Consider the following 57,623-nt stretch of genomic DNA (forward strand, 5'->3'; position numbering starts at 1 on the left):
TACTGGCTACGGAAAATGATCTCAAAGACTTTGATAATGAGCCCATGGCGTTACCCGTATTCGGTCGAGGGCGGGTCTTATATGCATTGATTGGCAAAGGGATCAATCCGGGAACAATCGAGCAGGCATGTCGTGATCTCACCGGTCCCTGTACCTGTCAGGTGAAAGACCAGAATCCAGGGACCGATTTATTGATGGCTGTGAACTGGGAAAACCTGGTGACACCTTCAACAGAGGATAAAAAAGAATTACCGCCGCTAACAGGTCTGATCGGTTTTTCCAAAGATTCAAAGGAGACATCAGAAACGCTCAAGATGCCTGCTGTTCTGAAAAATGGTTTGGCCGAGAAGAAAGCGGATTCAGAGCAGACAGAAACGGTTGACGGAACGAAGGCGAACCAGTCGCAGGAAATTACTGTGACGAAAACCAATGGTGCCACGACAGCATCGACATCAGGTGCGACAGAACAGCCCGGTGGAAGCGGGGCGGAATCACAGAAGAGTGCTCAGGGCAGTACCCTCTTTCGGAATCTGAGCATCATGGCTTCATTTGTGATCATTCTGCTTCTGGGGGCCAGCTATATGTTGATGGTTCGCAAATAAATGAGACAGTAGATACAGTCAGAGTTTAATTTCTGTTTTGGTTTTAGAAAAGTATGGGCCATGTCATTATTTCGGTTAATTATACAGGAAATGCAGCATCGCAAGATTAATTTTTTGCTGGGGCTGTCTTCTGTTGTGATTGCGGTCGCTTGCTTGATCGCAGCTTTAACACTGTTGCAGGCAGATGAAATTCAGACGACTTTCATTCTGGAACAGAAAGCGGATGAAGTGAAGCAGGCGGGCGATGATCTGGTAGACGCCATGCGGAAAATAACAAAGGGACTCGGGTTTAATATTCTGATCCTGCCAGGAAATCAGGATTTGAACGAGTTTCATCTGACCGGGATTGTGTCCGGAACAATGCCGGAAGAAAACGTTAAAACTCTGGCAGACTCGAAAATCGTGACCGTCAATCACCTGCTGCCGATGGTGGCGAAAAAAATTACCTGGCCAGAAAAAAAATGTGATGTCATTTTAACGGGCACGCGTGGTGAAGTGCCGATTTTACATCGCGCTCTTAAGAAGCCGCTGCAGCAGCAGGTTCCCAAAGGGAGCATGGTACTGGGGTATCAGATACAGCAGAAACTGGGATTGAGTAAGGGGGATGAAGTTCAGCTACTGGGGAAAAACTTCAAAGTCACTCAAGCGTATCCGGAACGTGGCACAGCCGATGACAGCACAATTTGGATCAACCTGGAAGAAGCGCAGAAATTACTGGGAATGCAAAACCTGGTGAATGCGATTCTGGCTCTGGAATGTAATTGTGCTGCTGAAGACCGCGTGGCTCAGATTCGAGATGAAATTGGAAAAATACTTCCCGGGACTCAGATTATCGAACGCGGCCCCCCTGCTCTGGCACGGGCAGAGGCACGCAATCAGGCACATGAGTCAGCTGTCGCTTCGCTGGAACAGGAAAAAAACAGTCGACTGCAGATGATTGAACGTCATGCCGATTTTGCAGCGGTACTGGTTCCGCTGGTTGTGCTCGGCTGTGGTGCCTGGATCGGGTTTCTGTCGTTGGAAAACGTCCGGCGTCGTGCGACTGAAATTGGTGTATTACGAGCAATAGGATTACGGTCTTCACAGGTCTTTGGGATCTTTATCATCAAGGCGATTGTGATCGGCGTGATCGGCGCGTTGATTGGATATTTTCTGGGCTACGGGATCGGGATCATCTGGGGGAATCTGCCGGCTTCCGTCAATCCGGAAGTCGCCCTGTTTTCTGGGCGATGGTTACTGTTAAGTCTGGTATTTGCACCGGTACTGGCAAGTCTATCCAGTTGGATCCCCGCCTTGCTGGCGGCAAGACAGGATCCTGCCACGATTCTTCAGGAAGGATAATCGGAATAAATATGTTATTGGAATTAGTGGAACTATCAAAGTCATTCAAGTCCGGCTCCAGACGGGTTCAAGCCGTGGATGGGATCAGTCTGACTGTGGACGCGGGGGAGTTTCTCGCGATCAAAGGGCCGAGTGGCTGCGGGAAGTCTACCCTGTTGTTAATGGTCGGCGGTTTATTAAGCCCCGATTCAGGGAAAGTGCTCATTGAAGGCACTGATCCTTATGCACTTTCTAATGACCAGAGAGCCCGGTTTCGGTCGACCCATCTAGGTTTTGTTTTTCAACAGTTTCACCTTGTGCCCTATTTAAGTGTGCTGGATAACGTATTGACGCCGGCGCTGGCGACAAGCTTAACGGACGCCAAAGAACGAGCGAATGAACTGATCTCGCAATTTGGTTTAGAGCATCGTTTGCACCATACGCCTGCAGAATTGAGTACAGGAGAAAAGCAGCGAGTGGCTCTGGCCAGAGCGCTGTTTCATCAACCCAAAGTTCTACTGGCGGATGAACCGACCGGGAACCTGGATTCCGAAAATTCTGAAATTGTGTTGAATGCACTCAATTCATTTGCCAAGAACGGAGGCTGCGTGCTGATGGTCACTCATGATGATCAGGCGGTTCAGTCGGCGCAGAAGGTATTGGGCATCAAGAATGGCCGTTTACAGCCACAGAGTGAAACTGAAGCGTTAATTAATTCTTAAGAATGAATCAATTGAACTAACTGGATGATATAATGAGACACCACCACAGTGACCACTGGAAGCAGGTAACTCAGCTTTTATCCCGAAGAGGCAAAATTAGTAGTGGAATGGCGTTTGTTGGAGGCTCTCTGGCTTTCTTCGTCATTATGCTAGGGGTTCTGATCTACGCGCCCCCGAAAGATGCATCAGAAGCACCAGTAAAAACGGCTCAGGATTCTGACGGCCAACCGGCTGCGAAGAATGAACGAGGCGACTCAGAGAGTCAGAATACCGAGTCCCTGTTAATGTACTGTGCTGCGGGCATTAAGCCACCGGTTGCAGAAGCAGCAGCGCAATTTGCGGCAGAAGAGTTTGGCGTGCCCGTTCAATTGCAGTATGGGGGCTCTGGAACCTTGCTCAGTAATTTGCAAGTGGCGAAAAAAGGAGATTTGTATCTGGCTGCAGATACCAGCTATATCGAAATCGCCCGTGAGAAGAACCTGGTCAAAGAAGCGGTTCCGGTGGCGCAAATGCATCCGGTGATCATGGTCAAAAAAGGGAATCCGAAACAGATTCAATCAATTGATGATCTGTTAAAAGAAGATGTGACCGTTTCCCTGGCGAACCCCGATGCCGCCTCGATCGGGAAACTGACTAAAAAAGAGCTGGAAAAAGCTAAGAAGTGGGATGCTCTGGCGAAATCAGCTCGGGTCTTTAAACCGACGGTTTCAGAAGTCGCCAATGATGTGCTGCTGGGGGCGGTGGACGCCGGCATTGTCTGGGATGCGACCGTCAATCAGCATAGAGACAAAGCGGAAATGATCGAGGTGCCTGAGTTCTCTCAGGCGATTAAAAATGTGACCGTTGGGATTTTGAATTCTTCGGAGCATCCTCAGGAAGCATTAATGTTTGCCCGTTACCTGCAGGCTCCGGAGAAAGGGCAGAAACTGTTTGCCAAAATGGGGTATCAGTCGGTCAACGGCGACACGTGGGAGCCACATCCCCAAATTCTGCTCTTTAGTGGTGGTGTGAACCGACTGGCGATCCAGGATACGCTGAAGGGATTTGAAAAGCGTGAAGGCGTTTCGATTAACGTAGTGTATAACGGTTGTGGCATTCTGGTGGGGCAAATCAATAGCGGACAAAGTCCAGATGCTTACTTTGCCTGTGATACCTCTTACATGGTTCAGGTTCAGCCTAAATTTACTCTCCCTTTAACCGTTGCCGAAACGGATATGATTATCATTGTCGAGAAAGGCAATCCTAAAAACATCAAATCCGTTTACGATCTGGCTGGTGAAGACATCAAGATTGGGATTGCCCATCAAGAACAAAGTGCGCTGGGCGCCTTGACCAAAAGATTACTGGGGCCGCTGGTCCAGAACGATAAAAGTCTGTACGACGCAATTCAGCCGAATGTTAAAACCAACACTCCGACCGCTGATCTGCTGGTGAATCAATTGCGAACTGGTTCTCTGGATGCGGCGATTGTCTATCGGGCTAATATTTCTAAAGTAAAAGATAAATTGGATGTCGTGGAAATTAAAGAGGGACGTCCTCTGGCAGAGCAACCGATTGCGATCTTGAAGTCAACGAAATATCCCAACCTGATGCAACGTCTGGTCGATCAGTTAACATCAGATTCTTCGCGTGTGATTTTTGAATCCCGAGGATTTCGCTGGCGTATCACTCCGGAGTCGATATGACTGAGCAGAAGACTGACGAACTTTCCAGCGGGCTCAAATCTCGTTCTGATCTCCCCTTTTATACGATTTTTATTGCCATCAGCGCCATTTACGTGCTGATGATCGTGGCGATGTTGTCGGCAGAGACGACTTATACGACCCCCGATCATATCTGGGGTGCGTTTGAAAAACCGGAAATCCGCTACGCGATCTGGCTGAGCCTTGTCTCCTGTGCGATTACCACAGTGTTGTCACTGTGGGTCTCGGTGCCGATCGGATATTTAATGTCCCGACATAATTTCTGGGGCAAAACGCTGGTGGATGCGGTCCTGGATATTCCGATTGTGTTACCTCCGCTGGTGATCGGTTTGTGCCTATTAATCCTGTTTCAGGTAGAAGTGCCTCAGATTGAATGGGTGAACAATATAATGAAGTCCATTTCAGGGGCCTTGTTTGGCAAAGAAATCTTTGTCGCCGAAGGAGATTCGCTGGATGACATGATTCGCAAAACCACCGGTCTGATTTTTGGAAGACCGATCGGCGTGACTTATGAAATTCCGAGTGTGATTCTGGCCCAGTTTATGGTGGCGTGTGCGTTTGCGGTTCGGACGATGCGGGTGACCTTCGATCAGATTGGCCCGCGGTATGAGCAGGTGGCGTTGACGCTGGGGTGTAATCGCGGGCAGGCCTTCTGGCGTGTGGTGTTTCCCCAGGCCTATCGCGGGTTATTAGCGGCGGGGACACTGGCCTGGGCACGTTCGTTAGGCGAATTCGGGCCGATTCTGATATTTTCGGGTGCCACCCGCATGAAGACAGAGGTTCTGCCAACTACCGTGTTTTTGGAGCTGACAGTTGGTAACATAGAAGGTGCCGTTGCCGCTTCGTTAATTATGGTTGTTTCTGCATTGATCGTATTGGTGATTGCCCGGCTGTTCGGACTGACGCGCGGTGCGGCAATTTAAATTGATGTTTTAAAAGTGTCTCTGGATGCCAGGGAACTCTGCTGCCTGATTTGATAAGATATGATTTCAGTAAATAATCTTTGCGTAAAAGTGGGCGAGTTCAGCCTGAAGGATATCAGCTTTGAAGTGCCTCAGGGGCATTACGCGGTATTAATGGGCAAGACCGGCAGCGGGAAAACGACGATTCTGGAAACCATTTGTGGCTTGAAGAAAGTCCTCTCCGGAACAATCCATCTGAATGGGAAACTGATGACTCATGCCAAACCGTCTGAGCGTGAGATTGGTTACGTTCCCCAGGAAGGTGTGCTGTTTCATACGATGACCGTTAGAGACAATTTATCGTTTGCTTTAGAGCTGCGAAAATGGAGCAAACAGAAAATCAATGATCGTGTGGAAGAGCTGGCCAGTCTGCTGGGGATCACGGGACTACTCAATCGAACTCCCTTTGGTTTGAGCGGTGGAGAAACGCAACGCATTGCGCTGGGGCGGGCTCTGGCAGCGAAGCCTGCCTTTTTGTGTTTGGATGAGCCATTAAGTGCTCTGGACGAACAAACACGCGAAGAAATGTGTGTGCTGCTGAGCGATGTGCAGCGTTTGACCCGCGTTACAACTTTGCATATCACGCATAATCTTTCAGAGTCCGATCGATTAGGCGATATCAAGTTATGTATCGAGGGGGGCGCCGTTCACCAGCGCTCAACGGGCAGCACGGAAAAAATATCGGGACAGCCGAGTCAGGTGAGTCAGAAAACAAAATTGACCCCATAAAACCGGCGAAAATGAAAGCGGAATCAGATGAAGATTGTAGTGGAGTATACGGCACAGGTTAAAAAAGCCGCCGGTGTAGGCAAAGAAGAATTTGAGGTGAACGAAGGAAGCACTCTGCAGGAACTCGTCAAGAAGGTGGCAGAGAAGCATGAGACGTCTCTGAAATCAATCCTGTTCCCGAATTCAGACGAGTTACACCCTTCGATCCTGCTGTTTGTCTCCAATCAGCAGGTTCTATGGGATGAGCCTTTGACTTTAGAACCGCATCACGTTGTGACGATTCTCTCGCCCATCTCCGGCGGATGATTTTCTGTTTTTAATATATCGGCAATGCTTATTTACTGAGAGACAGGAGTCATGATGTCTGGTTTCGCTCCCCTGACAGATGAAGAACGAGCAGTTTATGAATGGCAGATCTGGGTACCGGAGTTTGGTGAAGCCGGTCAGGAAAAATTAAAAAATGCGTCTGTGTTGGTCTCACGTTGCGGGGGCCTGGGCAGCGTGGTTGCATATGAGCTGGCAGCGGCCGGCATTGGTAAGCTAGTGATTGCCCATGCAGGAAATGTCAAACCGAGTGATTTAAACCGCCAGTTATTGATGACGCATGACTGGTTAGGCAAACCGCGTGTGGAATCTGCGGAACGCCGTTTGAAAGAGCTGAATCCTCGCCTGGAAATCGTTGCTATTCCAGAAAATATGAGCGAAGAAAATGCAGAACAGATTGTGAACCAGGTCGACTTAATTGTCGATTGTGCCCCGCTCTTCCCCGAACGCTATGCGATGAATCGGCAATCGGTGTTACAGAAGAAGCCATTAGTTGAGTGTGCCATGTATGATCTGGAAGCGCAGATCACGACGTTCATTCCCGGTCAAACCGGCTGCTTGTCGTGTCTGTTTCCCCACGATCCGCCTGCCTGGAAGCGGGAGTTTCCTGTCTTTGGCGCTGTTTCGGGAACAGTCGGCTGCATGGCAGCGATGGAGGCGATCAAGGTGCTTTCCGGATTAGGAGAGCCGTTGACCAATCAGTTAATGATGTTTGATTTGCGAGATATGACATTTCACCGGAATACAATTCAACGCCGGACAGATTGCCTCGTCTGTGGAAAATAGCAGCTGATGGGTTTGATATGATCAAGAAGGAAGATCTCATGAAGGTTCAGGACCCGTCAGGCAGTGAAAGAGTGATTCGGCGCTCCTTCGATTAGGGCTAGCATGTACAGCAATCCGGATTTGTCGTGCAGTTTCTCTAAATTGGTGTTTTTTTGTATTTTAAGCTCTCTTTACTAAACCACGTAAGTAGAATAAGTTAAGATGAAATAAAGATATTAAGATCTGTATCAGATCTAGCCATTTTTCACTTGGAGTAGACAGTGATGCGCCATCACCTTTTCAAAAGTATAATATTCTCACTCGTTACTGTGTTATCAACGGTCATGTTTACCGCTGTTGTACAAGCCCAGACGGATCAGGAAGTGACAGAGTCCCGATTAAAGGGGATCGAATTTCTGAAATCCCAACAGCAGGAAGATGGGAGTTGGGAATACGAAGGGCATCCAGTGGGAATTACGGCGCTGTGTACAATGGCGTTGCTTGAAAACGGCATTCCGGTGAATGATCCTCTGATTCAGAAAGGCCGTGAGTTCGTCCTGAAAGAGTCAGAGAAGTTGAAGTCCACTTACGATCTGGCATTGGCGATCTTATTGCTATCACGGGTGGGAGACCGGGAAGATAAAGTTCAGATTCGCAGGTTTGCCGCACGCCTGATTGCCGGGCAGACTACGACCGGTGGTTGGACTTATAGTTGCCCGCTGGCCTCTGCCAGTTCCTTGAATAATCCGAGAGCCCGTCCCAAGTTAGGGACTTCGCCGGGAGATAACAGTTGTACGCAGTTTGCTGTGCTCGGCTTATGGACTGCCTCCCGATCGAATATTGATATCGAAAATTCGATGATTGGTGTGGCCCGACGATTTGTTGAGACCCAAAATGAAGATGGTGGCTGGTCTTATAAGCTACCCACGGAAGAGATGAAAGAACCGTCAAAGAATTCCATGACATTGGCGGGGCTGTTTTGTCTGACGGTTGCCCGTGCGGCCAAAATCCGGTCGTTGCAGGAAGAACAAGAGAAGGACGGTGAATCCAGAGCGACAGAGCAAAAAGAGGGTGATACTTTAGTGTCTGATCCGATTTTTGCCAAAGGGCTTGAAATGGCGGGGAAATATGCGGCGGGAATCAGTACTTCCTCAGCACGTTATTTTCTCTGGTCTACGGAACGCGTGGGGGTTTTGCTGGGGCTGGAAAGACTGGGAGACACCGACTGGTTTTCGAAAGGTGCCAGTGCTCTGATCAAGACTCAAAAAGAAGATGGAAGCTGGGAAAATTCGAGAGGAAAACTGGCTGAGACTTCGTTTGCGATTCTCTTTTTGCGGAAAGCCAATCTGGGAAGTGATATTTCGCGGATGCTGAACGGGGAGCCAGAAAAGAAATTTCAGATTTCTACTCAAGCAAAGAAACCATTGTTTGAGAAACTGGAAGATGCAGTGGCTGCAGCGAAAGCTGGTGATTTGATTCGTGTCAATGGCGATGGGCCTTTCCAAATTCCGCATATTGAAATTGATAAAAATTTAAGTATCGAAGCGGGCTTTGGTTATTCGCCCGTTTTTGTGTATGCCCGAGGACGCAATAAACTGGGATTGCGGGCACGCCCTGAACGAGATCCCAATGTACGACACATTATACGGGTCTCAAAGGGAATGCTGGCATTGGAAGGAATCGCGTTTGAGTTCGATCCCCCAGAAGTCGGGAAAGATATTCCCTGGGCGGCGATCGTCGTAAATGGTGGTGACCTGAAAATGCTGAACTGTTCCATTTCAGAACAGAACGAAAAAGGCATGGCCGCCATTCAGTTTTTAAAGCCGACTGATTCTTCCATTACGAACTGCTTTTTAGTGGGGGGACGGGCTGCGATTGAAATCGAAGGAACCGGCAAACAGACATTGCTGGTCGATGATTCCATCTTGTTTTCGCGAAAAATATTCTCGGTATTAAAAAGTTCCGGAACCACAGCAGGTGGCAGCATTAACCTGAACCTTTCACATTGTACAATTCAAGGTGAGGATGTGTTTGATTTCGAACGCTTTGTCAAAGACATCCACGTCAAGAGTGACTTCACCGCTTATAAAGTCGATAACCTGGGACTGTCCATGTTGTCGTTGAAGTCGTCAAAAGAAAATCGTTCCTTTACTGGTGACGGAAATGTTTATGACGTCGATAAATGGCTCGGGCTGAGTGGCAGAGCTGATTCCAGCGTGACCGATGTCAAAAGTTGGAATCGCTTCTGGGGCAATTCGGATGACAACTCTTTGCAGGAAACCATTTCGTTTGTGCAGCGTCGTACCAATAATTCCTTTAACCATCGGTATAAACCTGAAGATTGGGCATTGTCAGAAGACTCCAAGGTCGCTGCGCGGCAGTATGACCTGGGGGCCAAGCCATTTAATGTGGGAGCGGGTCTGGGATTCAGTCGTTTTCGCAGCAGTATTCTGTATAACGAATGGAAACAGAAACAGTTGGCTGAGGCCAAGTGATCGGGTTTCGAACAGCTCAGAATTGATTTTTCGTTTGATTCCGCTAGAATTCCAATGAGTCTGACTTTCAGGGGTGTCCCTGAAACGTCTCTCAATCCTATCTTCGATTCGACGGTGAGAAAGTTCACCGCTATTTGAATGAACGCCAGTAAACTGCGCCGCCAGATTATTTTCGAAGCGGCACGACTGATGTACTCCCGGCAAGAGACCGAATATTATCGCGCCAAAATGAAGGCAGCCCGCAAGGTCTGTCAGGGGTGGGTGAAGCCGTCTGACTTGCCCAGTAATCGCGAAATTCGGGATGAAATCCAACGCTTCGCCTGCACATTCGAAGGGGACACGCGTACCGAGAATCTGCTTTCGATGCGTCTGCAGGCATTGCGTTTTTTACGGTTGTTTGCCCCCTTTCACCCCAAATTGATTGGCAGTACGCTGACCGGACATATTCGCAAGGGGTCGGATATTGACATTCACGTCTTCTCGCATAGCTGTGAAGCAGTGACAGCACGACTGGATGATGATGGAATTCCCTATCGGGTCGAACATAAAACTGTCAAAAAAAATGGTGAAGAGCGAATCTTTACACACATTCATGTGCAGGATGAGTATCCTGTCGAATTAACCCTCTATTCCACGGTAAAATCGAGTTATGGCTTTAAATGTTCGATCACCGGAAAACAAATTGAACGGGCGACGCTGCCGGAATTCGAACAGCTTCTGCAAAAGGAATATCCGGGTATCGATCTGGATGAGCGGCTGGCAGAAGTAGAGCAAAGTATGGATCGATTTCAACTTTATCGGATGTTGCTGCTGCCACTGGCGGGGGTCAAGCAATCACGAAAGTATCACCCTGAAGGAGATGCTTTATATCACAGTCTCCAGGTGTATGACCTGGCCTATGATGAACTGCCTTACGATGAAGAATTTCAACTGGCGGCTCTGTTACATGATGTCGGAAAAGCCATCGATCCCAAGAATCATGTCGAAGCAGGCTTGCAGGCACTGGAAGGTTTGATTACAGAGAGAACATTCTGGTTGATTCAACATCATATGGAAGCCCATGCCATCAAAGATGGAACCATTGGGGCACGTGCCAGACGGCGGATCATGGCAAATGAGAATTTTGAAGATCTGTTGCTGCTGGAAGAATGTGATCAGGCTGGTCGGGAACCGGGGGTCGAAGTGCCTGACCTTGATGATGCTCTGGAAGCGGTTCGTGAGCTGGCCCGACTTTGTGAATGAGCCCGATTCTGTGAATCAGATAAAGCACGATTCGAAGCTTATATATCAATACTATTATCTCTAAAAGGATCTACTTAAATGGCGAAGCGTGTACTGAGTGTTGGACAATGTATGCCAGATGCAAATGGGATTGCTCGTTTTTTGACGAGTCATTTCGATGTTGTAATTGAAGAGTCCGACGTTGAAGTTGATACCATGGAAAAACTGAAACAGCAGTCTTATGACCTGGTGATGATCAATCGGAAGCTGGATGCCGACTATAGTGACGGAATTGAACTGATTCAGAAGATCAAGAAATCCTCTGATGTGAAACCGTGCCGGTTGATGCTGGTTTCCAATTTTCCAGAGTATCAGGAAGAAGCGGTTCAGGCTGGTGCGGAATACGGGATCGGGAAAAAAGAATACCGGAATCCGGAGACCGTTGCGCGTTTACAACCTTATCTGGGTTGATAGCGGATGTAGCGACCGGGTAGTTTTTCCGAGTTGATTTCAAGTGGCTGATTGTTGTGAACGATCGGCACGCCGTTCGTTAGGACGTATTCGATTCCGCTCGAAAACTGCTGTGGGTTGTCGTAGGTCGCGTTGTCTTGAACCGTCAAAGGATCAAACACAACAATATCGGCAAAGTATCCTTCCTTCAATAGGCTCCGTTTGCCAAGTCCAAAACGTTTGGCAGCCGCGCCAGACAGCTTATATACGGCATCTTCGAGCGAGAAGAGCTTATGGTCTCTGACACAGGGGCCGAGCAGGCGTGGCGCCGAGCCGAACTGTCGGGGATGAATCATGCCCCCGTCCATATAGATGCCGTCGGTGCCCATCATATACAGATCATGCTGCAGAACGGGGTCGACCAGACGGTCATCTCCCATATTGAACACCAGCAGCACGGCCATCTGTTCTTCTATCAGCAGGTTGATCAGCGCTTCTTCTTTGGGGAGCCCGGTCTCTGCGACATATTGGCTCAGCGATTTACCCTGATGATGCTTATTTTTCTCTGTGAGAACCCAGGCAATCTGAATTGCCGAGATATCCAGCAGATAGTTTTCCAGGCCATATTTGAAACGCTGCTGCATTGCCGGCTGTTTTAATTTTTCGACTGCTTTGCGGGGGCCTTCTTCAAAAACTTCGTAAGGCAGCAGGAAGTGCAACATGGTCGAGCCGGGCTGGTAGGGATAGACGTCGAACGAGATATCAACTTCGTGGCGGGCGACCTGATCGATATATTCGAGTGCTTCCTCCGCCTGACCCGGGTGCTGGCCTTTCATGTGTGAAATATGCACTTTGACCCCTGCCCGTTTGCCGATTTCTACTAGTTCCTTGATCGCAGGCATTAAGGTTTTTTTATAGCGGATATGAGAAACATACAGGCCATCGTATTCTGCCATCGCCTGGCAGGCTTCCACGAGTTCATCCGTTGTGGAAAAACATTGCGCGACGTAATCTAGTCCGGTGGAAATTCCCACTGCCCCTGCTTCCATCCCCTTGTGGACTTCGCTGCAGATCTGTTTCATCTGAAAATCATCGACGCGCTGGCGGCTGAAGCCGCAGTTCATCGCACGCAGATTGGCATACGGAATGTGGGTCATCACATTTTGTACATTTTTACCGTCAATGAGCTTCATATAGTCTTCCAGAGATTCCCAGCCCGTATATTCTTCGGGAAGAAGTCCGTCCAGTGACAGCAGGTATTGGATCCAGTCCTGCGCGGTGCAGCGATCGACGGGCGCGTAGGAGATCCCATCAGCCATGATGACTTCGGTGGTGAATCCCTGGGATGTTTTCGAGAGAAAGTTGGGAGTGTTCAAAAGCCAACTGTCAGAGTGATTGTGTACATCCACAAAACCAGGGCAGACAATTTTGTCTTGAGCATCAATCGTGTGAGCTCCTGTCGCATTCTGCAGGTCTCCCAAGGCTGTGACTTGATCCCCTTTAATGCCGACGTCCGCGCGATATCGGGGAGAACCAGTGCCGTCGATCACGGTGCCGCCTTGAATCAGAACATCAAAATCAGGGCTTTGGGGGGAGGGATCATAGGTGTTCATGAATCACGTCAATTTCAGCTTGAGGAGTGACAGTGGTGGGAGAACGCTGGCTTTCTAGTTTACTTTGACATTATCTGGGCTGATAGAAAAGTCTCTTTAGAAAATATTTTAAAATAATTAAGACCTGATCAGGGGAAATGGCTCCCGTCTCGATTTGGTGATCATTCCCATTTCCGGCCTAATTCTGTTTTCTTTCGTTCAGGCAGTAACTACAATAAATAGAACTTTCCTGATGCAAGTTTCGTAAAAGTTAAGAAACGTTTTAACCGACTAAAGTAACATGACGTAAGAAGTTTACTTTAGAACATTCAAACAGGAGCACTTCATGAGTCAACGTTCAACTCGCCGCGAGTTCATTAAGCAATCATCGGCATTAGGCGCAGCCTTCTGGGTGGGTGGTCAGAGTCTGCTGGCAGCAGAGAAATCTCCGATGGAAAAATTGAACTTCGCATCGATTGGTGTGGGGGGAAAAGGTTCCAGCGATTCGGCAGATGCCGCCAAGCACGGTAATCTGGTCGCGATTTGTGATATCGACGATAAGCGTCTGGCGAAAGCGGCTGCCCGTTATCCCAAAGCCAAAAAGTTTAATGATTATCGTGAAATGCTCACGGAAATGGACGGGGACATTGATGCGGTCACTGTAAGTACGCCTGACCACTCACATGCCCCAGCCAGTGTGATGGCGATGAAAAAAGGAAAGCACTGTTTTACACAGAAACCGTTGACCTGGTCAGTTAAAGAAGCACGCGTGATGCGTGAAACTGCCAACGAGCACGGCGTGGCGACACAGATGGGAAATCAGGGAACTGCCAAGAACGGTTTCCGTGATGCAGTCGAAGTGATCCGTTCTGGTGTTCTGGGTAATGTTCGCGAAGCACATGTCTGGACCAACCGCCCTGTCTGGGGTAAAGGTGTAGAGCGTCCGCCTGAAGGTGAACCCGCACCGAAGCACATTCACTGGGACTTGTTCCTGGGGCCTGCTCCCTATCGCGAATTCAGTACGCTGTATCATCCCTTTGAATGGCGTGGCTGGCTTGATTTTGGAACTGGTGCCCTTGGCGATATGGCCTGCCACACAATGAATATGCATGTGATGGCCCTTGATCTCTATGATCCAAAGTCGATCGTCGCAGAACAGGAAGGGATGATCGAGAATGAAACGTATCCCAAATCGACCAAGATTACGTATCAATTCGGCGAACGTGGTGAAGGTGGCAAGATTTGCCCACTGAAATTGACCTGGTACGATGGTGGTAATAAGCCCCCAGAAGAAATTCTGATGGGCGAAAAGATGAAGTCCAGCGGCGTTGTTCTGGTTGGTGATGAAGGAAATCTTTACACCCCCGATGATTACGGTGCAGAATACGTTCTACTGCCTCGGGACAAGTTCAAAGACTTCAAAAAGCCTGAGCAAAGCCTACCGCGCTCACCCGGCCACTTTGAAGAATTTGTCGTGGCCTGCAAAGGTGGCGATCCTGCGATGTCCAACTTCAATTACGCCAGCCGTCTGACGGAAACAACATTACTCGGTAATGTTGCCATTCGTGCCGGCAAGAAGCTGGATTGGGATGCCAAGAAAATGGAATTCACGAACGCTCCTGAAGCAAACAAGTTTCTGAGCCGTGATTACCGTGATGGCTGGTCTCTCTAAGCCGAGATCTCTGTTTAAAAAATGACGTTTCGAATCCCCGCAGGGTAAATGCTCTGCGGGGATTTTTGTTTTGTGAGTGCTGTTTTACCAGTTTGTTGTGAGCTAGCGAATAATATCTTCCAGCGCCGAGAGCGAGACAACTTCCATTCTGGAAATCAGAATTCGTTTTCGGTTCACGGCAACGCCGTGCATACCCATTTCGTGGACGTATAATTCGCGGGTCGTTGTTGTATCTCGCAGGTCATGAGCATCCGCATCTTCCAGAACTAGATAATGCTGGTCCTGCCCGATCAAAGTGCCTGCGATCACATACAGGCTGGAAAGATCGACCACGATCGTCTTCCCGATGAGTTCGTCTAAATAGTGGCTTTCGTCACTCATAAAAGGTGTCCGCAATGAAAAGTGTTTAGAATACAGGGCAGTCGCACCCCGGAAATTCAAAGCCTATTCTGACCGGTTTTCAATGGAAAGCAACCGCAGGCAATCCGAGGTTACCAAACGCCTGGCGGAAACCCGGCTTGACCCAAAATGCAAAATCGAATATGAGACGTGTCTCAAACGATCCTCCCAGTGCCTCTCCCATATTCTGTTTCTGTCAAAAATCATAAGTCCTAATGACTCATTACCTTAGGTAAGTCTCAAGCGGTACGGCTGAGTCTGCCGTCTGCGTGTTTCTCACAGAAGTCAGTGATTTAAAATGAAGAATCATTCCTTTCAAATTCCATTTTCGCTTTCGATGAAATTGCTCTCACTTTGTCTGGTATTAATCGGCTTGGGGACTCCCTCTTCGCTTCTGGCTCAGGAGTCGACTCAAGCGAGCAAAACTTCTGTGCTGTTAATGAGTACCGGCAGAATCCTTTCAGGAAAAATTAGCGAAAGTGCGGGCGGCTATTTTGTGAACAACCCGGCCGGCAATATACTGGTTCCGTATGAAAGTGTGCTGTTCGAAGCGAACGACCTGCATGAGCTTTATGTCAAACAGCGAAATTCGATGAAATTTCCAACGGCGAATTCACACCTGGATCTCGCACGCTGGTGTATTACAAATAAGTTATACGCTGAAGCAAAAGCGGAATTAAGAGATGCGATCCGACTGGAACCCAAACGCTCGGAACCACAGTTGATGTTACGCAGGTTAACACAACCTTCCGCCAACAATCAGCCAACGGTCGAAGAAAAAATCAAAGAGACGATTCTGAAGAAACAGCTGTCCCAGTCTGAAGAGGCGACATCCTTATCGGGAATCTCACGCGAACAGTCGGCTATTTTTGTGCGAAAAATTCAGCCGATTCTGTTGAATAAATGCGGTAATGCGAGTTGCCATGGAAGTGCTGCTAAATCAGAATTTCGTTTGACACAGGTCAGCCGCCGTTACGGGAACCATCGGATTTATGCAGAGAAAAATCTGGCCGAGGTGATGAAATGGGTTGACCTGGATGAAGCCGCTCGCAGCCAGTTGCTGGTCCAACCAGAGCAAGCGCATCTCCAGCAGGGAATTAAAGTTTATTCCGGATACGCCGGGCGAAAGCAGAAGCAGCTCATTCAAAAGTGGGTGGGGGACGTCGTGGCGGATCGCTTGCAGCAGGATCAAATGCGGGTAGATCGTTTGACGCGTCGTGCGCAACGCCGCAAGGGGCAGGCGAAAGAGAATCTGTTGGAGCAGGCAGCCGCAATACAATCAAAGAACCCAGTACAGCAAGCAGTGCAGCAAGTGGCGATGGAAGCTGAACCAGTTCCTCTGAAAGGCGACATTTCGCTGATCAGCGGTTTTGAACCGAAAAAACTGTCAGATCAACAGATCAACGAACTGGTGAAGGAGAAGCCCACTGATCCCTTTGATCCGGCACTGTTTAATAATGGCACAACACCCAAAGTGCCTTGAGGCAATTGGTGTGTCTTAGCAGCACCAGTTTTCAATGAGTGCGGCAAACTTTTGGGTCCCCTGCTCCAGTTGTTCGAGTTCGATGAATTCGTCGTGAGTATGTGCCTGTCCGATGTCACCGGGACCGAACACCACGATATTTTTCATCTCTGTGAACTGGCTGCCATCGGTTCCGTAAGAAACAGTCCTGGCCTGTTCCTTACCGGCAATCTGCAGCACTTCGTTTACGAAGGGAGAGTCCGGTTCGGTGTAGACGGGTTGTCCGCCACACTTGAACTCGAATTCGATACCACATTGTTCTGCCGCTGCGCGAGCACGGGTCACCAGCTCTTCGGGATCCTGTCCCGGCATGGGGCGGAAGTAGACCGTGCAGATACTTTGAGGTGGCGTAATATTGACGGCATTGGTCCGGTCGTTGATGCCAATATTCCAGCCGTTAGTAGGAGGATCAAACTCTGCATTCTGCCAGCGGGGGTCCGTCATGCATTCCTCGTACAGTTTTTTCATTTCAACGAGGAACGGGATCATCGCCAGATTGGCATTGATGCCGGTACTCAAACTGGAATGGGCGGCCCGGCCGTGTGAGATGGCCTGGAAACCATAGGTCCCCTTGTGAGCGTATACGACTTCGAGACGTGTGGGCTCGCCAATGATGCCGTGTGCTTCACCGGCAACCATTTCGCGGTAGATGCTCGATTTTTCAGCGACGTGACGGGCACCGTGATAGCCGACTTCTTCATCTGCAGTGCAGGTAATATAGAGTGGATGTTTCAGATCGCGGTCCACATATTGTTTGGCGGCGGCCAGCATGCAGGCGATCGAACCTTTCATATCACAACTGCCACGACCAAAGAGTTTGTCGTCTTTCAGGGTCGGGGTGAAAGGTCCAAATTCGTCCGTGAACCAGGGATCAGCGGGTACGACATCGGTGTGTGCGAAATACGCCATGCCTCCCTGCCCTTGTCCGCGTCGACCGATGATATTCGCTTTGCGAACTCCTTTGGCATCGTCATATTCCAGACGTTCGATTTCGAATCCCAGACTTTTCAAAGCCGCTTGGACATAATCGCTGACTGCCAGATTGGAAAGGTTACTGGTTGACTCAAATGCCACAAGTTCCTTCGTATAACTGAGTGCATCCATGGGAGAGAATTCCGAATTCGAATCTATGATTGTTGAGACAGCAAATGGCGTTTGAAGTGGGATAAGGTCTTGTCCCACATTATGGGAGAGAGCACGTGCCCTGCACCCTCTTCAATATAATAAGTGAAATTCGTTTCTGCATGCTTGGCAGCGTAGTTGTTTGCAATTATTTTGACACCATTTCGGACTTCATCGATCGGACTGCCCCCGTCTCGTTCGCCAAAATTCAGATGGAAGGGACGCGGCGCGATCAACGCGGCGATGTCGGGCGTGTCGCCATACTCGTAAATTCCGGGGATAAAGTTAGGGAAACAGTGCAGCATATGCTCGCGATGAATGCCTTTATAAGTCGGCAGACAGCAGTTTCCGACCAGGCACTTGATCCGTGGCTCCCAGGGGCCAACCAGCCAGGTATGCGTCGAGCCCATCGAGTGACCGTAACAGCCGATCTTTTCATCGACGACTTCCGGGCGGCTCTGAAGATAATCGATGGCCCGTTTCATATCCAAGATATTTTTCCAGGCCATACACTTCCCGGCGACGATATACCGCAGAAATTCAAAGCGTTCAAATTTGCCAGCTTTCAATTTGCCGGTGGAATCCTGGCGTTCTTCAAAACAGAGGGCATCAGGACAAAGGACAACGAATCCTTCTTTCGCGAGGGCGGCCCCGGTGTGATGCATCGGGTTCCCCGCCAGCCCCGCCGGTTCGCTTTTGCCCAGATGATACTGACCGGCATGCTGATGCCAGACCGCGACGGCCGGAGCAGGATGCGCGGGCGAAACCATATCGGGAATCAGCAGCATCGCGGGAATCGCATCGCCGGGCTCGGCTTCGTAGGTCAAAGATTCAATTCGGTAACCGTCTTTCTGGATCGTCTCAAGGTGTTTGACATTCAGCGCCGGCGGCTCAGGCCACTCACCACCTAAACCTTGTAATAGCTTCTTTTGAAAATCAGTGGGGGGCATGTTGGTCACTCCAGGAGCTAAACAGGAAGCGATTTGCAAAACATATATATTTCTGTTTATACCTTGGTGAGTGTGCGGAAGAAAGCGAACATTTGAAAAGATCGACTGCTTTCCCAGGATGATCTTTTACTCGACGCCACTGGTGTCGATGCCGTTTGGTTTCAGGTAGGCAAGTAGTTCGGGAATTGTGTTCTCCAGTTATTTCTTGAGGTAGTTGAGTCTTTGGTTCACCTCAGTATGCTGCGGAGCAAGCGTTTCAAGTGATTCTCTGGAATTGTCGTGAATAGAATTCACTCTGTTTCCAGGATGTCTTCCCATTCGAACATGAGTCCGTGTTCGCAATCCCAATCGACGGCCAGATAGCCATCAATGACAATCTCATCGTCATCTGGCCATCCGGGAACGGTCAGATTGATTCTCGGGATGCCGATATAGGATTTGAGAGAGTTGAAGTCGGGTACTTCCTGGTCATCATAATCGATGTCAAACTCGGACTTCTCGAATTCGTCCATCTCGACCCAATAATCAGAAAAGCTGTCTACGATTTGCTGTTTCAGGTCCGTCGCTAGAGGCAGGAGGTGGGATTGCAGACGCTCCATGGCGTCCAGGAGCAGGCTGATTTGCTGATCTTCTCCCGGCTGAAACTCAATATCGACGTTGAAGTCGGTCCAGTCGTTCTGGAATCCGTCTGGCTTCGACCAGGAGACGCGAATCGTGCTACATTCAAAATCTTCATCGATGCTATAGGGGCCGTAGTCGTCCATCCGTTTCTGGAGCGTAAGGTCCTGTGTGATTTGCGGGTGAAAAATATCACTGTATTTTTTCTGGAATTCCTCACATTCAGCCAGACAGCTTTGCAATTTCGGGAGCAGATCCGTCTGGTCACCTGAGTATTGTTCGTAGAGGTCGGTCAGTTCCCGGCGGTGGGAAACCAGTTTAGCTGAATTGCCCTCCACTTTTTGATAGAGTTGTTCGAACTTCTTCATCTGGCGTTTCAGCGATTGAATCGCATCCAGCTGGGCTGCCCTCTGCGCTTCCCGCAGACGCTGCGTTTCCAGTTCCTGCAGATGGGCTTCGGGATCAAAGGCGGGGGCCTGTCGCGGGTCGCCATGTTTATCCAGATCGGACTGCAGGTCCTCTTGATGGCTGGTGACGTATGCATCCAGCAGGACTCTGATTTCCGACAGGGTTTCAATTTCCGGATCGTCCGGAGTGGGGGGCGAATTATCGGGCGTGTATCCCGCCTGGTCAGCCAGCTCCGGAAACTCATTTGCTAAATTCTTCCGTAATTCATTCAGGGCTGCTGCGGGATCGATCTGTTGCATCTGCTCTTGAAGATTACCCCTGGCCTTCATTAGCTGGCTGATGGGGGACCGATTTTCGGCAGTTGGAATTTTCTCTGCAATCCGTGTCGCACCAATTTCTCTAAATGCAAATGCGGTTTTTTCAATTCGATATTTCAGATACTTTCCGGTTTCATACACCGAGTAAGACCGCCAGTTGGTCAGGTCAATTGCGTCCCCCGCACCCTCAATGAAATCATGCACAATCCGGGTGATGAGCCCTGTCTCGGAAATTTTCTGCTCGTAAGTCCGGTATCGCTCAGCGTGCGAGTGATTATTCAGGTAGAGTCCTGCATAACGGCACCAGTCTGTATAATCCTGTGAGTCAATCATTGGTTGGCCTTGGTGTATCTCAGAAGCGATTAATGAAGAGATAGTATTGCTTATACCGCACAAAAGTGTATTGTGAAACCGTTTGACAGAGTGCTCGAGAAAAATTTACCTGATCTTTGTAGTCTGAAGAAAATGAAGACATTGACAGCTACAACACGTACAACACGCTCACGTATTTTCGGCACTGCTGATTCTGGGAGATTAGTCGCACAGGCAACAGAGGACGAACCATTTCAGGAGTGTGAAGTAAGATTGGGGATTCAACGAGATTCCGACTCCGGTTATTTACTAATCTTAAGCCCCGCAGGATATTTTACTGTGGATGCGTGGCATGACTCTCTGGAAGCGGTGCAGAATCGGGCACGGGATCTGTTGGGAGTTAACTTCGAAGAGTGGTCTTTATAATCTCAATTGCACCTGAAAATCGATCCAGGCATAACACTTTCACTTCTCCAGCATCGCCAAGCTTCTTCACGCCCTCTTGAACTGACAGCTCTCGAAAACTATGCACGTCGACCGCCTGTTGCATATGGCTCGTTTTAAATTTGTATTGTCGAAATATTAATTATTGGCGAAGGTGGTTTCTCGTTATCAATCAATTATGAGTAAAGTCATTTCAGGTTCTTGTGATGGCTCTGTGGTGACTTTGTATGAACTCCCGTTTTTACGATTGAAAACGATCGCACTCAGAACTGCCATTCGTTACCTTCTATACAAATGAATTATTTACGAATCGATTTGAGCCATTGGTATTAAATGAGCGTTGTCGCAGGAACAACCCCATCTTTTACAGAGTGGCAACTTTTTGTGAGCGAGCAGGATGACGATCAAAGTAAGCTGTGGGATGTGCGGGAAGAACTACAAAGCCCCTGATAAGGCGGCAGGTAAGCGACTGCGCTGCAAAGAGTGTGGGGAGTCGATCAAAATTCCTGAGCCGGAGGTTGAGTATGGGGATGACGACGACGGCTTCTCCAACCTGCTCGCCGATGCGGTTGAACTGGAATCCAAATCAAAAACGATTCGACGTCCTGTTCGCAAGCCGATGGTCGAAGCAGAAAAATATAAAGGGGATGAAGATGGCCCCGCGACCCGTAAACAGGAAAATAACTACACGCAAGACTTGATCGCGACGTTCCTGTTTCCCCTGGATCCAGCAAACATGTTTACGTTTGTGATGATCTGGGTACTACTTTGCCTGCGGGATCTGATTCTGCCGTTTGGAGGCCGCATCGGGCTGATGGGCTATATCATTATTCTGGGATGGTATAGTAATTATCGTTTCAGCGTCATCTATGAAGCGGCGGCCGGCGGTAAGGAGTTGCCTGAGTTAGCGCCAGAAGAAGGCTACTTCATTCCGATGTTGCAATGGGCGGGCACCTGGCTGCTCGTACATTTGCCCGCTTTTCTCTATCTGGGGATCGCGCTCTTTCTGTTTTTCAGCAATTTAGGCGAAGACGCAGGGCCCTTTCTGACACCGGAGGAAGTGGTTGATTTGCTGCCGGTATTTCACCTGGGAGTCTTTGTGATTCTGTATTGTCTCGGCCTGTTTTTCTGGCCGATTCTCGCGTTGTGTGTAGCCATCGGGGGGATCGAGACCATCTTCCGCATCGACCTGATGCTGCTGACAATCTGGCGTTCGAAAGCCTCGTATTTCTTTACTGCTGGCGGGATGTTTTTGACATCCGTTGTCTATACCTTTACCGCCATCGCAGCGATCCAGTTAGGTTTCGTCGGAATCATTGTGATGATGGCGATCGTCCTCTATATGGAAATTGTCTCGCTACGGATGATTGGCTTGTACTACCACCACTTCAAAAAACGGTTTGCCTGGAATTGGGGTTAACGCAGGTGCTGGCTTACTTTTCGTGAATGGTCTTTATGGTCTGATCAAAGACGGGCTGCATTTTTTCAAACAAGGCCTCATCACACAGACAGATCAGGTTGAATTGGACACGTCCGGTCAGCAGTGTGACGCGTAATCCTTTTTTCTTGCCGCCGAGCAAGCTTTTGGTGGTAAAAACAGAACTGCAAGTGTCGCCCATTTTCGTTTTGAACAACTGGAAATTGCCGATCTCCTGATAGTTCGAGTAATCTTCGGCAAATTTCTTTTTCATTAAATGATGGATGCCTACGACAGGAGGTTCGATCTCGTCGTCAGCGCCCTGGTTCATTGACAGACCTGCTCCTCCCAAAGCGGATCCTGTCATGTTTCCGCGAATGGAAATCGAGGTGCTTTCATCGGGAGCAGTAAATTTGGCCCAGCTTTGAACGCCACCCTGCCCGCCCCCACTTTTGACCGCCCAGTTTTCCGGGTATTCACAGCCGAAATTACCAACTTCGGGCTCAAATTTGGCAAACTTTGCTGGTGCTACAACATTATTGTTGGCAGTGCCCCCCGGATTCAGAGTACTTCCCCTTGAATAGACAAAGTAGCCCAGACCGGCCATGATACACATTCCCAAAACGCTGCCACCAATGAGAAGGGGTAGAGGCAATTTCGTATCGCCTTCCTTTGAGGACTTCGTTTTCTTCGGAGTCTCTTGAGGGCCGCTTTTTGAACTGGAGCTGCTTTTCTTTTTTCGTAAACGACGTGACCGAATCTGTGACGAATCGTAAAAATCATCACCGTCTGATTCTGAATTGACTGCTTGCTTTTTGCGCGACGTTTTTGATTTATTCTCACCGTCTGCTTTCAGTACAAAAGGCGATTCACAATTTCGACAGTTGACTTTTTTGCCCAGCATTTTTTCACTTTTGAGCTTCACTCGTTTCTGACAGTGTGGGCACGTTGCGATGACTTCTGGCACGATTTCAAACTCTCCTTAAGCAGTTTTTTCAGGCATTTCAATTCGCCCCGGCAGTAAGCGCTGCCGCTTTGACCATTCCAAGTTTAATATGAATAAAAAACTTCAGGTATATACTGATATACAGAAAAGAAAGGGAATGCAAGATCTGTATAAATAACAAAATGTGAATTTCAGATTTGAATCAATTTGTATTTTTGAAAATAAAAAATCAGACAAATCAAAGACTCGAAAAGGTCAATTGCGTGACAAAGCTCATTGGTCTGTGACTGTTACTGGCGCGACAACGCAGCATCAATGGGCTTTGTTCTTTCTCAATCTGACTGAAATATCGGGAAGCCATTCACGAACAAGATGCAAACTGGTTCACATCGACAACGATTTATGCCATACTTGAAGACAAGATACCTTCAAAGTCATCTTGTCAAGAAATGTGTCTGACTTCCAGGAGACTCCGATGCGGCCATTGATGTTAAAACACGTTCTTTGTTGTGTGCTTGTTTTCGTTTTGGGAATCGGGCTTGTCTCCCAGAACCGGTTACCGGCAGCAGAGGCTGCCTATTCGTTTGGGTTTGCGAAAACAGAGATTACACCGGAAGTGCCCTTGCGCCTGTCGGGTTATGGAAATCGGGCCAAAGTGTATGAGGGCATCGATGAACCACTTTATATTCGTGCGATTGCCATTCAGACGCCGGATCAAAAAGTCTGCTCGTTGGTCTCACTCGATTCAATTGGCTTCGCCGCCTCGTTTATTGATCGCATCGCGCAGCAGGTCAAACAGAAGTATGGCGTGAACCGCGATCAACTGATGGTTTGCAGTACGCACTCGCATACGTCTCCCCAGCCGGTGGAAGGGTTATCGAATATATTTTCGACCCCGCTGACCGAATCAGAACAGCAGGCAGCGCAGAAATACTGGGACTCTGTCGAAGCACGCATCGTCAAGACAGTCGGTGCAGCGATTCAAAATCTGCGACCCGGGAAAATGTCAATCGTCACGGGTAAGGTCGGTTTTGCACAGAATCGCCGTGTGTTAAAGGACGGGAAATGGACCGGATTCGGCGTGAACCCGGACGGCCCCGTTGATCATAGTCTGCCGATCATCAAAGTAACCGACGAAGCTGGAAAATTACGTGGTCTGATATTTAACTATGCCTGTCACTGCACGACGTTTGGGAGTGACTACAATCGCTTGAATGGTGACTGGGCCGGCTACGCTGCAAAATATATTGAAGAACAGCACGGCGATATCGTCGCCATTTGTACGATTGGCTGTGGTGCGGATCAAAACCCGGTGCGGGGCAAAAAAGATGTCGCGAAAGATCTGGCGATTGGACATGGACGCGCGATTGCGCTGGAAGTCAATCGGCTCCTGAAGCAACCCGGCCAGGAATTGACGGCGGAACTGCAGACCGCATTCGGTTTTGCCAATCTACCCATTGATGCGCCGTTGGAAAGTGTATTGAAGCAGGCTTTAGAGCATCCACGCCCTCAGGTGAAACAGCACGCAAAGAACATGCTGGACGTGATTAAAACGGCAGGACAGCTTCCCAAAACGTACCCGGCTCCGGTTCAGGTCTGGAAGTTCGGGAATCAGCTCACCATGGTTTTTCTGGGTGGCGAAGTCGTCGTTGATTATGCGTTGCGTCTCAAGCAAGAAATCAAAAGCGAAAACGTCTGGGTCAACGCCTACGCCAACGATGTATTTGGTTATGTGGCATCAGAACGCATGCGGGATGAAGGCGGCTATGAATATGATTTTTCCATGATCTATTACAATCAGCCGGGCCCCTGGGCCAAAGGGACCGAAGAACTTCTAATCCGCCGGATACACGAACTGGTGAAACAGGCCCGGTAATGTTCCGCATGACTTGATTGACGTTAGCTTGGCCGCGATCACGTTTCATCAAAATCAAGTCCCTCAAGCCGCCCCAGCCTGACATTTCGCACGATTTCACAAAGATTGGCAGCAGGAAGTTCATTTTTTTTGAAATCCAGTCCTGCATTGTGTGTTGTAAGTATTGAGAATAAAAGCACTTTCAAGTTAAAATCGCGAACCAAGTTATGAGGATTCTTCAGCGCGAACTGAATTCGCCTGAACAGAGTCATAAAGAAACACAAGCGCCCGTAGCTCAGCTGGATAGAGCAACGGACTTCTAATCCGTAGGTCGGAGGTTCGAATCCTCCCGGGCGTATTTATAACTCTTTATGTTGTAGTGGTTTATTGAGATTTCTCTTTTGTGTTTCAACGCTCTTTAATTCACTGGTACCTGTTTTGGTACCTAAGTCTGCAGCTGAATTCCAGATTGATTCTGCCACTTTTTCTGCGTTCCTGCCCACGTAAAATTTGAGCGTTGTTTCCATGCTCTCGTGACGCATGAGCTGCATTAGTGCTTGAGGCATCACTCTTAAAGACCATCGCTCACCGAAAGATCTTCTCAGATCATGGGCAGAAGCAAAGCGACGTTTTCTCTGTCCTGTTTTTTTGTCTTTGTTCCCGATGTCTCCAACAACGATATTTGCTCTTTCTCCGATGTCGGCAATTTTCTTTGAAACAGTAGATGCAAGTAATCTTTTCCCGCGTTTCTTTTGGGCTTGGGGATTGAACACGGGGCCAATTCTTTTCTCTAGTGGAACAGCTTCTAGGAACTCAGCAAATTCAGGTACGATGGGTAGCAATCGGTCTTTATTCCCCTTTTCTGCCTCTGCCCTGATTCGTAGCATCGGGTACTTACCAGTCAGGTCAATTGAAAGCCTGTCTTCCCGGTCCCAATATAATTCTAGTGACTCTGCTAAACGCAAACCGGAGCACCATAATCCCCAGAGATAGAAACGCCATGAATCCGCCTGTTTCTCCCCACATATTTCAGAAACAGCTGCCAGCATGCGCTCGAACTCTTCCAGACAGAGAGGGCGTCCTCGCATGGCTTTCTCTGTTCTGGCTCTCTTGAGCTTTGGAAAGTCCGGAACGACAGTAATCAACTTGATTGATTTTGCCCAATTCAAAGCAGACTTCAGATGAGCCAGATTGCTACGAATTGTGATTTCTTGTAACCCATCTTTGCGATGGTGTTTAACAATCTTACTGATTGCGTTCGCGTCTACCTGTAAAAGCAAGCGAGGGCGAACAATTCTTTCAACGGCATTCAATGTGGCAGATATTTTTTCGCTGGTTCGCTTCGCCATACCCGGGACAACTTCTGTTTCATATCGCTCGCGAAATTGCTTCCAGGTAATCGTTGATCGGTCGTAATAGACACCCTCATTTAATTCTTTCTCTAAACGCAGGGCAAACCGTTCCGCTTCCCGTCTGATTTTTGTTTTGGTGCTTTTACGACGTTCCCGCAATGTGACAGGATCAACCCATTTCACATAAAAATTCTTGCTGTTATCTCTCTTGAAGAGGATCAATTTAATAGCTGCCATCGCTCGTATTTCCCTTTCTCGTTCACAATCTCGTGTTATAGGACGGTATCCTTCGCCGGAGAATCAATCGCGTTTCACTCCCTTCAGCGCGATTGTGGTTGAAATTGGGACAAGTCTCAATTTTAGAAAACTCACCCAATGTTCAGGTGACCGCGGCTTGATTATGCGTAAGTGATTCGTAATGGTCAATCAGAACCTCGGGGATACATTATAAAGTTCTTACTTTATCGGTCCGACCGCAAGGGCCTTCTGTCGTTCCACGGAGTACAACAGGTCCCCACTATTTCTGGGGAAGTCCAGACAGCCAAAAAAGAAGGAAAGACACACACAAAACGCGATAGCTTCTATATTACTCAGAGATTTTTCCATTTCGATATAGTACCTACGCTCCCCTTCGACGACTTTAAAAGTCAGGAACATCCTGGAATGCCGGTTCATTCAGCCCTTTGATGAAACTTAATAATCATAGACGAACTGGGTAGCTCACTTCTCAATTCAACGTTAGCATCTGGCCGGAAATGATATAATGCTAACTGGGTCACTGGCATCATGTCGAAAGACGGTCCAACCATTTTGCTCCTGCATTGGGTAACATGCCATACTCCTAATGTCGCTCTGCTCAAATTATGCTTTCTCCTTATGCTGACTTGTGGTTATCGTCATCAATTTTTGTCCTGAATATTTGGAAAAGTTGTCGAATAATTACTGTTCGAAATACAAAGATTCGATCCCCAGAAAACACTGAATGTATAGAGAGAACATGAACTAAATATTGTAAAGAATGAATATTTGTAATAATTGTATCCCTGTTATAGATATCTCTTTTCCTCTCTTATAAGCCCCTCAAAGGTGGGTACAAAAATTACAATTATTACAGAATTTCAATGACTCATATCGAGAGGTACACGTTCTTCTTGTTTGTTATGGTCTTTATCTCTTCACATCGGATATCACCACTCAAAGTAAGTGATTCAATAATTTCGTTGCGGTCTCTCACTCTGATACCTCTTGTCTTGCTGGTAAGCCCCGACTTTGTGATTCCTTTCCTACCTGCCGCTTTGATGACTCTCAGAACTTTTTTGGTCATCGCATCGAATGGATTTTCAGAAACCCAGTCGGAAGCCGTGAAGATCATTTTCCGTGTCAGGTACTGACTGAGACTGCAAGCCCACTCTGCCGCCGCTAAGTTTACTCGTGGTGATTGTGTGTTCTCTGAACAGGCAAAAATCAAGGCCAGTTTACGTGCTTTCTCAACAGTCCGCGTCCACATTGAGGAAATCGTATCATTATCAGTTTTGCGCTCGTTGTAAGCAATTTCCTCCAGTTGCTGGAAAATATCTTCTGCATCCGAATCATATCCCACTACTTCAGGGCCTGGGTTTTCGCGTCCCAGATTCCCACCAGGGGCGAACTGAAACCAAGTTGCTGCAACCGCTTTGATACTGTTGGGGACACCATAGATCGAAACCTGCTGTGGCCTTGGGTCGTGATTCGCTGTCTCAAAGATCATCATTCGTGACAGAAAGCCGTCTGTCAGGTTTTCCGATGTTAAGCCCTCGTACAAACTCTGCGGCACTGTGGTGCCGTATAAGCACACGTGAGGCTGATTAATCGCTTTGTTTTTACTAGAGTCCGCATAGGCGTCGCCAATGTAAACCGAGTTCGCACTCGTAAACATTTTCATAAGAACGGTGGCGATGTGGTAAAGATGTGGAGAACTACTCGCATTGGCAAGTGTTTTAATCATCCTGCCGATTTCGTCCAACTGCAAAAGCTGGCAGTTCTGTTTTTCAACCGCCGTCACGAGTCCTGCATGACTGGCCAAACCTTCCGGACCAATCAGTTCTCCTGCTCCAGACTGGAATAAGATTTCTTTGTTGACCTGCCGGGCTCGCTCTTTTCCGCCTCCCGACTTGCACACACTTAAACAATACACGTTGGTACGTGTCCCGAATCGGTCTGAAATTTTTCTTCCCGTCAAGGTGCCGACTAGAGCGATAGCAGCAGCAAGGGCAAGCACGGGTTGAGGCTTAAACGCACCATCCAGATTGTATTTCATCACGTCACCGATGAAACCGGTGACGTTTAATAGCTCATCTGGAAACGGCCCTGGATCTTCTGCTGTCTTTGACTTTGGTTCAACGAATTCTTCGCCATCACCGTGAACGTATCCCTTACCAATTTGATCCGGGGTGTAGCGGGCAATACTAGCTGCCACACGCTGAACCTCTGGTTCTGGAAGTGGTGGAGTGCATCGATTCTGATTAACTACATGCAGAGCCCCAGCAATCTCTGACTCCCCGAGACCTATCCGGCGCATACTCCCGCCAATACGAGATAGCGTGGCATTTCGCTTTCCATCTGGGATCGGGGTGTCTTCCCATCCCAGATCTAATCCTTCCTGGGCCACCTCTTTCAGCTTCTCAACAATCCACGCAGGGGCCTCAGCAAGGCTCTCAAGCGGTTCATCCAATTCATAAGACGGAAGCCATTCATACGCTTTGTCTTTGATCCGAGACGGCGGAGCAACGATATAACCACCGTCTGCCCTTGTATCGACCTTAGGGGCCAGCTTGCCAGTCGTATTCCTGAATTCGCCGTTTGGTGGCTGCCTGAAAATAAAGTGCCGACCACCACTAGGCGTTTGTGACATAGCACCGTGAGACAGGTCGTCCATAATCTGGCGGTTGGTCAACCATTCGTTACCAGAACCGTCGATATCAACGACTAAGAGCCCATTGGTAGAAACGCCGATATTGGCAAAAACATTTTGTTCCCACCATTCGATGATTTGATCTTCATCAGTGGTGGCATCAATGCAGCCGTTTGGAGTGAGAGGCTTTTTATCGCCACAACCACAGGGGAAGACTGAGTAACCCAGTCCTGCATATTCGAGAGCCGTTTGTAAGAATATATTGTTTTGGGTAATCATTCCGCTTTCCATTTCATTCCTAACATGAAAGAAAAAAGAAGAGCCCCCTGTACTTAAGGGGGCTCCCTTCTGATGCTAATTTACTAAGTTTGTTTTACCCATCATTGATTTACGAACGACTTTTTTAAATGCAATGATCTTATTGGCGTCTACCTCTTCCTGCGCCAATTCACGATTAAATAAATCCGTATCAATCACCCTGTCGATTGCTTCTTTTAGGATTTCTTCTAACTGTTCAGGCTTCAGTGCCTCGACTTCAAATACATTCTTGCCATACCCACTCATGAAGTTTTGAAACTGCGATTCAACAAAAGTCTGAGGGCCATCATAGGTTCTCCAACAAGAAACGGGCCGTGTGGGGTCTGCAATCGCATTCATTGAAATTGAACCCTCTAGCCTAGCTCTCGCTACCAGATCAGTCAGACTCTTATAGCTCTGCTTATCATTCTTATAAATGGAACCTGGCTTTCTGGCATGCTTTAGCGGTGGATCGTTGAGAAGTGCATAATGGATCTGGCGAACACTCAGAGGCAAATAGTTTCGACGTTCACGGATAGCCTCAATCACCGCCTTTAGAAAAGGTACTTTTGCACCTGAAATACTGGAACGTACCTTTTGCCCTTCAATGATAAAGGCTTCAGTAGTGCAACCAGTTTTTTGACGTTCTTCGATCAACGATTGGTACGCTGCTTGGGGGTTCTGACGCGCTAACTCTTCCCGTACCTCTTCATCAAATGTTTTTTTGCGTTGCCTGTTGTGTTCTGCCAAGCGTGCCGTAAATGCATCTATATCGTCCCCTCGCCTGATATCAGACAAGATAGCCGGAATCACTTCCAGACCAGCGAGAAGAGCTGCGCAGTGCCGCCTATGTCCCGAGACTATGTAGCCGTCCGAAGTGTAGATAATGGGGTCAAGAACACCCTCATTCCAAATGGAGTCCGATAGCTTAATGATTTCAGGGTCTTCTGGATCAACGGGCTTGTATATCGTGTCGTTTTCAGGACTCGGGGTCACGGAATCGATATCGATGTATTGGATTTGATCTGACTTTGGGACTAGTCCCATTTTTGTTATTTCCGAAACTGGGACTAGTCCCAATTCTGAGTTTTCGGTGTCTGGAGTCGCTGTTTCAATTGGTTCTGTTACCAAGAGGTTCATCCTTGTTTAATGGATTCAGAAAGCAATCTTAGATTAGATGTCACGTGCAGTCAGAATTAGATTCCACCAGGCGTACCACTCCCCCGGTTTAATTAAGGCTACACAGTTCATCCAATCACAATTGCAGAATTACAAGTCGAGTCAGTCCGTACGCTCTCTACGAACGGACTACACACAATCGAATTTGATAGCACAATCAAAACGATCAATTACGCAAGATAGAAACGCGGATTTAAAAATCTGTCGATACCACCTACAGCGGGTATCACGCGGCCACCTCCAGGCGGACAGGGAAATAATCACCGAGAGGCGCAGATTAACTCTGAGCAGCTTGGGGTAACTTGAGATAGTCAAGAAAATCTTGACCCAGGACAAAACAGCGGCGTCCTGCTTTGCGGACAACAAGGCCATTTCTGCGGACCGTGTCCAATGCGAATCGACGAATTCCGGTGATCTCCATAAAGCGGGCCAGCGTGTAAGCCTTACCACTTTCAATTGCTCCACCAGTTCCTTCCATGTAGCAAATTCCTTCTGCTAAAGAGATAGAAGCCCTAGAACATCCCTAAGGGTTGACTCCATACTAATCGATATCTGGTAGTAGTCAATTGTATTTTACACTAAATGCTGTGGTTTTTCCAATTAATATCGTGACCCCAAAATAGTCTGGTTGATTGTCTGTTCATATATTGCATTCATAGTGGTTTCCGTGGTCTTCCGCGGGGGCGGGTGGTGCTTTCCAGTGAGAGTCTCACAGCCGTGTTGCTGGTCCATTTTTCATTGCCGAAGGGGGTGCCTCTCACGATACATTTTCTTATGGCGGACAGCTCTGCGTCGGACTGGGGTTTATTCAACAGCGCCCGCCATTGTCGCGGCAGCCGTGGATTCTTCACCGTCGCCAGCCATTCTGGCGTGGCCTGTTTCTGCTGCCGCGCCCAGGCGGAGCCGTACACCCACTCCTCTGCCTTCTTAACCAGATTCGCCCGCAACGGGTTGCGTTCAACGTAACACATCACGGTCAGTAAATGGTCGTCTGATTGAATCGGGAACGACTTGAACCGTCCCTGGTAGAGGTGACCGGTGCCGCCGGTTGCATAGTGAGCGTGCCAGCGCATGGTGTGGGTCACAGTCAGCCGCTGGAAAAATTCTGTCAACTGAGTATCCGTCGTGGGACGCACAACAAAGTGCCAGTGGTTGGGCATCACCGACATCGCAAAGATCGGCAGAGGATTCTTCTGCCACGTCTCCTCGACCACCCGCATGAACGCAGCATAATCATCCGGCTTCTCAAACAGAGTCAGCCGCGCAACAGACCGGTTCAGCACATGAAACACTTCACCGGCAGGACAAATTCGTTTGGGTCTAGGCATGGCCCAAGTCTAGCAGAAACCAGTGAGAATGACAAGAGAAAAGAGTCCTGACCCCTTTTCCTATCCACGCAACACCTGTCCCAGAAACGACCAGACCATGATCGCAGTAGAATAAACGCCGTGTGTTCCAAATAATCCGTTATGCCGGGCGAAGATCCGCGCGATGCGTTTGGCAGAGAGCAGCTTTGAGAACGGTAAGCCTGCAGACGACAGAAAAGAATCGAGAACCAGTTGAAAACTGCTGCTGCCTTGAGACGACGATTCAGATAAATTAACAGCCATGAAAAACCCTCCCTGGTGATTTCGTGACAGAAGATCCAGGGAGGGTTCAAAATATTATCGCCGGGAGCGGTTAAAAAGCGAGACCAACTCCAGACAGAAATGATTTTACAAAATATTCGTCTCTGTCATAGACCAACGTACGCACAAAGTGAAAGATGACAGTGCCATTCGTCACTGACACCTTTTTTTGCTTTGTTCTTGACAAACTTCAAGACAGTCGCTGACCACTTTTTCTGCCCCATTCGTCGCTGCCCCCTTTTGCTTTCCACACTAGTATACACTTTCAGGCCATTCTATTTCACTATCCTCTATCCATTGAATACGTGAAGAAGGTTGTTCTGGATTATTTAGAAAATCTTCAACAGCTAACCAGGTATTCTCTGAAGAAAGAAAACATCCAACTGGGTACTTCAGGTCATCTAATTCTGCAAAGTCATTTATCTTACTTATGTCACTAAGTGAAAATAAACAATATTCAGGATTTTTAGTCTCTAAATTATCACAGGTTAGTTGCAGCAAGAATCCTAAATTTGACCAGTGTGATATCACAAGTGAATACTCCTTATTATCATCAGATCGAAATTGTAGAACCCCGTCACCTTCAGAATCCCAGACTTCTGGTTCATAATCCAAAAAGTATTCCTTCCACTTATTAGGATCACAGCTACCATTAGCAAAAGTCATAAAAGTATTATTAAAACTAGGCATAATTCTATTTCCAACCTTTCCATTTTCCATCAATAATCTCTCCAACGTGTCCATTTTTAGTTATAATAGTTAATTGGTCAATCCCCATAGATTCAGCCAATTTGGGTAACGATGCTTGACATGGACCACAAGTTAATCGATCAACATATAGAGTTATTTTAGAAGGCAATTTACCACCTGTTTTTTCATATGCACGCATTAATGCATGAGCTTCTGCATGAAATAAAGCCTGGGCCCGACCAGCACTAAATTTGAGCTTTTCACGCCACATTCGACCAAGATTTTTGTCAGCATCGTTTAATAATGCAGTCGAGTTAACACCAAATATTTTATTCCCCTCAATTTCCACATAAGCCACTGTTCCAAGACCATCTCCCTTAACAGGAATCACATCCCCCAGTTCTTGCATGCCTCTTTTGCCTGTGCGAAATTTATCAATTGTCTCACTTAGTTCTGCTCGTAGTTCTTTAAGATTTTTGAGTCCTTCTGTGGACAGAAAAAGGTGTCAGGAACCTTTTTTAATCACCCCAGCCGATAAAACGCTTCCGCATTGTCGTGAAACAGTTTTCGCTGAAATGCTTCGGGTCGATCTTGCACAATCCATTTGAGTGCGTTGAGCCAGGATTCGTACGAGGACGTTAAGGTGCAGACGGGCCAGTCGCCGCCGAAGAAAATGTGGTCTTCCCCGAATGTGTCCAGACAGAAATCGATGTTCTGCTTCAGATCTTCGGGTTGCCAGTTCCCTTTCGTTGCCGTCGCGATAATGCCGTCAACAAAAAGGTTCCTGACACCTTTTTCTGTCCCCAGTAGTGGTAAGTTGGTTCGCTCAATCCCTCACGCTCACAGAAGGCACGGATCGAAAGTCCGGACTGCATGCGGTCTGAAATCGTTGTTCGCCAGAACGATTCACGGTCCGGGTTCCGCCGCTGGTCGGCACGTTGTGTTGGCTGGGATGCGGGCATTGCACTCGCTCCTGAATATGTTGGTGGTTGAAACACATTCAGAATACGACACTCGTCAAGGTGTATTTCGTGGGCCGGTTACGACCTTCCTTGGTCAAACGTCTTCACACACCAACCCAAGGAAGGTTTTGCCAAACACAATTTTCAGCGAACTGGCAAAAAATCGGAAATTAAACACGTGACTGCGTCACGCTGGAGGCGCTGCGCAATCACAAATCAAAATAAAAACAGCGGCAGTGCCATTCGTCGCTGCCCCCTTTATCTGTTCTCTCCCTACTGTTGTACAACGAATGCAAATTTATATTTTTCTATATCATCCTCACGAACAAAAACATGAAGCCATCCGGGATCCCAAGGAAATCCGTCAATATATGGTTGTCGGCTAGGGTTAGGGGTATCAAATTGAAATAATTGCTTATAGCCATCAGAGTACAATTTCTCAAATGCTCTGCCAACAAGCGCTATATTATCAACATAAGGTGTACCACCAATCTTCGAAAATGGTATTACCATATTTGTTTCACCACTCAACAAATCAGATTGCAGTTCCCCTATTTTTATTTTATGACAAGTGACATCAGAGGGTATACTTAGACCAGTGGATGACTTTTCGTTTTTGTGAACAACCGCATGAATCAAATTGCATTGATAAAGTGGCTGATTATTATATGAAATTATATCGCGTTTTTCATCAACACCATTGATATCAAAGGAATAAAAGATTGATACAGACCATAATTCATCTAGCACTATGGTACAAAAGTATTTTTGTTCGTTCACATCATAGATTGGTTTAGCGTTAAGAGGTGCGATTCCCCCAATCTTTGATCCACTATCGACAGGCTCTTTTTCATACTCAAGTGGTATGCACAATTGAGTACCAAGTATTTTCGTTAAATTCATCTTCCCCTTCCTATTTTACGAGCATGAATTAAAACGGCCCTTCTTATTTGTTGCACAATTTTTTCACTCACCCCTGCCTCCCTCAAGACAATCAAATTTTTATTTATGATTTGAGTCCGAGATAATTTAGCTAAATCCTTAGCAAACCAGACTCCATGTTTTCTTTGTAATTTTTGGATTGTAGACGCATGAAGTTCACGAGGCAATGCGATAGCAGGGTTCTGAGTAGAAGCAGGTCCTACACCTCGCCCTTTTGCAAGTCCACGTAATTCTAAAAAACGATTATTAAGTACTTCGTGTCCAGGAAGATTTGTACTGAAACGCCCCACTTTATATGGAAGAATATCAAATGGTAAAACAGCCCCCCCTTTGACATGGCGAATAACTGCATCGAAGGGGTAACCCCTATTTAACAATTCATCTACTTGAGCATTCTGGGCCGTAGTCAACTGACTTCTGATCTTTCGAACCTTAATAATGTCAATTGGGAGAGGAAGACCACCTAGAGGAGTAGAACTTGCGTCAAGTACTATCTCATATTCTCTGATCAGATTTCCAAGTTTAGAATCAGGCCCATAAAGTGATTTTAATTTTGCAAGTCTTGTTGCAAGTATTCTCGCCCCAGAAACTGTTCGAGATAATATTGCTGTGATAACAGGTGCTGCTAGACCATCTGTCCCAACTTCCAAAAGAATTATTACTAAAATCTCAACTTTTTGAAGTCTTTGTAGTTCATCTTCAGACAAAGGTAAATCAAATTCTTCAGGCGGATTTAAATCACCATATTGGTATCGGTATCTTTCGGATACCGTTAAAGTATCGATCCACGCTCTAAGCAATTCTTCCCTAAGTGTTTTATAATTCGTAGCCTCTGAATCAAGAATTTTATTGAGTTCTCGTTCCAGTTTGAGATATTCCTGCACTTCAGGGTGTTCTCGATTAAGCCTTTTTGACTCATAACCGCTTCCTTGGAGGACAGAGTATGCTCTCGTGACTATAAAAGCCTCTTCAGGAAGACCTTCAAAGATCTTCCGCATTTCTTCCCTTATATTAGCTTTATCACGCGCATGTGACTTGAGAGTTAGTAAAACTTCTATTGCTTTATCTCTAAGTGCTAAATGCTTTTCAATATCACTGGCAATGCCACCTTCGCCGGGTTTATTGATTTTAAGAAGAATTAAACTTCCCCCCAATCGAACATACTCTTCAACCAGTTCGTTAAGTCGATCCTTATAATGCAAATGGACGTCGTCTCTTAATGTTCCTGTTATCAAAAGTTCCTTGATCAGCTTAATTCGTTTTCTGAGACTATTCAGTTTTTCTTGTTGACTGGGTGAATTCGCTCTGTCATTGAGAGCATCCATCAGTCCTCTTGGATCTGTAAAGATCATGTCAGTGAACTTGTGCCGTTCGCGTGTTTGTTCATCTAGAAAGGCTTTATATTCCCCAAGGATATCTGGTAGAGAAATTATATGGCGGCCCCATTCTTCTCGGATGAGTTTACCGCCTTCTGTATCGTATTCGCGGTAGATCCAGATGGTGCCGTTGTCAAAGCGTTCCCAGTAAGTGCCGTCGGGGTCGGTGCCTGAGGAAATTGGCGGCAAATCGGTGCGCGGGGCGCGGCCGGAACTGCTGCCGTAGCCGGTGCCGAACAGGGAAGTGCCGAAGGGGAATATACCTTGACCGAAGAAGTTGCCGGGCATGAGGCCTGCTGCAGCCGGGTTGGGGATATTGAACGGTGTTGCCTGGGGGCCATCCCAACCGCCAGTTGCGTTCGGAACGTCCGTCGGCGGGAAATCATGGTCGTCAAGGGTGACTTCGACAGTACCATCGGCGTGTGTAGTGGTATTCAGACCGTTGCTGGATCCCTCAGTGGTATTGTCGCCGGTTCGCTCTGTGTGGGAATCGGAAGTGTGCGTTTCCGTGTCACCGGTCCGGCTGTCGAACGCTGTGACCAAGCCGTTATTTTCAGAATTGTAAGAGTGCAGTTTCAGACCAGCGTTGCCTATAATCACGTTCCCGTTTTCGTCGAAATACCGAGTGTAGTCGAACTCGTTGAAATAGGTGCTTCGGGCACGGGAAGTCACATGGTAGACATAGTTCGGGTTAACATCGACTGTGATCGAGAATGAATTGTTGGTGTGTCCCCGCTTGATACCGTTCACCCGTTCATTTTCCAGCGTGCCGGTTTTGTGCTGGGTAAATTGATTGCCTGCACTTTGCGAAAAGCTGAATTCAAACCCATCCCCGCCGGCGGACATCGACATAAATACATTGTTGGCGATAAGCTGGTATTCGGTGTAGTCGCGGCGGGTCAGTGTGCCGTTTACGGTGATAAAATGCTGTGTGGTCACGGTTTCGTCGACACTGGCGACCGTCATTTCGAAGGTGCCGTCCATGCCATAACCGCCGCCCCCCATAGAACCTTCAACGGAGACAGTGGAATCCTGACGATCACGGGCTGATCGCATTGTTTCGCGACGACCGGTTTCAGAGACCACGCCGTCAAAATCGGTGGTCTTGACAGCATTGACTTCGGAATCGACTGTGGAGTTGCCCCGAATCAGGATCTCGGCATTCACCCGGAAATCACTGCTGGCGTTATTGGCGCCGCCGATTCTGACTTCGTTTTTCATCTCTTCTTCAGTATGGCTGACAAAGTCTTCTGTCAGCACAGTCTTAGTGTGTAGTTTGCCGGGAGAATCGGGATCGGTTTTCGAAGTGATTGCTTCACTGGTATAGCCGTTATAGGTGGATGCACCGGAAGACTCGTTTTTCGAATTGAAGCCGTTATTGCCGCCACCTTGTTCCGCGCGGACGACCATATCCCAGGTCTTATCGGAATTTTCGGCATTCTCTTCAACTGAATGGAGATAAAGATCACCGTTCGCTTTTTCGACGACATACGTCGTAATAGAGACCGAGGTGGCGCTCTTTCCCTGGTCTTCATAATAAGTGGAGGATGCAGAGAGGGAGGGACCGGGTGAGACCGTTTGCGATTGACTGTCGTCGAGTCCTTCATCAATGACGGGAACACTTTGGGAAGCATCAAGCGTTTCGAACCATGAATCGCCTTCCTGGACATCCTTCCCATGTGATGCCGCTTTGTGCGAGATGACGTCAAAACCTGCATCACCGTAGAAGACAACGGTATCTGTTGAAGTCGAGGCTAAGAACTCTTCGCCTTTTTCCTCGGACTCGGAATGAAACTTACTCAGTCGGAAATTACCGCCATTATGGTTAAAGGTTCTCCCGGAAGCTGCATCGCCGGTCGCGGCGCTGCCGACGGTGAAGGAATCGAGGTAGAGGCCCAGATCGCCGAAGATGGGAAGCGGCGCCAGGCCACCAGCAGTGGTCAGTGCCCCTGCATTCGCTTCCAGATCACCTTTCACGGCTGCCAGGAGATCGTCTATCTGGAACGTGTTGATGTAAGGAATAAAGTGAGTGACGCTGATTTTTTCAGACGTATCTTTGATGTCGAAATAAGACTCGTCCGTATAGTTGGCAGTGGTCTGAATGGTGCCATAGGTACCGATCCTTGGTGTTGCAAAGAGTGCATAGGCATTCTGAACATCGATGGTCACAGTTGCGTCGGCTGTGTCCCCTTCGGAATCCGTGACTCGTACAGCAAACGTAATAAACGGTTCTGTTTCGTAGTCTAACGGTTCAATTAGGGTGACGGCCCCTGTGGTGGGATGGATCGAGAAACCGGTAATTGTTTCTTCGGGAGCGAGGGCATAGGTCAAGTCATAACCTTCAGGGCTATAGCCATTGAGTTTCCCAAGAATCGTGCCTGTGCTTTCCAGTTCAGAGACATCCTCGTGCAGACCGGTCAGCGACGGGCCTTCCAGGACATTCGAGACATGAATTGTCAGTGTGCCGACGGTTGATTCCATTGAGCCTGAGAGATCTGACACACGAATCTCAAGTTGATGTGACGTAGTGGTTTCGTAGTCGAGCGGTTCGAGTAATGTGATATCGCCCGTCGATGCATTGATGGCGAACTGTGTGATGGTTTCATCCACGAAGGCATAGGTAATGGTATCCCCTTCCGGATCTGTTGCCCCCAGAACGGCTCCCAGAACGATTGGTTCTGCTGGATCGTTTACCAGAGTGTGTTCCGATTTGGAGACTGATAAATCCTCAAAGATGGGAGGCTCGTTGAGATCGGTGACGATGACATTGATTGTATAGTACATGGATTGGAGTTCGCCTGGATCAACTGCTCTTACGAGAAGTGAAGTCAGGGCCGGGTTTTCGTAATTCAATTCTGCTTTTTGTCGGATCTTTCCTGAGTTATCAATGGTAAAATAGGTACTATTTAAATATCCAATAAAACTGAATGTCAGCTGCGAAGTTTGTCCTGCATCCGGGTCTGTAGCAGTGATGATCTCAATAACGAAGTTTTCATCAAAGGAGCCTTCAGCGACAGTGATGTCGGTCACCGTACTTGTGATCTCAGGTCGCTCATTGACATCGACAACATTCACTTGAACGGTAATCAGGTTAAGTACGGCACCTTGCGCGTCCCTGGCTTCAATATAGAAAAATTCCCTGTGGGGATAGGCACCATAAGATTCGTAGTCGAGCGGATTATTGAGTGTGATATTCCCATCGGAACTGATAGAAAATTTCGGGTTAGTATTTCCAGTGTATTCATTATAAGAGGCGACCAGACCATCCGGATCAGACAGGAAATCCTGGTGTCTTGCATCGGCAATTTCGGTTCCTGCTGGCAGGTTTTCATTCACGTCAACGACGATGGGGGAGAAAACAGGATCTTCTTCTACATCGGTTACATTGATCGTAACATGTGCCGAGTCGGTCAGTCCGGCAGGATCCTCAACGGAGATGAAAAACGTGATTCGTGATTGTGCTTCATAATTTAACCCAGTCAGCAATGTGATTTCTCCATTAGCACTGTTGATGGAAAACTGGTCTGTTATTGCAGAGGGAGTACCACTACTAAAGCTATATTCGAGTGTTTGCTGTTCTGGATCATAGGCACTTATTTCATCAATTAAGACTGTGCCCACCGCTGTATTTTCGGCGCCGGTCCAGGAGTAGGAACTGGAATTGAAATACGGATCGTCATTCACAGGGATATAAGAAATATAGATCGTAACAGGAACTGTGGAATAGTTTCCTTCAGCGTCAGTTGCTTTCACTGTAAAGTTGTGTTGTGTCTGTGTTTCATAATCCAAAGATGCCCATGGAGCGCGTGAGATCTCACCAGTTGACGACGAGACGACAAATTTGTTATCTCCTGAGAAACGTGCATAGGTAATAGGACCGCTTGCATCAGTTGCCGAAACAGAACCAAATGGTCCAGTACCGACACTTTCGTCGACAGTCCAGGAGTAACTGCTTTGGTTAAAGACAGGGGGATCTGTGTCTGTAGTTTGACCAGGACCAACCGTGATGGACATGTAGGTAGTACTAATCTTTCCATCAATGTCTTGCACTGTCACTGTAAACTCGTAAAAAGATTGAACGCCAGCATCTAAAGAGTGACCCAGTTTTAGATAAACGGCCCCTGAAGTCGCGTCTATCAAGAAATCATTAGTATTGCCATTCGTTTCTGTAAGAGAAAACGATAGACTTCCTGCATTTTCTGGATCATAAGCATAGACAGATTCAAATGCGTTCAAGAGCCCTTCATTGAGATCATCAGCAACATACCAGACATAGCCGCTTGTTGGAGTCATACGATCTGATGTTGTAAATACCGGCGGATAATTTATCAAAGGCAAAGAAAACGACACAAAGGCAAAGAAACTCGAGCTGGAGGCGGCCATTGATTCTGTGACGAGAATCTTGATGCCGGTGGTGCCTGTGTTGCCTTGGCCATCGGTGGCTTGTACTTCGATATTGAAAATCGAGTTTGTCAGGCCTTCCAGCGATGTATTGAGGGTGATGACGCCCGAGGTGGCGTTGATGGAGAACAGGTTATGGTTTTCCACTGGAAGCAGGCTGAAGGTGACTTCCAGCCCGTCAGCGTCGAATGCATCGACATCGCCAATCTGTGCGCCAAAGAGTGTGTCTGCGGCGACAGACCAGGTGTAGTTGTGCTCTTCGTTGTAGAAGATCGGCGAATCGAAGACGTCTTCCACAAAAATGACGACTGAAGTTCTGGTTGATCTTCCGAGACTGTCAGTCGCGACGACTTCAAAGCTTTCTACTGTGGAGACCTCATAGTCCAGAGCGGTGAGCAGCGTTATATTTCCGCTGGCGTCGATGGCATATCGGGTTTCTGGTGTTTCGACTCCTTCTGAATCGGTATGGATCAGGGTGAAATCCGTGATCAGATTTCCCTGAAAATCCGTTGCAGTGATGGTTCTTACCAAAGTGCCGACGGCTGTCTCTTCGGAGAGTGTCAGTACATTTTCATTCTGGCTGAAGTGAGGATTTTCATCGACATCGTTGACGACCACATTGATTGTCGTCTCTGCGGAGTTCCCCAAGGGGTCGGTCGCTTTGACGGCGATTGTCGTCTCTGTGATTGTTTCGAAGTCGAGGGCTGTATCAAGCGTAATCGCACCGGTCGCAGGGTCGATGGAGAAGTATTCGCTGCCTGAAGTTAATTGGAACGACAGCGCATCGCCTTGTGGATCGTATACCGAAAGAGTACCCAGAACGGTTCCTGCAGGGGTATCTTCGTCAATGTCCCAGATTGTGTTTTCGTCATCAAAGACTGGGGTATCATCGATGTCGGTGATATCAACCTGGACGGTCATGGACGTGGTATTTGTGCCATCACTGGCGGAAACCACGAAGGATGTGGAGGTACTGGTTTCGAAATCTAACAGTTGGGTCAGGCTGATAGTGCCGTTTGCATCGACAGAGAACAGGTCTCCGCCGGTTTCGATCGCGTATGTGATTGCATCTCCGTCACTATCGGTCGCCGGCAGTGAGCCAATGACGCCGAGAGCGGTGTTTTCGGCAAGACTCCACTCGATTTCGTCTCCGTTTTCTAGAAATTCGGGTGCTTCCTCTGGATCGTCCAGCACGGTGAGTTCAAAAGAAGTGGTAGAAACGTTTCCGTCTTCGTCGTACGCCTGCACGGCGAATGTGTAAAAGTCTCGGGTTTCATAGTCAAGTTCTCTTTGATACAAGACTTCGCCGGTCTCGGGGTCGACTTCTTTTTTGAGTGTGATGACTCCACTATTTTCATCAATCTCAAAGATCGCTTCACCGCCGATGAGCCGGTATTTGAAAGGATCTCCCTGAAGATCAGTTGCAGATACAGTGAAGATCTCAGGCAGCCCCGGAGCCGTTTCGGAAAGCGAGCGGGCGTACCCTTCCGCTCCAACACCTTGAAACTGCGGCGCATGTTCGGCACTGGAAGTGGAATTGGCAGGTAATCCTGCACCGGATTCGCCATCTGAGTTCAACGTTCCGTACGTGACCAGATTTTGATAATCGCGCTCGTAGCTGGTTTTTTCATTTTCATCTAGATTTAATCGCTTATTATCGTAAATGCCTCGTTCCTCATACACAGTGAGAGGATCGCTGGTATCAAGAATTTCGAAGTCGTTATGTTCGGTGAGTCTATAATTACTCCCTTTTTTCTCCAAGGCATTTGTTATCAGATGGTTCTCAGTGAAACCATTGGCATCGACGTAATCATCTGTGAAGACAGATGTGGAAAAAGTGGTATTGACATAGAGATTGACGCCACCTGAGGGACTGACGGGACCACTTTTTTCAAAATAACTGGTTACTGCGATTATTGTGCGTTGCACATTATCTTCACTGTTGTCGATTTCAAGTAGGTCTGAGTTGGACGTTTGTGTGAAGGTACTGGACCCATTTTCCACAAAGTAGGTCGTATCTTGAGATGTATTACTGCTGGTGGATTCTCCTTCCAGCGGTTCTGTCCAGTTTTCACCGGCATCGGCAGAGGTGGTGACATCGACGCTTTCGTAGGTGGAAGTGCCCCCGTTCTCGACAGACCAGTATGCAGAACCGTTCTCTTCATAGCTGTCTGAAGCGTTGAGATGGGTTTCGATCTTGTCTTTTGTGCCGTGGACCGATTGTGTGGAAGCCTGATAGATCGAGAAATCTCTGATGCCGTCCGTTTCGAGATACTCATAATCGTCTGTCTGTTCAACAGAGAACGTTTCCTGGCGTGAATCGCCGGTTTCATCAAGCGATTCCTCGAGTGTAGTATAGACGGCGGTACCTGACTCCGAAGAGGACCAGTCGTAGTTGCGTGTTTCTCTAAAGTCATCACTGGTGGTGATCAACGAAGAGATATTTGGGGTTGAATCATTATAAGAGAGAGTGTCACGTGTATGCAGCGTTGTAGTACGATTTCCTGAAGATCCATCTTCGTAGGTGTCTGTGCTGGTTGACTTATAGATGTCACCGGCTTCCGTGATCGGGCTTGCAAAGTCGTAGCGTTTATGGCTGCTGACAGTCTTCGAGTTCGAGCCCCAGCCGGTGGTTCCCTGGTCACTGGATTCAACCAGGGATGTCGAAATGATATCGATTAAGGGATCAACGTTATCTGTTGTCGACGTTTCCACCGTGGAATTATTGAAGTCATAATCGGTGCCGTGGGAATTCGAATTATAAGTTGAAGAACCTTCCAGAAGACCGTTGGACAGAGTCTCATTGATAAGCTCGGAAGTGGAGTAAGCATCGCCGCCATAATTATTCAGTATGTCCACAGAGTCGAACGTGGATTCAATATTACGCACGCTGGTATCTATGGTATTGATGGTTGTTTGTGAATTGACATCATATCCGCTTGATCCTGAAGAGGTATATTCAGATTCTGCGGTTCCGGTGACGTTTCCGTAACGGGAAGCGGTAGCTATGGTCTTGTATTGCGATCCGTATGATTCGGTGGTTGTTTCGTCCACTTCGAAGTAGTTGGTCCCGAGTGAATTCGTTCCATCCAAATCTTCACTGGTGGTTTTAATGACGGTGTGACTGGACCCCTGCCCGGAACTGAAACCATTGTCCGAATAACTGAAGTTGGAATCGAATGTGTTGTCGGCCAGCATTTTTCCGTCATACGAAAAGCTGTAGCGATCCACACTGTTGTCGGTAGAATTAACAGCGATGAAGGATTCAGTGGTGATATCCCACGTGTATTCCGTGATCCGGTTTCCGGAAAGGTCATAGAGGTCTTCTGTGGGAGTTTGCGTAATGGTTTGCTTGACGACTCCAGAGATCGGTGGAGACGTGAACTCTGTATGGCTATATGTACTCTCTCCTGAACCAGAGTACGCGAAGTCTTCGTCTACAATGTAATCGCTTCTAGGGTCTCCCTCAGTATAGCCCGTATAATCAACGGTTACTTTTGAGTGTTGTAACCAGCTGTCCCGGTCACCAGGTGAGCCACTGCTATTCCCACCAAAGGAGACAATCGTTTGGAGTGTCCCCACCAGTGGTTGCTCCGCTTGGTCGAGTTGCGTTTCGTAGATGTGGGTAACTTCATGCGTGTTTTCATAGAAGTCCATATCAAATTCATAGATTTCTTGCGCAAGAACCGCGGATCCCCCAATATCTGCGTAAGTGCTTTCTTTCTTGGATTCAATTGACTGCTTACCGAAATGTGTATTCGATTCGGAGGGGAGATTGACATTAATTCCAGAGACGACAACACCACCATTGACAATGCGCGTGGTGAGTGTGGAGGAAAATCCGTCTTCACTCATTTCTTCTTCCGCAAATTCAGCGCCAAACTTATAGTTATCTTCGATGGTTTCAACCAGAGTCTCTACGTACGCTGCCCCTGCGCCTGCGGTATGAGTATAACTGTAGTTCCTTATTTCCCCATGAACCAGCTTAAAAGCATTGCGGTGTCCTTCGACTGAAGACCCACTGTAGATCTCCGTGTAGGTATAGCTCGTTAGCAGCGTATCAGTATAAACTGAGCCTGATCTACTTTGATCGCGGTACGAGTTGAAATCGATCGAAACTTTATAAGACCCGCCCCCCCCCGTGGCGTCTTCATAAGTCTGTGGTGGAACATCCATCGAACCATCATCAAGAGTAATGACTTGCCCGACAATCGATGGGTCATTCCCTACTGAAGGATTATTGAGATACTCATCGATGGCTCCCAACTGGGTTTCGAAATCGGGCAGGACGGCCCCCAGTTCGGGAATATCAATTGTGGCATCAAACCGATCTGAGCGGAAATCCCCAACGGAAGAAAGGGGGTCAATCACAATTATAGTGACTGTCGCTCTGCCATTACTGGATTCATATTCAAATGTGGTCGATCCAGAGAAGCCGGGACTGGGAGTGAAAACGATGACATCTCGATTAGACCCACCGGCGGCAATTTCTGTCACGCCGCCGGATGCGGACTCGACTGCCGTGATGGCATTAGGAGCGTTCGTGTCATTTAGCAAGACATCCAGTTCGACCGATTCTTCTAGATTCGTCACGGTCAGGTAATAATAATCATCTACAGCATTCGTTTCTGCGGGAGGATCTCCGAGATCATTATTCTTGATCGTACCAACGGCGATATTGTCGACGATCGTGACGTCTAGTGATTCTGTGGAATTAAGATATTGAGGGTCAGAAATTTCAACAGAGAACGATTCAGAATTTTCTTCCTCACCATCATCAACCACATACACAGTGACAGTACCAACTGTCTGACCGGCCGCTATTGTCACAACGTGGTCGACGAGTGGGGTAAAATCTGCATCAGGGCCGCTGTCGCTTGCCGAGCCAGCAATCGTAGTAACGTTGAGTGTAAGGTCTTCAGTCAAAGCCTGATTCAGAGTAATGTCAAACGTGAAATCGCCATGTTCCATGTCTGATACATCTCCAATACTGAGGGATAATCCAGTATTTTCGATGATCGTTCCCACTCCTCGTACGGGGCTGGCTGGAATCACCGGGGTAATTGGAGTTATGACTTCCCAGATCGGGACAATCACTTCTCCTAGTGTGACATAAAAGGTTTCCGGGGTTTCGATGATGTCATCCTGGATGATTGGGACCGTAATTGTCTTGGTTAACAACTCTCCGGGGGTAAATAATAAGTAATTGTTATTAGGGTAAAGCAGACTGATTTCACTAGGTGCCGATTGAAAGCTAGGTGTCGATTCAAAATCTTCGTTCGCTGTTGCTGTATTACCTTCTATGAGAAAGGGAATGACGATCGTAAATTGCGCGGCGTGATCTAGGGTGACTGCAAAAGTCGCTGACGCATCATTTTCGTTTACTATGACATCATTGATGCTATAGGAGAGGCTGTCATTATCTTTGATTGTCCCCCTGCCAGTATCGGCCTCGGGGTTGATGCTGATAGACCCCGGCTGACTCGTGCCACCAACTAATGGGTTAGAGAGTTTGATGGTAAAAAACTCAGTCCCTTCAAAAAAGTTGTCATTAACAATATCAACAACAATCTCTGCGGTTCTCTCGCCCGCGAGAATCGTGACCAGTTGATTTGTAGTGACGCCGGAAAAATCGACTCCATTTTCTGCTTGTGTGCCAGCGAAATCAATATCCACAATATTAGCCGTTACAGTCACATCTTCATTTGAAACTTCGCTGAGTGTCACAGTGAAGACGGCTTGCCCCGCGTCTTCATCTACTATCACATCGTCAATGGCGATACTGCCGGAATCATTATCGTTTATCGTTCCAATTCCCTGGCTATCACTGATTATGATCGTATTGTTGTCGGAGACTCCACCGTATTTTACATCGTCCAGGTTGATGAAATAGGTTTCGGTTTCCTCGATAAAGGGATCATTATAGATGGGGACAATCAAGGTTTGAGTGGTTGCACCGCCTGCCTCGAAGGTGATTAGCTTGTCGTTTAATATCTGAAAATCAGCAAATACGGCAGAGCCACTGGCACCACTGGCCAAAACGGTTACTTCTTCTGTTACAGGCTGATTGAGCGATATAGTGAACTCTGCAAACTGTGCGTCTTCCTGGACCGTCACATCATTGATTGAGACTTCAATCTTATCTTCATTCAGAATTGTAATTTCCGTATAATCGTCTCTGATGACAACGGGGTCTTGTCCCGTATTGATTGAGTCGCTTAACCGAACGTAAAAGGATTCAGTCAGTTCAACGATTTCATCATCTGTCAACGAAATGGTAATGGTTCCAACACCATCTGTGAAATTGATGACACCACTTTGCGCGATATAATCTCCGCCTGCAGAAGTTGCTGTTCCATCTATGGTTTCGTAGGCAACAGAGACGTCACCATCAACGGCCTGACTTAATTGGAGAGTGAGCTCAACGGTCCCTGCATTTTCGAACAATGCTGGTGGCTGCCCCATAGTAATTCTGGCTGCACTGGAGCTTTCGTTATCGACGATAGAGCCAAGCCCCTGGGAATCGACAATCCTCACACTTCGATCCTCAACTCCCAGTAGGTCGGTAAGATTGATATAGAAGTTTTCATAATAATCCAAAACGGAATCATCGGCGATCTCGACTGTTATCGTCTGTGCTTCACCCGCATTGCCATCAAAGTTAATTGTACCTGCAGTTTGGGTGTAGTCACCGAAGAGCGAACTCGCAGTTCCATCTTTAGATTCGTAGGCTACAGAAAACCCTGTATCTACTTCTTTGTCTAGCGTGACTGTAAAGACAGCATTGCCTTCACTCTCATTTACACTGACATTATTAATGGAAAGTGAGGCATGATCGTCATTAATAATGGTGCCGATGCCTTGTGATTTGGAAATGTATCCATCAGTTGGGTTCTCAAGCTCTACGATAAACGTTTCGTCTAGTTCAACAATATCATCGCCGTAGATTTGGATGGTGATATATTCATATTGCACAAGAGCAGTTGCATCAGCAGAAAAACTCACGGTGACTGGAGTGCTGATTTCGTTATAGTCGAGATCTGACGCCGTTCCAGTTGATAACGTCCTGTAGTCAATTGATCCTGCTTCACTCAGGTCCCCTGCTTTACTACCGGCTCTTTGGATTTCAAAAGTAACGAATTTTGATTGTCCAGTTTGTGCTTCGACAACGGTAACGTCGCTAATGGAGTAGGCAGCGTCTACATCTGTGATAGTGGCCGTACCTAATCCATCCGCGATTGTGATCTCTCTACCCGCTGCAATAAGATTACTTAAGCGAACGAAAAATATTTCTGCCGGTTCAAGTAATTGATCTTCGGTAATTGTGACTGTGATCGTCTGAGTCTCATTCGCATCCCCAGTAAAGTTCAGGGTGCCTGATGTCGCAATGAAATCGTTAGCAAAACTGGATGCGGTGCTATTTTCAGTTGAATAATCAATCGAGAATGGCGCGTCCACATCATTACTTAGTGTCACGGTAAATGTGGCTGTGGCCGGATTGATACCATCGGGAGATTTTTCATTAATAATGACATCATCGATCGTGAGTGATGCAGCATCATCATTTTTAATTGTTCCCATCCCTTGATCATCTGAGATGGTAACTAAAGGGTTGCTGACTGCATCAAGATTACTGAATCCAATCAAAACTAAATTGCTCAGATTGACGAAAAATGTCTCATCACGTTCGAGTACAGTATCGTCAGTTACGGGAATAATGATCTGTTGTGTCTCACCGGCATAACCATCGAAAGTGAGAAACGCACCGGTATCAGTGTAGTCAGAGTCAGCTATCGTTGCTGTATCATCGGCAGTCGCATAATTAACCTGGATTTGAGCGTCGACTTCGTTGTTCAGAGTAACCGTGAATACAATACTTCCAAGAGATTCATTCAAACTGGCATCACTAATTGAGAGCGAAGCATAATCGTCATTCAGAACCGTTGCTGTGCCTACGGCTTTGCTGATGATGATAGGCGAGTCTGTACCTTGCAGGTTTTCCAAATGTAACTGGAATGTTTCAGTATTCTCGACGCTCGAGTCATTCGTAATCGGTATGGTAATGACGTGTGATTCACCAGCAATTCCGACAAATGTGAGGGAACCAGAACGCCCGGAGTAATCAGAGCCTGTCAATAATGCCGTTCCATCTTCCGTATAATAATCAACAGTGAAACCGCCCGCGATGGGAACGTCGAGCGAAACCGTGAACCGGGCAACGCCTTCGTCTTCTGAGATTTCAATGTCATCAACAGAAACCGATGGTACACGTTCCAGTCGCATCGCATCTGCAATGACAGGTCCGCTCGAGCCAACACCATAGAGTTTAACTTCAATAACCCCATTGGCGTCCGGTTCGAAAATCCCGTCCCCTAAATCTTCCCAGCCAACTCCTTCATCCTGTAGGTCGGAAGTTAATGTTTTTTGACTGACGAAGATTGGGCTACTTGCAACTCCATTCACTTCATAGATAAGTGTCCATGATAGTGAGGTGTCCGGTTTCCAATAACGCGAGAGACGATAGGATCCGGGGGCCAGGTTCGAAAATGTCCAGAAAGCACTTGCAGTCTCATCACCAACAGGGTCTGCCAGTGAATCATCACCAAAGTCCCCGGTATTGCTCTGTGAATTCCAGGTTCCTGTGGTACTAAAACCACTATCGCCATCATCGATAATCATTTTATGATCATCGTTGAGAATAGTGCCTTCGCCTTGCGAATCTAACAAGACAACGGGATGATTCTCTGATTGAATATTGGACAAATTGACAAAGAAGATCTCATCTGCTTCCATAAAATCATCGGAGGTAATGGGGATAATAATGGTCTGGCTTTCATTTGCATTTCCATTGAAATTAATCGTCCCTGTTACGGCATTGTATTCCCCAGTGCTGCCATCGTATGTTCCGTAATCGTTATTTACTAATGTAGCAGTACTATCTGCTGTCGAATAATCAACCGAAAACGGGATATTCCCTCCACCGTTTGTAAGTGAAACGGTGAAAATAGCGGCTCCGAGGTTTTCATCAATAGTCACATCATCGATCGAGATCGATGCCGTGTCATCATTCAAGATTGTAGCTTTTATTTCAGCTTGTTCGAAGTAAATGCTGTCCATGTTCGCCAAAACAATTGAATCTGAACTCAGGTTGCTTAAATTGAGTAAGAACTCTTCATCAACTTCCAATACACTTTCATCAGTAATTGGGACTGTGATTGTTGTGCTTGAGACTCCATTGATCAGAATTTCATTTCCAGTAATTGTGACAGTGCCGCTGACTGAAGAATAGTCACCATCCAAGACAGTTGCCGTTCCGTCTGCAGTTGAGTAATCAAATGAAACGGAGCCTTGAATTTCTTTATCAACGGAGATGGTGAAAACAGCTTCTCCCGTGCTTTCGTTGACGGAGACATCGCTAATGGAAATCAGAGCACTGTCATTGTTTACGATCGTGGCGATCCCAAGATCATCCCGAATAAATACAGGTTCCACTGAAGATAACTCATTTGACAGTTCCAGATAAAATACCTCGTCAAATTCTACAATGGAATCAGTTGAGATTGGCACAACAATCGTCTGTGTTTCGCCGCTAACACCCGAGAACGTTAATGTCCCGGAAACGGAAGTGAAATCGGATGCATCTGCTTCCTGGAAACCTTCTGGTACTCCATAGGTTGAGGCCGAAACAGTTGCGTAATCGACTTGGACCGCAGAGCCAACATCTTTTCCATCAAGAGTCACGGTAAAGGTAGCCATTCCTGCTTCTTCATCAACGGAGACATCGTCGACAGTGAGAAAGGCATAATCGTCAGTCCCGATGGTAACCTCTTGGGACATTTGGTCAGAGCCGGGAATTACATTTAAACCTCCCGTATCAAGTGACATGTTAATATAAAATATTTCATCCGGCTCTATTTTTGTATCGCCATAAACTGTCACTGCTGCATCAAGCTCAATAATTTGGAAGTAAGAATAGTCTCCAGCGGGAATCGTTATGATTTGTTCAACTATTGGTAGATAGTCGCCATCAGCTGCTGTCGCAGTTCCATCAGCAGTACTAACTGTCAGATAAAGGTCAGCTGCGATTGGGCCTTGGATGGCAGCGGCAAATTGCAGCTGTCTAACACCACTATCTCCTTCCTGCGAACCCGAACCCGAAGCACCGTATCCGATAAGTGCCCTGTCATCATTCGTAATCGTTCCTATCGCTTGAGAATCGCTGATTGAGACCGAACGGTCACCGACTAGCAGGTTACTCAGGTCAACAAAGAATGCATCATCAAATTCGACAACGTTGTCACCGTTGATCATCACAGTAATGGTCTTGGTTTCACCTGCTGTACCGTCGAAACTGAGGGTTCCGCTTGTTGATTCATAGTCATCATCTCCCACAACTCCGGCATCACTCGCGGTTGCAGTATCATCACTGGTCGCGTAGTCGAGGGTGAACCCAATATCAACGGCTTTATCAAGAGTGACGGTAAAAGTCGCCGTTCCAGATTCGCTTACTGTAACGTCATCAATTGTGATCGTTGCACTGTCATCATTCTGAATGGTACCGACTGCTGTGCTATCTCCGATATCCACCAGAGACAGCGCAGTAGTACCATTAATCTGAGGGTCTGAGAGAACGACTGTAAATGTCTCGTCCACTTCGACAATATTGTCACTGTCTACGCTGACGGTAACCGTTGCCGTCGTTTGGCCAGCGGCAAATGTGACCAGTTGATCGACGATTGCTGTTAAGTCGTTCGAATCAGCTGTACCGAAGACCGTGTTGACCAGAACTGTCACTTCTTCTTCAGACGCCTGGTCAAGGGTAAGCTCAAATTCAAAGACACCATTTTCTAAAACTGTGAGATCATTGCCGATACTGAGAATCGCACTATCTGTACTTGAAATAGTGCCAAGACCTTCTGCATCAATTACATCGACGAATCCTCCCACTGTTTGCAGGTTTGCAAAATTGACGTAGAAGTTTTGGGGCATCTCTACAAGCGTGTCATCATTGATCGTGATCGTGATCGATTTGGACTCTGCTGTAGTTCCGTCAAAATTTAAAGTACCACTCAAGGCATCATAGTCATTCCCTGCTATCGCCGTACCATCACTAGTAGAGAAATCAATGGCGACAGGTGCTACCACAGGTTTGTCTAAAGTTACGGTGAAAGTAGCAGTCCCCACGAGTTCATCGACACTCACGTCATTGATGAATAGCGTCGCGTTTGATCCGGTCACTGTGACGTTCACAGTCGCTGTATCGGTCCCTCCGCTTGAGTCGTCCAGTTTATAGGTAAACGTATCGGTATGAGTCTCTCCAGCTGCCAGCCAGTCAAGTTGACCATTCGGATCGTAATTGAAAGTTCCATCAGAATTGACTGTCAGTAACGCGCCCGATGCGAGCGTAATCTGACTACCAACGTTTCCAACAACACCAGCCACCTCAATAATTGAAAGAGTATCCGTCGTATCCGGGTCACTGTCTGGACCATTGCCATGATCGGCAAAGAGAGTCCCGCTGATGGAGTTGCTCTCATCAGTGGAGAGGACGTCATCTTGAGCGACGGGTGCATCTTGGACGGCATTGACGTTAACAGTAAATGTCCGAACCGTTTCTCCTCCCTGGTCATCGGTAACTTTTACTGTAATGATCGCTGAACCGTTTTGGTCTGCTGCAGGTGTGTAAGTCAAAGTCCCAGTGGAATTGTCTGAGGTGTAGGTGACGCTCGGATTAGAAATGAGATCCAGGTTGTCACTGGTTGCCGATACTGTAAGTGTTTGTGTTTCACCTCCACCTGCAAAGATCCCTGTCAAATTAATCGTCTGCTCCAACGCGTCTTCATCAATCGCTACGGGATCTGGAATTGCATCCAGTGCTGGCAGATCATTCACGCCGGTAATGGTGATGGTCGCGGTCTGAGCCACAATGCCGCCGTTGCCGTCATCTACATTGTAGGTGTACGTGATAACTTCACTTTCCCCGGCTGCCAGACTGCTATAGATACTCGGGTCGATGCTCAAACTATTACCATTATCGGTAATCCCGGATGCATCACCGCTAATGAAAGTTAGATCTGTGACGTTGAGAATATCACTCAAATCCACATCGCTGGTACCAGTCAACAGATCTAAGCTATAGCTGCCGTCATCTTCCGTGACTGTGGAACTCACTGCTGCACTAACCGTGGGGGCGTCATTCACTCCCGTGATCGTGATGGTCGCGATCTGGGCCATTACACCGCCGTTACTGTCTGTCACGTTATAGCTGTACGTGATGACTTCGATTTCTCCAACCGCCAGACTTTTATAAGCACTCAGAGTAATGTCGAGGCTATTCCCGTTCTGAATGATGCCAGATGCGTCCCCACTCACCAGAGTCAGACCACTCACGCTTAGGATATCACTCAAATCGACATCGCTGGCCCCAGCCAATAGATCCAGGCTATAGCTACTGTCGTCTTCTGTGACGGAAGAACTCACCGCGGCACCGACTGTGGGTACGTCGTTCATGCCGGTAATCGTGATGGTCGCGGTCTGGGCCACAATACCGCCATTGCTGTCGGTCACGTTATAACTATAAGTGATGACTTCGCTTTCTCCGACTGCCAAACTGTTATAGACACTCGGATCAATACTTAGACTGTTACCATTATCAGTAATCCCGGAGGCGTCACCGCTGAGGAGCATCAGACCATTGACACTAAGGATGTCACTGGTGTCCCCATCGCTGGCACCAGTTATCAGGTCCAGGCTAAAGCTGCCATCATCTTCTGTGACAGTGGTACTTACGGCGGCACTGACCGTGGGTATATCGTTAACACCGGTGATCGTGATGGTCGCGGTCTGTGCTACGACACCACCGTTGCCGTCAGTCACGTTATAGCTGTACGTGATGACTTCGGTTTCCCCAACTGCCAGACTGTTATAAGCACTCGGAGTAATGTCGAGACTATTTCCGTTCTGGATGATACCGGAATCGTCTCCGCCTACGAGTGTCAGACCACTCACGCTGAGGATATCACTCAAATCGATATCGCTGGCACCAGTCAATAGATCCAGGCTATAGCTGCCGTCATCTTCCGTGACCGTGGAACTCACGACAGCGCTGACTGTGGGTACATCGTTCACGGGATTGACAACAACTGTAAAAGTATGAGTGGTTTCTACACTCAATTCATCAGTCACTGTGATTGTGATGAGTGCAGAGCCATGTTGATCGGGATTGGGGGTTAACGTGAGTGTTCCCGTTGAGTCTCCGGGGATATAATTTACAGCGGGATTTGGAATTAAACTGACGTTATTACTGCTGGCCGTCACGCCTGTGACCTGTAGGCCACTGACGCTGGCGACGATGCCTGTCAGATTGACTGTCTGTTCGGGAGCATCTTCGTCAATCACGAGGCTGTCATCATTTGTGATCAAGGCGGCTCCCTGACTCTGAGACAATATCACACCACCGGTGGCAACCAGATTGCTCAATGTCACCAGCAATGTTTCCGTGAGTTCAATATCATTGTCATCAGTCAACGTGACGGTGATAGTCTGTGTCTCGCCGGCAGTACCGGTGAAATTCAGTGTGCCGGAACCAGCCGTGTAATCGGTGCCTGCCAGTGCCGTCCCATCCAGAGTTGACCAGTCAACGGCGGCGCCCCCCTGCACCGCTTCATCCAATGTGACAGTGAACGTCGCGGTTCCCAGACTTTCATTGACAGTAACATTATCTATGGAAAGAGTCGCACTCTCATCGTTTGAGATTGTGCCTGTTGCCTGGGCATCGGTCAGTGTTACATCCAATCCTCCCGCCTGCAAATTCGAGAGATTGATAAAAAAGCTTTCATCTGCTTCGAACATTGCATCATCTGAAATCGTCACGGTGATGGTCTGTGTTTCGCCGGCATTACCAGTGAAATTTAGCGTGCCAGAACCGGCGATGTAATCACTGCCTGCGGCCGCAGTACCATCTGCGGTCGCCCAGTCAACGGCAACGCCCCCCTGTACTGCTTCATCCAAAGTGACTGTGAAGGTCACAGTTCCCGCGTTTTCGGCTATGGTGACATTGTTGATCAAGAGACTCGCGCTGTCGTCATTTGTAATTGTGCCAGTTCCACTACGATTCTCTAGTTCAAAAACCAGCAATCCGCTCGTACCGTCAGCGAGATAAATCACATCTCCAATTGCTTGTAAACCATTTGCAGAATGTGGTGTGTCATAAGCAGCAATTTCGAATATATTAGACGAGTCACTAACGTCCAGCACCTTGAGGCCATCATAACCGTCTCCGATATAAGCAATTGATCCTGCAACGTCCAAACTCAAAGCAGAACCGGGTGTGTCAAAGAACCCGAGTTCGCTGATATCAGCCGGGTCACTGATATCCAGAATACGAAACCCTGCACTGCCGTCAACCACGTACGCTATATCTCCGACGATCTTTACAAACTGTGCATAAGATGTGTCAAAAGACCCCAATTCAGTGATGCTGGCTGGATTACTAATATCCAATACGCGTAATCCCTCCTGGCCATCAGCTACATAAGCAATATTTCCGATTACTTCTATGCCAAAAGAATAACCAAGTGTATTAAAGGTCGCCAGTTCTGTGATGTTGGCTGGATCGCTAATATCTAGTAAGAGGAGTCCCGCAGAGTGATCAGCCACATAGGCTATATTTCCAATTACCTGCACGTCTCGGGCAGAACCAGTTGTGTCAAAGAAACCTAGTTCTGTGATATTACCCGGATTGCTGACATCTAACACACGCAGGCCACTATTAAAGTCTGCCACATAAGCAACATTTCCAATCACTTGAACAGTTCTTGCAAGACTTCCTGTGTCAAATGACCCCAGTTTAATTATGTTGGCAGGGTTACTGATGTCTAATACATGTAGACCGGCATTATTATCGGCCACATACGCTAGGTTTCCGACGATGTGAACATCTTGAGCACTTGAAGATGTATTGAAAGAGCCGAGCAAGCTGAGATTGGCTAATGCCAGATTCAGCTGAACCTCCCGACCATCGGACTGCAGGTTAGACAATTCGACAAAAAACTGCTCGTCAGCTTCGACTAAACCATCACCAAGCACATCAACGGTAATCGTCGTCGATGTTTGACCTGCAGCAATCGTTGCTGTACCACTCACTGGGGTGAAATCAGTCGCATCGGCGGTATCACTGACAGTGGTATAATCAAACGTGATATCCGCATCGGATGGATTGTCGATGGAAACAGTGAAAGTAAATTGTGTGGTTCCCAAATCACCTTCTGCCTGAGTGACATCGCCAATCGAAAGGACTGCTGCGTCGTCATTGGAAATCGTACCTGCTGCCTGATCATCAGCCAGCGTCACATTCAATCCTCCCGCCTGCAAGTTTGATAGATTGACCTGAAAGTTTTCATCTAATTCGACCGTGGAATCATTGGTCAGAGTGACGGTGATCGTCTGCGTTTCACCGACTGCCCCCGCGAAGTTGAGCGTACCCGAGCCGGCACTATAATCTGCGACCGCGTTGGCGGTCCCGTCGGCAGTAGCCCAATCGACGCTGATACCGTTCTGCACGGCTTGATTCAGAGTCACGGTAAACGTGGCGGTTCCTGCCCCCTCATTCACGGTTATATCAGCAATGGAGAGACTTGTACTGTCGTTGTCAGTCACTGTAGCGCTCGCCTGCGTCTGCTTGAGTGTGATCGCCTGACCGCCCGTGATGAGATTACTCAAGTTGACCAGCAGTGCTTCATCCGATTCCACAGCCGCATCATCTGTCAGATAAACGGTAATCGTCTGGGTTTCCCCGGCAGCGGTACCGGCAAAGTTCAAGGTGCCGCTCGTGGCTGTGTAATCACTCCCCGCGACTGCGGTGCCATCAGCGGTCGCAAAGTCAACAGAAAAGGCGCTGCCTACCGCCTGATTCGAAATAACGCTGAATGTTGCCGTGCCTGCTGATTCATCGAGGGTGACATCAGAGATGGAAACCTCTGCGGCCTTTTCAATCCGCATCGCATCTGCCAGTACATAGCCATCTGCATTTTCATTGGCCATCGTGACTGTAATCGTGCCACTCTCATCAACCGTAAAGTAGCCCAGATCCTGCCAGTCTTTGCCTGCATCACTCAAATCAGCTGAGAGGTATTGCTGATTAATCGTCTGTGAAACAGCTCCGCCTTCAATTCCGGAAACGGTGAGTTCGGTATTGGTAGCTCGATTGGTCCAGGGAGCCCAGAATCCGGAAATTCGGTAAGTACCTGCCAGAAGGTTACTAAACTCCCAACTGGCAGATTCACCCGGATGCGCACCAGGTTCCAGATAATGAATATCGGACTGATTATAGTCACTGCCGGGTGCGTTATCGTAGGCCCAGCCAGTGGTCGTAAATCCGGTGTCACCATCGTCGATGATTCGTTTATAGACCGAGTTATTGACATGGAAACCACCGCTGGTTCCAGTACCAGACAGATTGACGACATTCGTTTCCAGTGGATTGACACTGGTACCAACCGAACCGTAAGCATTCAGGATTGCCGTCGTGGCAAAGATCTCAGATCTAACGTCACCATTGTCCAAAATCGAACCAATCGTCGAATCTACGGCGACGATTCCCGCTGTAATCAGGCTGGTCAGAGTGATATCACTGTAGGCATCGATGTTGATATTCCCACTACCGGCATTGAACACCGTACCGGTATTCATGCGGATGACACCAATGTTGTTTCCACCCAAATAATTAACAGTAAAATCGAGATCGCCGGTTGAAGATTCAACTCGGGTATCTCCATAAAACCATACATTTCCATCAGAAATAATCGAGATATCTGTAACAACACTACTGATTACGGACTCACCGGTTGCCACAAATCCGTCGTCGGAAGCGGTTCCGTTCCCACCAATTCCATGAATGTTGATTTGAGCGGCATCCACGCTGGTCCCAGTAGAAATGATTTCTGAATGGTCCAGAAGGATTGCCGAATTATGGTAATTGGTACCGTTGCCTCCTCCCTGTCCGAGGAGTGAAACATCACCATCGATCGAGCTGACCGCAG

General features: G+C 47.7%; 35 protein-coding genes and 1 tRNA gene (1 of these 36 cut by a window edge). 17 read left to right on the forward strand and 19 right to left on the reverse strand.

Going from position 1 to position 57,623, the window contains the following annotated elements; genetic code table 11:
* The 11 genes from AAC022_RS16310 to AAC022_RS16360 all read left to right on the forward strand — a co-directional run.
* Positions 1-602, forward strand: partial view of a hypothetical protein gene (locus tag AAC022_RS16310; protein WP_339732671.1) — the end only. It extends 676 nt beyond the left edge of the window; the window shows 602 of its 1,278 coding nt (coding positions 677-1,278); its start codon lies beyond the left edge, outside the window; its stop codon occupies positions 600-602.
* A 60-nt stretch (positions 603-662) separates the two neighbouring features.
* A complete protein-coding gene (locus tag AAC022_RS16315) occupies positions 663-1,943 on the forward strand; it encodes an FtsX-like permease family protein (protein ID WP_339732672.1) in 1,281 nt (426 codons plus the stop codon).
* Between the two features lie 11 nt (positions 1,944-1,954).
* A complete protein-coding gene (locus AAC022_RS16320) occupies positions 1,955-2,644 on the forward strand; it encodes an ABC transporter ATP-binding protein (RefSeq protein ID WP_339732673.1) in 690 nt (229 codons plus the stop codon).
* Between the two features lie 32 nt (positions 2,645-2,676).
* Entirely contained in the window at positions 2,677-4,329 is a 1,653-nt protein-coding gene (gene modA, locus AAC022_RS16325; RefSeq protein WP_339732674.1) for a molybdate ABC transporter substrate-binding protein, read from the forward strand.
* Positions 4,326-5,270, forward strand: coding sequence for an ABC transporter permease (locus AAC022_RS16330; RefSeq protein ID WP_339732677.1), 945 nt, complete (start codon positions 4,326-4,328; stop codon positions 5,268-5,270). The genes modA and AAC022_RS16330 overlap by 4 nt, the downstream gene beginning before the upstream one ends.
* Before the next feature lie 60 nt (positions 5,271-5,330).
* Entirely contained in the window at positions 5,331-6,038 is a 708-nt protein-coding gene (locus tag AAC022_RS16335; RefSeq protein WP_339732679.1) for an ATP-binding cassette domain-containing protein, read from the forward strand.
* A gap of 27 nt (positions 6,039-6,065) precedes the next feature.
* Positions 6,066-6,344: a MoaD/ThiS family protein gene (locus AAC022_RS16340; protein ID WP_339732681.1), complete on the forward strand. Its 279-nt coding sequence runs from the start codon at positions 6,066-6,068 to the stop codon at positions 6,342-6,344.
* A gap of 51 nt (positions 6,345-6,395) precedes the next feature.
* A complete protein-coding gene (locus tag AAC022_RS16345; protein ID WP_339732683.1) occupies positions 6,396-7,148 on the forward strand; it encodes a HesA/MoeB/ThiF family protein in 753 nt (250 codons plus the stop codon).
* A 263-nt stretch (positions 7,149-7,411) separates the two neighbouring features.
* Positions 7,412-9,622, forward strand: coding sequence for a prenyltransferase/squalene oxidase repeat-containing protein (locus AAC022_RS16350; protein WP_339732684.1), 2,211 nt, complete (start codon positions 7,412-7,414; stop codon positions 9,620-9,622).
* A 138-nt stretch (positions 9,623-9,760) separates the two neighbouring features.
* Positions 9,761-10,864, forward strand: coding sequence for an HD domain-containing protein (locus AAC022_RS16355; protein ID WP_339732685.1), 1,104 nt, complete (start codon positions 9,761-9,763; stop codon positions 10,862-10,864).
* Positions 10,865-10,942: 78 nt separating this feature from the next.
* Positions 10,943-11,314 carry a response regulator gene (locus AAC022_RS16360; RefSeq protein WP_339732687.1) on the forward strand — a complete coding sequence of 124 codons (372 nt, stop codon included), beginning with the start codon at positions 10,943-10,945 and terminating at the stop codon, positions 11,312-11,314.
* Here AAC022_RS16360 and AAC022_RS16365 read toward each other — a convergent pair.
* Positions 11,302-12,906 (reverse strand): D-aminoacylase, encoded by a 1,605-nt coding sequence (locus AAC022_RS16365; RefSeq protein ID WP_339732688.1) that lies wholly within the window; start codon positions 12,904-12,906, stop codon positions 11,302-11,304. The two genes, AAC022_RS16360 and AAC022_RS16365, sit on opposite strands and share 13 nt — an antisense overlap.
* A 325-nt stretch (positions 12,907-13,231) precedes the next feature.
* Here AAC022_RS16365 and AAC022_RS16370 point away from each other — a divergent pair, with 325 nt between their 5' ends.
* On the forward strand, positions 13,232-14,557 hold the full coding sequence (locus tag AAC022_RS16370) for a Gfo/Idh/MocA family oxidoreductase (RefSeq protein WP_339732691.1): 1,326 nt from the start codon (positions 13,232-13,234) through the stop codon (positions 14,555-14,557).
* Between the two features lie 102 nt (positions 14,558-14,659).
* On the opposite strand, the gene AAC022_RS16375 is transcribed toward AAC022_RS16370, so the two are convergent.
* Complete coding sequence (locus AAC022_RS16375) at positions 14,660-14,938, reverse strand: hypothetical protein (RefSeq protein ID WP_339732693.1); 279 nt, start codon at positions 14,936-14,938, stop codon at positions 14,660-14,662.
* Positions 14,939-15,254: 316 nt separating this feature from the next.
* On the opposite strand from AAC022_RS16375, the gene AAC022_RS16380 reads away from it, so the two are divergent.
* Positions 15,255-16,439, forward strand: coding sequence for a hypothetical protein (locus tag AAC022_RS16380; protein WP_339732696.1), 1,185 nt, complete (start codon positions 15,255-15,257; stop codon positions 16,437-16,439).
* 15 nt (positions 16,440-16,454) lie between these two features.
* Here AAC022_RS16380 and AAC022_RS16385 read toward each other — a convergent pair whose 3' ends face one another.
* The 3 genes from AAC022_RS16385 to AAC022_RS16395 form a co-directional block, all read right to left on the reverse strand.
* The gene (locus AAC022_RS16385) at positions 16,455-17,582 is read right to left on the reverse strand and encodes a M20 family metallopeptidase (protein ID WP_339732698.1); all 1,128 of its coding nucleotides are present in this window, start codon (positions 17,580-17,582) and stop codon (positions 16,455-16,457) included.
* A 23-nt stretch (positions 17,583-17,605) separates the two neighbouring features.
* Positions 17,606-18,550, reverse strand: coding sequence for a dienelactone hydrolase family protein (locus AAC022_RS16390; RefSeq protein ID WP_339732701.1), 945 nt, complete (start codon positions 18,548-18,550; stop codon positions 17,606-17,608).
* A gap of 290 nt (positions 18,551-18,840) precedes the next feature.
* Positions 18,841-20,226: a hypothetical protein gene (locus tag AAC022_RS16395; RefSeq protein ID WP_339732703.1), complete on the reverse strand. Its 1,386-nt coding sequence runs from the start codon at positions 20,224-20,226 to the stop codon at positions 18,841-18,843.
* 132 nt (positions 20,227-20,358) lie between these two features.
* On the opposite strand from AAC022_RS16395, the gene AAC022_RS16400 reads away from it, so the two are divergent.
* Positions 20,359-20,631: a hypothetical protein gene (locus tag AAC022_RS16400; protein ID WP_339732704.1), complete on the forward strand. Its 273-nt coding sequence runs from the start codon at positions 20,359-20,361 to the stop codon at positions 20,629-20,631.
* Positions 20,632-21,046: 415 nt separating this feature from the next.
* Positions 21,047-22,069: a hypothetical protein gene (locus tag AAC022_RS16405; RefSeq protein ID WP_339732705.1), complete on the forward strand. Its 1,023-nt coding sequence runs from the start codon at positions 21,047-21,049 to the stop codon at positions 22,067-22,069.
* A gap of 13 nt (positions 22,070-22,082) precedes the next feature.
* Here AAC022_RS16405 and AAC022_RS16410 read toward each other — a convergent pair whose 3' ends face one another.
* On the reverse strand, positions 22,083-23,033 hold the full coding sequence (locus tag AAC022_RS16410) for a hypothetical protein (protein ID WP_339732706.1): 951 nt from the start codon (positions 23,031-23,033) through the stop codon (positions 22,083-22,085).
* A 454-nt stretch (positions 23,034-23,487) separates the two neighbouring features.
* Between AAC022_RS16410 and AAC022_RS16415 the strand changes: the two genes are divergently transcribed.
* Together AAC022_RS16415 and AAC022_RS16420 are read left to right on the forward strand one after the other, a co-directional pair.
* Positions 23,488-24,888, forward strand: a complete 1,401-nt coding sequence (locus AAC022_RS16415) for a neutral/alkaline non-lysosomal ceramidase N-terminal domain-containing protein (protein WP_339732707.1) — start codon at positions 23,488-23,490, stop codon at positions 24,886-24,888.
* A 263-nt stretch (positions 24,889-25,151) separates the two neighbouring features.
* A tRNA-Arg gene (locus tag AAC022_RS16420) sits at positions 25,152-25,225 on the forward strand.
* 1 nt (position 25,226) lies between these two features.
* On the opposite strand, the gene AAC022_RS16425 is transcribed toward AAC022_RS16420, so the two are convergent.
* The 13 genes from AAC022_RS16425 to AAC022_RS16485 form a co-directional block, all read right to left on the reverse strand.
* Entirely contained in the window at positions 25,227-26,216 is a 990-nt protein-coding gene (locus AAC022_RS16425) for a site-specific integrase (protein ID WP_339732708.1), read from the reverse strand.
* A gap of 1,129 nt (positions 26,217-27,345) precedes the next feature.
* Positions 27,346-29,388 carry a bifunctional DNA primase/polymerase gene (locus tag AAC022_RS16430; RefSeq protein WP_339732709.1) on the reverse strand — a complete coding sequence of 681 codons (2,043 nt, stop codon included), beginning with the start codon at positions 29,386-29,388 and terminating at the stop codon, positions 27,346-27,348.
* 75 nt (positions 29,389-29,463) lie between these two features.
* Positions 29,464-30,537, reverse strand: a complete 1,074-nt coding sequence (locus tag AAC022_RS16435) for a ParB N-terminal domain-containing protein (protein WP_339732710.1) — start codon at positions 30,535-30,537, stop codon at positions 29,464-29,466.
* A gap of 325 nt (positions 30,538-30,862) precedes the next feature.
* Positions 30,863-31,063 (reverse strand): hypothetical protein, encoded by a 201-nt coding sequence (locus AAC022_RS16440; RefSeq protein WP_339732711.1) that lies wholly within the window; start codon positions 31,061-31,063, stop codon positions 30,863-30,865.
* Positions 31,064-31,238: 175 nt separating this feature from the next.
* Complete coding sequence (locus AAC022_RS16445; protein WP_339732712.1) at positions 31,239-31,913, reverse strand: transposase; 675 nt, start codon at positions 31,911-31,913, stop codon at positions 31,239-31,241.
* Between the two features lie 60 nt (positions 31,914-31,973).
* Positions 31,974-32,195, reverse strand: a complete 222-nt coding sequence (locus AAC022_RS16450; RefSeq protein WP_339732714.1) for a hypothetical protein — start codon at positions 32,193-32,195, stop codon at positions 31,974-31,976.
* Positions 32,196-32,465: 270 nt separating this feature from the next.
* Positions 32,466-32,933: a hypothetical protein gene (locus AAC022_RS16455; RefSeq protein WP_339732718.1), complete on the reverse strand. Its 468-nt coding sequence runs from the start codon at positions 32,931-32,933 to the stop codon at positions 32,466-32,468.
* Entirely contained in the window at positions 32,908-33,399 is a 492-nt protein-coding gene (locus AAC022_RS16460) for a deaminase (protein ID WP_339732728.1), read from the reverse strand. Before AAC022_RS16460 ends, AAC022_RS16455 begins: the two co-directional genes overlap by 26 nt.
* 26 nt (positions 33,400-33,425) lie before the next feature.
* Positions 33,426-33,734 carry an amidohydrolase family protein gene (locus tag AAC022_RS16465; RefSeq protein WP_339732730.1) on the reverse strand — a complete coding sequence of 103 codons (309 nt, stop codon included), beginning with the start codon at positions 33,732-33,734 and terminating at the stop codon, positions 33,426-33,428.
* On the reverse strand, positions 33,623-33,865 hold the full coding sequence (locus tag AAC022_RS16470; protein WP_339732719.1) for a hypothetical protein: 243 nt from the start codon (positions 33,863-33,865) through the stop codon (positions 33,623-33,625). Before AAC022_RS16470 ends, AAC022_RS16465 begins: the two co-directional genes overlap by 112 nt.
* Positions 33,866-34,138: 273 nt before the next feature.
* Positions 34,139-34,768 (reverse strand): hypothetical protein, encoded by a 630-nt coding sequence (locus tag AAC022_RS16475; RefSeq protein ID WP_339732721.1) that lies wholly within the window; start codon positions 34,766-34,768, stop codon positions 34,139-34,141.
* The gene (locus tag AAC022_RS16480) at positions 34,765-57,501 is read right to left on the reverse strand and encodes a Calx-beta domain-containing protein (RefSeq protein ID WP_339732723.1); all 22,737 of its coding nucleotides are present in this window, start codon (positions 57,499-57,501) and stop codon (positions 34,765-34,767) included. Before AAC022_RS16480 ends, AAC022_RS16475 begins: the two co-directional genes overlap by 4 nt.
* On the reverse strand, positions 57,414-57,623 hold a 210-nt coding region (locus tag AAC022_RS16485), incomplete at its 5' end, for a hypothetical protein (protein WP_339732726.1). The genes AAC022_RS16480 and AAC022_RS16485, both read right to left, overlap by 88 nt.

This window comes from uncultured Gimesia sp. (genome assembly GCF_963976445.1).
Lineage (GTDB): Bacteria > Planctomycetota > Planctomycetia > Planctomycetales > Planctomycetaceae > Gimesia.

Coding starts and splice junctions, on each gene's coding strand:
- AAC022_RS16355 (WP_339732685.1), top strand. CDS start 9,761: ATGAACGCCAGTAAACTGCGCCGCCAGATTATTTTCGAAGCGGCACGA.
- AAC022_RS16360 (WP_339732687.1), top strand. CDS start 10,943: ATGGCGAAGCGTGTACTGAGTGTTGGACAATGTATGCCAGATGCAAAT.
- AAC022_RS16415 (WP_339732707.1), top strand. CDS start 23,488: ATGCGGCCATTGATGTTAAAACACGTTCTTTGTTGTGTGCTTGTTTTC.
- AAC022_RS16440 (WP_339732711.1), bottom strand. CDS start 31,063: ATGGAAGGAACTGGTGGAGCAATTGAAAGTGGTAAGGCTTACACGCTG.
- AAC022_RS16345 (WP_339732683.1), top strand. CDS start 6,396: ATGATGTCTGGTTTCGCTCCCCTGACAGATGAAGAACGAGCAGTTTAT.
- AAC022_RS16450 (WP_339732714.1), bottom strand. CDS start 32,195: ATGGCTGTTAATTTATCTGAATCGTCGTCTCAAGGCAGCAGCAGTTTT.
- AAC022_RS16370 (WP_339732691.1), top strand. CDS start 13,232: ATGAGTCAACGTTCAACTCGCCGCGAGTTCATTAAGCAATCATCGGCA.
- AAC022_RS16375 (WP_339732693.1), bottom strand. CDS start 14,938: ATGAGTGACGAAAGCCACTATTTAGACGAACTCATCGGGAAGACGATC.
- AAC022_RS16320 (WP_339732673.1), top strand. CDS start 1,955: ATGTTATTGGAATTAGTGGAACTATCAAAGTCATTCAAGTCCGGCTCC.
- AAC022_RS16315 (WP_339732672.1), top strand. CDS start 663: ATGTCATTATTTCGGTTAATTATACAGGAAATGCAGCATCGCAAGATT.
- AAC022_RS16350 (WP_339732684.1), top strand. CDS start 7,412: ATGCGCCATCACCTTTTCAAAAGTATAATATTCTCACTCGTTACTGTG.
- AAC022_RS16390 (WP_339732701.1), bottom strand. CDS start 18,550: ATGCCCCCCACTGATTTTCAAAAGAAGCTATTACAAGGTTTAGGTGGT.
- AAC022_RS16400 (WP_339732704.1), top strand. CDS start 20,359: ATGAAGACATTGACAGCTACAACACGTACAACACGCTCACGTATTTTC.
- AAC022_RS16445 (WP_339732712.1), bottom strand. CDS start 31,913: ATGCCTAGACCCAAACGAATTTGTCCTGCCGGTGAAGTGTTTCATGTG.
- AAC022_RS16425 (WP_339732708.1), bottom strand. CDS start 26,216: ATGGCGAAGCGAACCAGCGAAAAAATATCTGCCACATTGAATGCCGTT.
- AAC022_RS16395 (WP_339732703.1), bottom strand. CDS start 20,226: ATGATTGACTCACAGGATTATACAGACTGGTGCCGTTATGCAGGACTC.
- AAC022_RS16470 (WP_339732719.1), bottom strand. CDS start 33,865: ATGCCCGCATCCCAGCCAACACAACGTGCCGACCAGCGGCGGAACCCG.
- AAC022_RS16430 (WP_339732709.1), bottom strand. CDS start 29,388: ATGATTACCCAAAACAATATATTCTTACAAACGGCTCTCGAATATGCA.
- AAC022_RS16330 (WP_339732677.1), top strand. CDS start 4,326: ATGACTGAGCAGAAGACTGACGAACTTTCCAGCGGGCTCAAATCTCGT.
- AAC022_RS16475 (WP_339732721.1), bottom strand. CDS start 34,768: ATGAATTTAACGAAAATACTTGGTACTCAATTGTGCATACCACTTGAG.
- AAC022_RS16380 (WP_339732696.1), top strand. CDS start 15,255: ATGAAGAATCATTCCTTTCAAATTCCATTTTCGCTTTCGATGAAATTG.
- AAC022_RS16335 (WP_339732679.1), top strand. CDS start 5,331: ATGATTTCAGTAAATAATCTTTGCGTAAAAGTGGGCGAGTTCAGCCTG.
- AAC022_RS16405 (WP_339732705.1), top strand. CDS start 21,047: ATGACGATCAAAGTAAGCTGTGGGATGTGCGGGAAGAACTACAAAGCC.
- AAC022_RS16365 (WP_339732688.1), bottom strand. CDS start 12,906: ATGAACACCTATGATCCCTCCCCCCAAAGCCCTGATTTTGATGTTCTG.
- AAC022_RS16385 (WP_339732698.1), bottom strand. CDS start 17,582: ATGGATGCACTCAGTTATACGAAGGAACTTGTGGCATTTGAGTCAACC.
- AAC022_RS16340 (WP_339732681.1), top strand. CDS start 6,066: ATGAAGATTGTAGTGGAGTATACGGCACAGGTTAAAAAAGCCGCCGGT.
- modA (WP_339732674.1), top strand. CDS start 2,677: ATGAGACACCACCACAGTGACCACTGGAAGCAGGTAACTCAGCTTTTA.
- AAC022_RS16455 (WP_339732718.1), bottom strand. CDS start 32,933: ATGGAAAATGGAAAGGTTGGAAATAGAATTATGCCTAGTTTTAATAAT.